A 50,860-nucleotide genomic window follows, 5' to 3' on the forward strand; every position below is an offset into this window, starting at 1 on the left:
TTGCCCGACGGCCTGACGTGGCGCCCGCTCGACGAAGGCAGGCTGCGGTGGTCGAGTTCGGCCGTCTGGGTGCCGACGCGCGCCAACGACGTCATCGCCGGATTCGCCGCGGTGGCCGAGGACGCGCTTCGTGCCGCCGGGCACGGAATCTCCGCTGGGGACTGACCTCGGGTCAAGACGGGATGCGTCGTCCGGCCGGTCTCGGCGTAGATCCGCTCGGACTGCACCGTCTTGGACCGTGTCATCTCGGGGCGGCAGGTGCTAAACAGGACCTCCCTGGTTTCACCGCCGAGAAAGGGTTGCCATGCCGCTGAAGCGCATCGTCACCGCCACGATGGCCACCGGGCTCGCCGCCGTCTGTGTGGTGGCCTCGGCACCCGCGGCCTCGGCGAGGCCGGCGCCGCCGCGGACTCCCGTCGCGGAGGGCTCCGGAGGTGCGGTCGTCTCCGACACCGTCGAGTCCACCCAAGCCGGGATCGATGTACTGCGCCGAGGCGGGACCGCTGCCGACGCCGCGGTCGCGGTCGCCGCGACGCTCGGCGTGACCGACCCGTACGTCGCCGGGCTCGGGGGCGGCGGGTATTTCGTCTACTACGACGCCCGCACCAAGACCGTCTCGACCATCGACGGGCGCGAAACCACCCCGGCCCGCGACTCGTCGACGATGTTCATCGACCCCTCCACCGGCAAGCCGTACGACTTCGAGACCGCCGTCGAGAGCGGGCGTTCCGTCGGCGTGCCGGGGATGCTCGCCACCTGGCAGCGGGCCCTGCAGCGCTGGGGCAAGTTCAGCCTCGCGGACAACCTCAAGCCCGCCGAGAAGGTCGCGCGGCACGGGTTCGTCGTCACGCCCGAGTTCGAGCGGCAGACGCAGTCGGTGGCCGCGAAGCTGGGCCGCTTCTCCCCCAGCGCCGAGCTGTTCCTGCCCGGCGGGGCCGCGCCCAAGGCCGGTTCCGTCCTGCGCAATCCCGATCTCGCGGCGACCTACCGGCAGATCCAACGCGAGGGCGTAGGCGCGTTCTACGGCGGCGCGGTCGGCCGCGACCTCGTCCGGACGGTGCAGAACCCGCCGGTCACGCCCGGTGCGGCGACCCCGCTGACCGGCCCGATGCAGCTGTCCGACCTCCGCGCCTACCGAGCGCTCGACGGCACGCCGACGCACATCAACTACCGCGGCTACGACGTCTACGGCATGGCCCCGTCCTCCAGCGGCGGCATCACCGTGGGCGAAGCGCTGAACATCCTCGGCAATTTCCCGATGTCCACAATGGACCAGACCCAGGCGCTGCACCACTACCTGGAGGCGAGCCGGCTCGCTTTCGCCGACCGCAACCGGTACATCGGCGACGCGCGCTACGTGGACGTGCCGCAGCGGCAGCTGCTCTCCAAGCGCTTCGCGGCGTCCCGGGCGTGCCAGATCGACCCGAACAAGGCCGGAACGAGCCCCGTCGCGCCGGGCGACCCGTACGCGCCCGGCCCGGGCTGCACCACCGCTCCCGCGGCCTCCTCGGACAGCAACGAGCAGCACACGAACCACTTCGTCGTCGCCGACAAGCAGGGCAACATCGTGTCCTACACCAACACGATCGAACAGCTGGCCGGCAGCGGCATCACCGTGCCGGGCCGCGGTTTCCTGCTGAACAACGAGCTGACCGACTTCAACTTCGCCCCGACGCAGGGCTCGGCGCCCGACCCGAACCTGCCCGCCCCCGGCAAGCGCCCGCGTTCGAGCATGTCGCCGACGATCGTCCTGCACGACGGCAAACCGGTCCTCGCGGTCGGTTCGCCGGGCGGCGCGACGATCATCACGACCGTCCTGCAGATCCTGCTCAACCGGTTCGACCTCGGCATGAGCCTGCCGGACGCGATCGCCGCCCCGCGCGCTTCCCAGCGGAACGCGGCGACCACAGACGCCGAAGCGGGCTTCCTCGCGCTGCCGGCGGCGAAGGGCCTGGAGGCGTTGGGACAGAAGTTCAAGAGCGGCGGCGACATCGGCGTGGCAGCGGGGATCGAGATCCTGCCGCACGGACGGCTGCTCGCCGCCGGGGAACCCTCGCGGCGCGGCGGCACTTCCGCGGCGGTGGTGACCGGAAAGAACTGAAGCCGGGGGTGTCCCTAGGTGGTGCTTCTTGCCGCGGACCGGCTGCGCCGGTAACAGCCGCTACGGCCGGTTCGGCTCGTCCTCCGCGCAGCTGATCAGCAGCTGCGCCGTGTGCGCGATGTGGTCCCGAAGCCGTTCGGCCGCCAGGTCCGCGTCGCGGGCCAACGCCGCTTCGAGGATCGCCTTGTGCTCGCCCGCGAGATCCCGGTCGGGTTCCTGTCCGAAAGAGACAGACCACTGCCGGTACAGCTCGGCCTCCTCGCGCAGGCCGCGCGCCGTCGCGACCAGCCTGCGGTTGCCGCAGCCCTCGAACAGGGCCAGGTGGAAGTCCGCGTGCGCGGCGACCCAGGCGTCGGTCGGGCGGTCCGGGTCGGCGGGGCCGGTGAACGGGGTGCGCTCGAGCAGATGGTGCGCGGCCACCGCGCGGGCCTCCCACTGGACGTCTCCTTCGAGGATCGACAGCCGCAGCACCAGCGACTCGATCTCCAGGCGCGCCTTGGTCAAATCCGCGAGATCCTCGTGCGACAACGGCGTGACCGTGTAGCCGAGGTGCGGCCTGGTCTTCACCAGCCCCTCGGCGGTCAACCGCGTGAGCGCCTCGCGGGCCGCGCCGACGCTCGTCGCGTATCGCTCGCACAGTTCGGGGAACTTCAGGCGCTGGCCGGGCACCATCCGGCCGCCCAGGATGTCGGCCCGCAGCTGCTGGTAGACGCCCTCTGCGCGCGTCGCTTCCCCTGCCATGCCGCTCACTCTAGCGGATACGAATATTCGAGCAACTTTCGAAAGTTTATTGCCTCATCGAATCTGTGGGCGTACAACTGGAGGGCACTGAAGCCGGACGCGAAGGAGCCCCGCATGAAAGTCGCCGCTGTGGACGGACGGCTCGCCCTGGTCACCGCACCGGGCAAGGCCGTGGACGTTGCCGAGGCCAGTGGCGGGCGGTTCGGCCCGGACGTCCACCAGGCCTACGAGCGGTGGACGGAGCTGTCCGAGTTCGCCGCGACGATCGGCGAGGGGCACGCGCTCGAGCGGCCGGTGCGCGACGAGCAGCTGGGCAACCCGGTCCCGGCGCCGCGCCAGGTGTTCGCGATCGGCCTGAACTACGCCGACCACGCGGCCGAATCGTCCTTCGCCGTGCCCGAAACCCCGCCGGTGTTCACCAAGTTCCCGACCTGCCTCACCGGTCCTTACGGCGACGTCGCCATCCCGGACGGCGGGAACGTCGACTGGGAGGTCGAACTCGTCGCGGTCGTCGGCAAGCGCGCCGAACGCGTCGGCGAGGACCAGGCGTGGGACTACGTCGCCGGGCTCACCGTCGGGCAGGACATCTCCGAACGGCTGCTGCAGCTGGCCGGTCCCGCCCCGCAGTTCAGCCTCGCCAAGTCCTACCCCGGTTTCGGGCCGCTCGGGCCCGTCGTCGTGTCCCCGGACGAACTGCCCGACCGCGACGACCTCGAACTCGGCGCGCTCGTCAACGGCGAACAAGTCCAGAAGGGCCGCACCTCCTCGATGGTGTTCTCGGTGCCGGCGCTGATCGCCCGGCTGTCCGCGGTGACCCCGCTGCAGCCCGGCGACGTGATCTTCACCGGCACGCCGTCCGGCGTCGGCATGGGCCGCACGCCGCAGCGCTACCTGAAGGCGGGCGACCAGCTCGTCAGCTACGTCCACGGCATCGGCGAACTGCGGCAGCGGATGGTCGCCGCTTAGCGGAAAGGGCTGGGCAATGGCATTGCACCGGTTGAACTCACTCGTCGTCGGCGTGCCCGACGTCGCCACGACCGCCCGGTACTACCGGGATTTCGGCCTCGCCGAGGACGCCGACGGCTGGTTCAGCACCCGCGACGGCGGCCGTCAGCTGAAGATCGTCCACTCGCCGCGACGGCAGCTGATGGAGCTGAGCATCGGCGCGGACGACCCGGACGACCTCACCCGCATCCGCCGCCAGCTGTCCTCTTTGGACATCCCAGCCGAGATCGCGGGCGACACGTTGTTCACCCGCGAACCGGTCACCGGATTCCAGGTGGTCGTCCGGATCGCCGACCGGCTGCACCAGGATCCCGAGCCGCCCACGCCGTACAACGGACCCGGACGGCTGGAGCGCACCAGCACGCGGGCGCCCGGCGTGCTGCGCACCGGCCCGGTGTGCCCGCGCAAGCTCGGCCACGTCGTCGTCGGCTCCCCCGACCACGAGCGCACGATCCAGTTCTTCACCGCCGGGCTGGGGTTCAAGACCAGCGACGCGATCAAGGGGCACGGCGCGTTCCTGCGCTGTTCGACCGACCATCACAACGTGCTCGCGCTCGCCGCGCCGGTCGCCTTCCTGCACCACACGTCGTGGCAGGTCGAGGACGTCGACGAGGTCGGCCGCGGCGCGACCGCGATGCTGGAGGACCATCCGGAACGGCACGTGTGGGGCCTCGGCAGGCACCACGCGGGATCGAATTTCTTCTGGTACCTCAAGGATCCCGCGGGCAACTTCTCCGAGTACTACTCCGACATGGACAGCATCCTCGACGACCAGCTCTGGACGCCGGAGACGCTGGAGGGCGCCAAGGGGCTGTTCAACTGGGGTCCGCCGCCCCCGCCGTCGTTCCTGCGCCCCGACGACCTCGCCGCGCTGATGACCGGCGCGCACCAGGCCGGCTGACCCGGCCGTACCCCTTCGTCCCTGCTGACTGGGCACCGCCCAGGAGGTCGATCCGTCATGTCTGCTTTCGAAACCGATGTCCTGATCGTCGGTGCCGGTCCCGCCGGCCTGACCGCGTCCGCCCTGCTCGCCGCGCAGGGCGTGCGCGCCGTCACGATCACCAAGTACCCGGGCACCGCGCATTCCCCGCGCGCCCACATCACCAACCAGCGCACCATGGAGGTCTTCCGCGACCTCGGCATCGAGGACGCCGTCCGGGAAGTCGCGGTGCCCAACGAACTGATGGGCGACAACGTCTGGGCCACCAGCTTCGCCGGACAGGAACTGGCCCGGCTGAAAACCTGGGGCAGCGGCACCGCGCGGCACGCCGACTACACCGCCGCCAGCCCCAGCGCGATGTGCAACATCCCGCAGCACATCCTCGAACCGGTACTGCGCGCCGGAGCCGAGCGGCACGGCGCCGACCTCCGGTTTTCGACCGAACTCGTGCGCATCTCGCAAACGCCGGACGCAGTCCACGCGGTGGTCGCCGACCGGGAAACCGGAGCCACCGAGGAGATCGTCGCGCGGTACGTGATCGGTGCGGACGGCGGCCGCAGCACGGTGGCCGAACAGCTCGGTTTCGCATTCGACGGCGAATCCGGACTCGGCCGTGCCGCGAACGTGTGGCTGGAGGCTGATCTCACCCGCTACACCGCGCACCGGCCCGGAACCCTGTACTGGATGTGCCAGCCTGGCAACGACTACTGGGTCGGCTCCGGCACGTTCATCTGCGTCAAGCCCTGGACCGAATGGGTCATGCTCTTCATGTACGACCCGGCCGAAGGCGAACCCGACCTCTCCCCCGGCGCCGTCCGCGCGCGAGCGTCGACCATCATCGGCGACCCGGACGTCGAGATCCGGATCAAGGCCGTCAGCGAATGGCAGATCAACCACCTGGTCGCCCGTTCCTACCGGCGCGGCCGGGCATTCCTCGCCGGGGACGCCGCGCACCGGCATCCGCCCGCCAACGGGCTCGGCACCAACACCTCGGTGCAGGACGCGTTCAACCTGGCGTGGAAACTCGCTTCGGTGCTCCGCGGCGAAGCCGGGGAAGCGCTGCTGGACACCTACGACGCGGAACGGCAGCCGGTCGGCAAGCAGGTGGTCGACCGCGCGATGCGCAGCGTCGAGGACATGCGGCCGATTTCGCAAGCGTTCGGCTTCCGGCCCGGCCAAAGCGCCGAGGAAGGCTGGCGCAGCCTCGCCGGCCTCGCCGCGGACACCCCGGAAGGCCGGGCCCGCCGCGCCGAACTGCGAGAAGCCGTCGAACTGCAGAACTACCAGTTCAACGCACACGGCGTCGAACTCGGCCAGCGCTACGCCTCGGCCGCGGTGCTGTCCGACGGCACACCCTGGCCTGCCCCGTCGCGCGACGCGGAGCTGTACTACCAGGCCACCAGCCACCCCGGGGCCCGGTTGCCGCACGCCTGGCTCGAACACGCCGGAACCCCGGTGTCCACTGTGGACATCACCGGCCACGGCCAGTTCACCGTGCTGACCGGAATCGGCGGACAGGACTGGCTCGACGCGGCGGGCAAACTCGCCACCGAGTTCGCCATCGACCTCGCCGCCCGGCAGATCGGCCTCGGCCGCGAGTACACCGACCCGCTCGGCGACTGGGAACGCGTCCGCGAAATCACCGACGGCGGCTGCCTGCTCGTCCGCCCGGACCACCACGTCGCTTGGCGCAGCGCCGACCTGGCCGACGATCCCGCCGGGACGCTGCGCGAGGTCCTCCGGCAGGTGCTGGCTCGATAGTCCCGAAAGGAACGTCATGGTGCACAACGAAGTCACTGTCGACGGCAAGGCGATCGCGGAAACGTATTTCAAGCAGATGGACGCTGGCGAGGACTTCTTCGGCCTCTTCGCGGACAACGCCTACGTCTACTTCCCGAAGCACGAACCCGCGCGCGGCATCGCCGAGATCAAGCAGCTGTTCGCGGATGTGTTCGTGCTGTTCTCCTCGATCGTGCACGAGGTGCCCTACTTCAACTACGTCCAGCAGGGCGATTACGTGGTCGTCGAAGGCATCACCCACGGCGTTCTCGCCGACGGCACTTCTTGGCGGGCAACCGAGGGACTGGGCGGCCGCTTCTGCAACGTCTTCGAAATCCGCGACGGCCGGATCCAGCGCCTGCACATCTATCTCGACCCGGACTACAGCGACGCGGACGCCGGGCGTTACCCCTGGCTGCAGGACGCCAGCACCTGAGCGCACGACGACGCGCCGCGCGCCATTCATCCAGAAAAGGCTCAATTTGTGCGACGTGCCGTGCGCGGAGAAACGGTGGGTGCGCCAGTTCGCGGAGAGTGCGAGCGGGGTTAGGGATTTCCTGGCGGAAGTACCCTGCTGCGACCCGGCCCAAGCTCTGCCGGAAAGCGGGCAGAAGTGGTGGGCTGAGCAGCCCCGCTGACCGGTTTCGGAGATGGGTCGCGCGCCGTGCGGACACCGGTTCCCCGCCCGGCCGCGTTGTGCGAAGGCACCAACGGAACCCGGCGGGATACCGCACGCAGATCACACGATCGGACCAAGGTAAAGGAGGACAACCGGGCTAACCTGATTGTGCGCTGTGCGTGTCCGGAGGGGGAAACGCGATGCCGCTCGCACACAGGTCGACGGTGGACCGGCACTGGACCGCAGCGGTGGACGCGGTGGTGACGGCGGCCGCGGCGAACCTCAGCAGCCCGCCGTCGGTCGACGAGATGGCTCGGATCGCCTGCTTGAGCAAATACCATTTCGTCAGGGTGTTCCACGAGGTGACCGGTCTTACTCCTGCGCGATTCGTCACCGCGTTGCGGCTGCGGGAGGCCAGCCGGCTGTTGCTGCTTTCCGAAATGGCAGTCATGGACGTCGGCACGGCTGTCGGTTACAGCAGCGCGGCGACGTTCACCAACCAGTACCGCAGGTACACCGGCTTTGCTCCACGGGACCTGCGCCGCCTCGCTTCCTCGGCCAGCCAAGACGAATTGCGGGGAATGATTTCCGTCGCGATGCGCGCGATGCCCGGACGGAGCGAGGACCGCGGCACGGTATCGGGTACCGTAACGGTGCCGGCGCGTTTTTCCGGCATAGTCGTGATTGGCCTATTTCCAGCACGGCTCGCGTCGGGGCTGCCGCTGATGTGCACGGCTTGCCGCGGCAGCGGACCGTTCCGGCTGGAGCCGGTTCCGGACGGACACTATTGGCTCATGGCGATCGGCCTGCCGTCGAGCGCCGACGTTTCGAGCTGCCTGACGCCGGTGCCCGAGACTCTCCTCGTCGGTGCCGCGCCAGTCCGTGCCGCGGGAAGCACGTCCGCACCGGCCGACCTGACGCTGCGCTGGGCCAGGCCGAGCGATCCGCCGGTGCTGAGCCCCTTGCCCGCGCTGCTGCTGACCCGGCGCTAGCGGAGCGATCATGGCTTCTCTCCGGCCAGGCCGAGCAGGTACAGTGCGTCCTGGCGGTGGTTGCCGTCCGGCTCGGCGGCAAGATACTCGCGCAGGCTGGCCGCCCCCTCCGGACCTCGCCGGAGCCCGGTGATCAGGATGGCACCGCGGAAGTACTTCGCCTCGGCGTACCCGGGTGCCGACCGCAATGCCTCGTCCACCGCCCACAATCCGTCCTCCGGCCGCCCGGCGAGGTACAGCAGATACCCCATCGACGACAGCGCTTCGGCATTGCCGCTGTCGACCCGCAGCACCGTCACATATTCGTCGATCGCCTTGTCCGCCCGGCCTTCCTGGGCATAGCGGCGGGCACGGTCCAAGCTCGCGCTCACGTCGGCGTGTGGGGCGGCGGGCGACTGCGCCGCCGCGGGCTCGGCAGCGTCCGGCGGGTTCATCGCGGTGACGAACAAGGGAACCGTGCAGAGCACGGCACCAGCCGCGAGGACGAGCCGCCGGCGGCGGGCCGCCCAGAAACCCGGCCGCCGTCCGGCCGGTTTCGCGGCGAGCAGCGGACGGACGACACCGAACAGCACTCCGAAGGCCAGTACCGACACGCCGGCCGCGATCCACCAGTTCACTCCGGCCTTCCTCTCGCGCCGCCTTCGCGTCCGATCCACCGGCGAGCCGCCAGCGCCCACCGGGTCGCTCCCGCGACGAGCGCCGCGGCCGGGATCGCCCACGGCAACAAGCCAAGGCCGCGCGAAGGCGGCTCCAGGAGAACCCAGTCCCCGTACGCGGCGACGAACTCCCGCCGGATGTCGTCCGGCGTGCGGCCCGCCCGCAGCTCCGCCACGATCCGGTCGCGCATGTCCCTGGCCACCGGCGAAGGCGAGTCCGCGACGGAGACGCCCTGGCAGGTAGGACATCTCAACGCCGAGCCGAGTTGCCGCGCAGTCTCGTCGACCGACGGGGAGGGTTCGGTCAGCAGCGCGAGCGCACCCAGTGCGACGATCGCCGCGGTCACAACCAGGAAGCGCCAGCGCCGCGTCATCCGTGCTCCAGCGAGGACAGCCGGGCGGCCAGGGTCGACGGGGTGAGCGGTCCGCGCTCGACGTGGTCGATCCGGCCGTCGCCGTCGAGGAAATAAGTCTGGGGAATACCGCGTACGCCGAAGCTCAGCGCGGCCCGGGACTTCTCATCGACCACTACGGGCCAGTCCGCGCCCGCCGTCCGCAGAAATTCCCCCGCCGCGGCCGTCGTGTCGTCGAATACGATCGCGACAAACACGAAGCCCCGCTGGCGGTAGCGCGGCCACGCGCCGCGCAATACCGCGAATTCGGCCTTGCACGGAGCGCACCAGGACGCCCAGAAGTTGAGTACCGCCGGATGGCCGCGGAGGTCGGCCAGCCGGAGAGGCCCGCTGCCGTCGAGCTTCTGCAGAGCGAAGTCGGGAGCAGGGCGCTTCACTGGCTCCACGTCCTCGGACGGCCGCAGCGCCGCCACCGCCAGCACCGTCAGCACCGCGACCAGGAGGGCGGAGACGGGCACCGCGATCCGCCAGTGCCGCCGGCTCACGGTGCCGCCCCGACCGCGGCGGCGCGCCCGGGCCGAGACGGCGAGCGACGCCGGACCGGCCAGCCGCAGAGGAACCCGCCGATGACGACCAACGCTCCCCCAGCCCAGAACCAGGACACGCCCGGGTTGACGTACAGCCGGACGGTCGCCTGGTTCCCGGGCTGCTGGACCGCGAGCAGAGTCGCGTAAAGGTCGGTCCAGACGCCGCGCCGCAGCGCCGGTTCGCCGATCGGGTCCGTGGTGCCCCGGTAGGAAGCGATCGACGGTGACAACTCCCCCTCCGAGCCGTCTCCGGTGCCGAGCGTGAGCCGGGCGGACAAGGTCGTGCGTTCGGGATCGGCGTGCTGCTCCGCCCCCGCGTAGGACAGTCGGTAACCAGCGAGCACGGCGGACTGTCCGGGCACCAACGTCGCTTCGGCCTCCCGGGACAGCCCCGCGCTCGCCGCGATGCCCGCGGCAGCGAGCGCGAGGCCGAGATGCGCGAGCAGCGCACCGTGCGAGCGCCGCACCGCATGGCCGACGAACGCGGTCCACAGCGACCCGAGAACGGCGTTCCCACGGGAATACCGGGCGCGCGCGGAACGGGCGAGTTCGCTCAGCGCGCCCGCCGCGGCGAACACAGCGAGGCCAAACCCGAGCGGCACGGCGGTGCCTGGCGCTCCGGCGACCCGCATGCCGGCCGCCGCGACGACCGCCGCGGCGGCGGGCAGCGCGAGGCGGCGCAGAAGCCGGCCCGGCTGTCCTTTCCGCCACGGCAGGAGCGGCGCGATCCCGGCCAGCAGCAGAACGAGCAGCAACAACGGTGTGGTCGTCTGCGTGTAGAACGGCTTGCCGACCGTGACTTCCGTGCCCGAACTGGCTTCCACTATCAGCGGGTACAGCATTCCGGCACCGATGGCCGCAGCCAGCACGGATAGCACCAGATTGTTGCCGAGGAAGAACGTCTCCCGGGACAGCGCCGCGTCCAGCTTTCCGCGCGAACGCAACCGGCCTGCTCGGCGCAGCACGAGAACGAAAGCGGCGACTACCACTGTCCCGAGGAAGACCAGGAAGAACGGCCCGATCGCGGAGTCCGCGAAGGCATGCACGGAAACCAGGAGGCTGCCCCTGGTCAGGAAGGTGCCGAGAACGGTGAGCACGAATGTGGCGAGGATCAGTCCGACGTTCCAGATCTTGAGGATCCCGCGCCGTTGCTGAAGTCGCGCGGAGTGCAGGTATGCCGTCGCGGTGAGCCAGGGCAGCAGGGCGGCGTTCTCCACCGGATCCCACGCCCAGAACCCGCCCCAGCCGAGCACGGTGTAAGCCCACAGCGCGCCGAGACACAGACCGGCGGCGAGGAAACACCAGGCGGCCAGTACCCAGCGGCGCGCGGCCTGCACCCACCAGTCGGCGGCGTCGCGTTCGGCCAGCGCGGCGACGGCGAACCCGAGCGGCACCGCGAACCCGATCAGCCCGAGATAGAGCACCGGCGGGTGCACTGCCATGAGCACGTTGCTCCGCAGCAGCGGCTGCAACCCGGCACCGTCGGCGGGGACCGGGGCCGCGAGGGCGAACGGGTCGGTAGCGACGACGACAAGCGACAGGAAGAAGACCTGCACCCCGGCAACCGTGGCGAACACCCACCGCAGCGCCGGATGCGGATGGCGACGGGCCCAGCAGGCGAGCGCCGCGCCGTACCCGGCAAGGACCAGGTTCCACAGCAGGAGCGAACCGCCAGCCCCGCCCCACAACGCCAGCACCTTGTACAGTCCCGGAGCCGCGCGGCTGGAACTCTCGGCGACGTACCGGACCGCGAAGTCGTCGGACAGCAAAGCAGCCAGCATCGCCGCGTTCGCCGCCGCAGTCGCCAGAACGACGGCGAAGCAGCTGGCGCGGGCGCTTTCGGCAAGGGCCGGACGCCGTCCGCCGAAGAGCGCGGCGAACAACCCCCAGGCCGCAGCGGCGAAAGCGAGCAGCAGCGAGGTCCGGCCGAAGACATCCATCGGCTAACTCCGCGTGTCCGGCGGCGGGGTGTAACGGTTGCCGTGCTTGACCAGGAGTGTGTCCGCTCGGACCACTCCGTCGGGACCGTAGCTGCCTTCGACGATCGCGCCTTGCCCGTCTTTGAAGGTCGCCGGCGTCGTGCCCGTGTACACGACCGCGACCTGTGCCCCGGAGTCGCGCAGCAGGAACCGGATCGCCGTACCGTCCTGCACGATCGAACGCGGGACCACCTGCCCGCCGACGCGGACCCGCGCCGTGCTCGGGCCGGCGTGCAACTCGCCCGGCGTCTGGTAGTACACGAGGTTGTCGCCGGCTCCCGCCGCCACCACCCAAACAAGCGCGCCGGCGATCAGCCCCGCCGGCACCAACGCGACGGCCTTTCTCATTTCCTTGGCCCCAGCCGTGAAGCCCGGCGCAGCCGGTGCCGCAGCGACGTCGCGTAGCCGGCCACGACGACGAAGGTGACGAGATACCCGGCCACTGCGTAGCTCAATTCGGCACCTCCTTTCCCACCCGCGCCACCGGCGCGCGCAGCAGGTCCGACCTCGCCCGCTCCTCGACCCGACGCAGGTGCATCCGCGTCACCAGCAGCCAGAGGTAAGCGAGAGTGAACGCGGCGACCGCGAACCCGAGAGCGAACAGCATCGACGGCGCGACGACCGGTCCTTGGACCCGGAGCACCGACGGCGGCTGGTGCAGTCCGCGCCACCACAGCACGGACAGGTGCACGACGGGCACGTCCAGAAAGCCCAGCACCCCGATCACCGCCGCCCACCGGTAGGCACGCATCGGGTTTTCGGGCAGCCGTCGCACCGCGAGGTAGCCGAGGTAGATCAGGAACAGGATCGCGGTGGTGGTCAGCCTCGGATCCCAGGTCCACCACACGCCCCAGGTCGGGCGGCCCCAGATCGCGCCGAGGACGATGGTCAGCGCGGTGAACACGACACCGATCTCAGCCGATGCCTCGGCGAGACGGTCCCAGCGCGTCCGCCTGGTCCGCAGATAAGCCACGCTCGCGGCGAACACGACCGTGAACGCCAGATAGGCGATCCAGGCGGTGGGCACGTGCACGTACATCAGCCGCTGAACCACGCCCTGCTCGGCATCGGCGGGCACGACCACCAGCGAGAGCACGGCACTGAGCGTCAGGAAGACGGCCGTCGTCCAGCCGAGCACCCGCCGCCCGCGTTCGCTGGTGAGCCATCCGACGGCTCGGCGCGACCTCCGCATCTCAGTCCTCCACCATGTAGTCGAACAGCAGGGTGCCGGCCGCCCAGAACACCAAGGCCACGACGAGCAGCAATCCCAGCCAGCGGCCGAGTTCTCCGATGGGGCCGTACAACGCGATCGCAGTCGCCTTCGCGCCCGCGATCAGCATCGGAACCGACAGCGGGAAAACGAGCAGCGGCAGCACGGACTCGCGGGTCCGCGCCGCGCCCGACACCGCTCCGAGCAGCGCGCCCAGTCCGCCCATCCCGAGGGCGCCGAGCAGCAGCGCCGCGGCCAGCCCGCCCGGCGAAGCCGCGGCGGGCAACCCGTACAGCACCGCGACCAGCCCGAAAACTCCTGACTCCAGCACCGCGAGCTGAATCGCGATGGCGATCGCCTTGCCGAGATAGAGCACCGAATTCGGCCTGGGGGAAAGCAACAGCCCCAGCATCGCGTCGTCGTCGAACTCGGCTTCGTACGCGCGGCGGCACAGCAGCACGGCACCGAACAGCGCGGTCAGCCACAGCAAGCCGGGAGCCAGCCGCTCCACGGCCGCGCCGCCGGGCCCGAGCGACAGTCCGAAGGAGACCACCAGCGTCGCCACGAACGGTCCGACCAGCACGGTCGCGTGCCGTGCCCGCAGCTCGACGCGCAGATCCTTGGCGGCGATCACCGCGACGACAGACCGCGCGCCCACCTTCACCGTTCCTCCGTCGACGCGGTGACCGGCATGCGCGCCGCCTCGTTCACGCTGCCCGCCGCCAACCGCAGGACTCGGTCAGGCAGCAACGGACGCTCGCTGTCGTGCGTGGCCAGCACGACGGTCCGCCCGGCGAGCCTCGCCTCGCCCACGATGTCCTCGACCAGCTGCTTCGCTTCCTGGTCGCACGCCGCGAAAGGCTCGTCGAGCAGCAGCAGCTCCGGCGCGCGCACCACCAGCCGGGCCAGCGCGAGCCGCTGCCGCATGCCGGGAGAGAAGCCGTGCACCCGCTCGCTGGCTGTCCTCGCCATCCCTACCTGGTCGAGCGCGGCGGTGACGTTCGCGGCGCTGATGCCATGGAGCCGGCACACGAACCGGAGGTTTTCCTCCGCGGTCAGCTCGTCGTACAGCCGCGCGCGATGCCCGAGCAATTCGGTACGAGCGCGGATCGCGGACCGCTCCCGCACCAGGTCGAAGCCCAGCACGGCACCCGTACCGAAGGTCGGCGAGATCGCCGTGCCGAGCAGCCGCAGCAAGGTGCTCTTCCCTGCCCCGTTCGGGCCGCGCAGCAAGACGAACTCGCCCCGCTCGATGCGCAACCCGACGCGAAGCAGGGCCGGGACCGGCCCGAACAACCGGGTGACCCCGGCCAGCGAAACCGCGGGCGCGCTAGGCACCGGCGGAACCGGAGCGCGCGATACCCCTCTCGACGAACTGGAACGCCTCGGTGCCGGAGACCTGCATGGGCACGTCGATCGGGTGGGACAACGCGATCAGCCGCGCGAACGGCTCGATGGACTCGTGCGCGGTGCGCGGCACGCCCGCCCGGCGGACGTCCTCGACGTTCTCCAGCGGGATGCAGTCCCGGATGCTGACCGGAGTGCCGACCGGCGGGAAGTCGGTGACGCGGCCGTACGCCAGCGTTCCGTGGATGGCCCGGAACGCGCCGAACCGGGTTTCGATGAGCGCGTAGGGGTTGAAGAACAACGAGGCGGGGAACCCGCCGCGCCGGCCGAGCGCCCGCGCGATCCCCAGCGAGGGCTGGAAGACGTCGGGGTACTCGCGTTTGAGCGTCTCCCCGAGAATGATCCGGACCGGTCCCAGCACGTCATGCTCCACCCGTGCGTCCAGGTTCAGGATCTGCATCCAGACGACCTGGTGCCCGGCGTCGAAGTAGCCTTCGGGCCGGGTGAGGAAGTCCTCTTCCCGGATGACCGAAGGCAGGGTGCATCCCTCTGGGAGCGGGATGTCCACCCGGTTTTCCCCGCCGGGCCGGTACACGAACGGCTCGGACCTCGAGACCGTCTGCGTCGCGGGCGGCATCGTGAAGTTGACGGCCTGACCGGCCAGATCGCCCTGCTGGATCTCCAGCGAAATGATGAAATGGCTGAGGAAGCCGTCGATTCCCGCCGCAGGAAAAGGCTTGATCTGGTCCCCCATCTGGCGGACAAGTTCGTCATGTTCCGCGCTCAGCGCGTGGTACCGCGAAACGAGTTCCGCGTACGATCCGCCGCCGGTCTCTTCGGAATCTGCCATGATTCCCCCTTCTCGGTTCGCTTCTGTCGGCGGTTTCTTCCGCGTTTTCCCGGCCGGCGCGTTTCCGCGACGGCTCCGAACTTGCTTCCTTGACCGCTTATTTGGGCAGGGTCTTGCCGAAGATCTCCGCGTCGTGCTGCGACGGTTCGTTGCCGTACACCTGCTTGAAGGCCGCGCGCCAGTCATCGCCGAAACGAATCGGGCCCTGCGGAACGTCATGTGGGACGTAATGCAATCGCTTGACCAGCGACGCGATGGAATAGGCGTCGGAGGCGCTCATCTGAGAGTAGAACTGCCAGAGCATGATGTGCTCGAGCGGGCGCGGCCTGCCGTACTGGTCCGGCTCCACCGCGATCCCGCGACGCATCGCGCGCATCAGTTCGAACACCGAGGTGTCGCGACTCGGGCCGTCCACTCCGAACTTCGTCAGGTTTCCCCCGTACAGCACGGCGTTCCCCGGGTACGGGAAAGCCGCCAGCCCCTTCTCGCCGGTCCGCAGCGGCAGATCTGGCCCGAGCCGGAACACGCCGACGAAGGCGTCCTTGGGGTCGCCGCCCGTGAACTCCCGCAGGACGCCGTTTTCGTGGTGCGAATGGCATTCCTTGCAGCCGACGACCGCGGCGAGCAAGTACTCGGCACGAGCGGGCGACGGTCCGGTCGGCGGGTCCGCCGGATGGGGCACCGGAGCGGCGGGCTGGGGCGGGAACGGCAGCTGCCGGTCCGGGATCCGGTTGCTCACCGGCGGCAGGCTCTTGAGGTAGACGGCCAGCGCCCTGGCATCGGAATCGGCGAGGTGCGCGAAGAACGTGTGCGGAGCGAACAGGAAGAGCACGCGGCCGTCCGGCGTCTCGCCGGTGCGCAGCGCCTTCACGATGTCTTCGACCGACCATCGGCCGATCCCGGTAGCGACATCCGGCGTGATGTTGCGGCTGTACACGACTCCGCTGCTGGTCGGGGAGAACCGGAGGATGAACGGAACCCCGCCCGCGTCGACCCGGGTCTCGTCGAGGTACTGCTTCCAGTCGGGATTCGTCCGGAAGTCGCGCTCCCGGGCGATCTCCTGCTCGTCGCCGGGCGGCGGAGGCTGTGCGGGCACCTTCGGCGGCGTGTGGCAGGCTTCGCACACGCCGATGGTCGCCAGGTAACGGCCGCGGGCAAGCAGGTCCGCGGCCGCGGGGCGCGCACCGGCGGCCGGATCGGAACGCTCGGCCCGCAACGAACCCGCACTGCCGGCCAGCAGCCCGACGCCGAGGGCGGCCAGACCGGTGAGCGCGACCACGAACGCGGCGCGACGAGATGCCATTTCCCCTCCCCTGGCTCTCGGACCTGGTTGCCTGGTTCAGCTCCGCGGCCCGTGCAGGGCGAAGGGAGCGCCGGTGGGATCGGCGAGAACGGCGTACCAGCTGTGATCGGGCAGTTCGGTGGGTTCCTGCAGCACCGCTCCGCCGAGCTTCCGGGCCTGCGCCACGAACGGCTCGACTCCGGCCACCTGGACATAGGGAACCCACATCGGCGGTGCCTGCGGCGCGGACGGCATGATGCCACCGATCGGAGGGCCTTCCCCGCTCTGGATCTCGACGTAGGGGTGGGCGTCGTCGCCGGTCGGCGTGAGCTGCCAGTCGAACAGCTCGCCGTAGAACTGCCGGGACTTCTCGATGTCCGTCGTCGCCAGCTGCATGTACCCGAACGGGTGTGGCATCGCCGCTCAGCCCCTCCTGTGTGGCGCCTTCGACCACGACGAGTGTGACAGTTCGGCCCTCGCGAAACCTGTCAGGGATTGCGGTGTTGCCCGGCGTTCACCCGCCAACGTGTTTCAGGGCCTGCAGTGCCAATTCCGACCATTTTTTCGCGTGCCGCACCGGAATTTGCACCCATTCCTTCATCGGACGCCCCTTTCCTGAAGGATCGAACAGTTCCGCGCCGGTCAGCTTCAACGCGGCCGCGTGCGGCTCCGGCGGAAGCTTGAAGGCGACGCCGTCCCGGAATTGGCACGCGTAGGCCTTGCTGCCGGCCTTGAGGCACGGTTTGCCGAACAGAGTGCCGCGCACGCTCCCGTGCTCCGACATCCGCTCCTCGAGATCGTCGAATTCGGCGCGTGCCGCGGTGATCCGGTCTTCGTCTGTGGCCATGGGGAAACTGTGGCACTTCGCACCGGGGTGTGCCAGCAGCGGCGCCGGCGGTCGTCGGCGCCCTTCAGCCGCGGCTGACCGCGAGGTAGCCGTGATCGACGATGTTCCTCGCCTGATTCGCATACGAGGCCGGATCACTCGGCGCGAATGTCGCAAGGCCGTCGACGTAGCGGTTGAACATGCAGAAGGCCGCGGCGATCAACACCGTGTCGTGGATCTCCAGGTCCGTCGCGCCAGCGGTCTTCGCGGCGAGGACGGCAGCCTCGTCGGCCGCGCGACCGTCCTCCCGCACCAGCGACGCGATCCTGAGCAACGCCTTCAGCTTGTCCGAGATCGGTGCCTGATCGATGTCCTGTGCCGCCGCCTCGACCAGTGCCGCGCCTCCCGCGAGCTGCGCCGAGGCAACCGCACCGTGCGCCGAGGCGCAGAAAGAGCAGTCGTTGCCCCGCGAGACGACGGTCGCGATCAGCTCCCGCTCGCCGCGGCTCAGCGTGCTCGGCCCGCGCAGCAGCACGTCGGCGAGTTCGGCAAGCGGCTTCGCCGTCTCCGGCCGGAAGCGGAACAGCCCCAGTATTCCTGGCTGTCCGGGCTCGAGCTGGATATGTGCCATCCGCCTCTCCCGCCGATCGATTGACACGCATGCGATGGTCACCATCAAGATAGATAGTGACTTCCGCCAGCGGCGGTGTCAAAGCCGAAGGGTTCCCGGCGATGATCGATCAGGACAACCTGCTGTTCTGCGCGTGCTCCCCCGATCGGCGCGCCGACGCGACCCGGCCGGACGAGGCTTCATACCGCGGGGACCCGTTGCCGCACAGCGCAGAACACACGTTCTGGGCTGAGCCGGCCTCGCCGCTCATCCCGCAGCTTCCCCGCTGAGGATTTGCTCCGCAAGCAGATCCGCCCATGAGCCCCGCCGTCCCGCCCGCCTATTTCACTTTCATGACATATAGTGGTTTCATGCTCGACTCCGCCGCCGGGATCGATCCCGCATTCGTCGCGCTCCCCCTCGCCAGGCTTGCCGACGCGGCCCTCGGGCAGGCCCAGCGGCGAGGAATCCGGCATGCGTCCGTGAGCGTCGTCCAGGTCCGCACCGCCGCCTCGGTCACCCAGGACGGCGTCCTCCGCGGCAGCAAGGACACCACCGACACCGGTTTGGCCGTCCGGCTGCGCTCGGCCGGAAATACCGGTTTCGCCGCCACCGCGGCGCTGACCCCCGAGGCGGCGGCATCCACTGTGGACGATGCGATCGCGGTCGCCGAAGCGGGCTCCGTCCTGCTGCCGGGGGCGGAGCCCCCGCCGGCCGCCGAACGAGTCCACCGCGGGCACTGGAGCACCCCGCACCGGATCGACCCGTTCTCGGTGCCGGCCGCCGACCGCGTCGCGAAGCTGACCGAGTGGAGCGCCCGGCTGGCCAAGGCCCCGCAGGTCGGCTTGGTGCTCGCCAAGGTGACCTGCACCCGGGACAGCAGGTTCTACGCGGACCTCGCCGGCACCACTACGCTCCAGCAGCGGCTCCGGATCCATCCGCAAGTGGTCGCCGCATGCGACGGGGCCAGCCTGCGCAGCCAGGGACCGCCGACCGCGCGCGGCTGGGAGTACCTGGAGGGCGAAGGCTGGGACTGGGATGCCGAAATCGAGGCCATGCCGGCCTTGCTCAGCGAGAAACGCGTTGCGACGCCGGTCGAGCCAGGCTGCTACGACCTGGTGATCGACCCTTCCCAGTTGTGGCTGACCATCCACGAGTCGGTCGGCCACGCGACCGAACTGGACCGCGCACTCGGCCACGAGACGGCCTACGCGGGCACGACGTTCGTATCCCCGGACCAGCTCGGGTCGCTGCGCTACGGCTCGGCGCTGATGAACGTCGACGCCGACCGAATCGCGCCGCACAGCCTCGCCACGACCGGATTCGACGACGAGGGCGTCAAGGCCCAGCGCTGGCCGCTGATCGAGAAGGGCGTGCTGACCGGCTTCCAGACCGACCGGACCGGCGCGGCGCTGCTCGGCGCCGACCGGTCGACCGGCTGCTCCCACGCCGAGTCCGCGCTGCACGTACCTATCCAGCGGATGCCCAACGTGTCGCTGCTGCCCGCTCCGGACGGTCCGGACACCGCCCGTCTCATCGACGGCGTGGGCGACGGGATTTACCTGACGGGCTCGGACAGCTTCTCCATCGACGCACGGCGCGAAGACTTCCAGTTCTCGGCGCAGCGCGCCTACCGGATTCGCCGAGGGCGTCTGGCCGGCCAGCTTTCCGGGGTCGCGTACCTGGGCCGGACCCGCGCGTTCTGGGGCGCGCTCGGCGCACTCGGCGGGCAAGACACCTACCGGACGTTCGGTGCCGATCGGTGCGGCAAGGGGCAGCCGGTGCAAGCCGCCGCGGCAAGCCACGGCAGCCCGGCCGCGGCCTTCGCCGGGATCCGGGTGACGAACACGGCAGCGCGATGACCGCCGCGGCGGACGGCGGGCCAGCGTGGGCCGCGGCGCACGCGGTCGAGCTGTGCGCGGCGGAGGGAGGCTGCGTCGCGGTGGCCGACGAATTGTCGGCCGCCCACTTCCGCTGGGCCGCGAACGCCCCGACGACCAGCGGCGCGACCATCGGGCGCAGGCTCACCGTCGCCGCGATCGCCGGTTCGGCGACCGGGGTCGCCGCGCGGCACGGCGACTGGAGCGAGGAATCCGTGGCCGAGCTGGTCGCCGCGGCCACCAGCCTGGCCCGCGAAGCGCCCCCGGCACCGGATGCCCAGCCACTTGTCCTGCCGCGGGGCACCGTGCGCCGCGGCTCGGCCGAGCGATCCGCGGCGCGCGCCTGGGACCGCCTCGGCGCGCTGCTGCCCGGGCTGAACATCGCCTTCGAGCGGGCGCGTCGCCGCGAAAATCTGCTATCCGGTTATGCCGAACACCAGCTGCGCACCAGCTGCGTCGCATCCTCCACGGGGTTGCGGTTGCACCACGTCCAGCCGACGGGCGTTTTCGACCTGACCTCGATGCGTCCCGATCAGCAAGCGTCGGCGTGGGCGGGTTCCGCTTCGCCGGACTTCGCCGGCCCGGCGGCGATGGCCGAAGCGCTCGACGAACGGCTCAGCAGACCGGTGCGCCGCGCGACCCTCCCCCACGGCCCCTACGAAGTGCTCATTCCGCCGTCGGGCGTCGCGGACCTGATGCTGCATCTGTACGAGGCGCTCAGCGCCCAAGACGCCTATTCGGGCCAGTCGGTGTTCAGCGGCCCGGACGGCACCACCCGCCTGGGCGAGCGGCTGACCGACTTCCCGTTGACGTTGTACAGCGACCCGGACGAACCCGGCCTCCAATGCGCCCCCTTCGTCATCGCGCGCGGTTCCACCGCCGCGGCGTCGGTCTTCGACAACGGATTCCCGCTCGCGCGCACAGATTGGATCACCGACGGGGCGCTCACCGCCCTCGCCCACACCCGCGCGTCGGCCGCGGCCAGGGGTCTTCGCTGCACTCCGGAGATCGGCAACCTGGTGCTCCGCGGCCCGGACAGGGGGCGCGGCCTGGACGAGATGATCGCGGACACCGAACGCGGGCTGCTGCTGACCTCGCTCTGGTACCTGCGCGATGTCGACCCCCGGTCCCTGCTGCTCACCGGCGTCACCCGGGACGGTGTCTACCTTGTCGAGCGCGGGAAGGTGACCGCGGCCGTGCCGGACTTCCGGTTCAACGAAAGCCCGGTCGCGCTGCTGGGCCGGGTGGCCGAGGTCGGCCGCACCGAGCCCGCGCTGCCGCGCGAGTGGGGCGACTGCTTCGCCCGGATGTCCATGCCCGCGCTGCGGATCAGAGACTTCGCCGTGGTCTCCGCCGCCTCGTGACCGGGTTCGCACATGGCCCGCGCCCCTGTCCCACCTTAAATAATTATCATATAGTGAAGTGACTTGAGAGGAACTGCCCGCGAGCCCGGGAGCCCGGCTGTCACAGGAGATGCCATGGAAGATGCGGTCGGCGGATACCTGAAGCTCGGGCTGCGGATCGGCAGGCTGGTGCCCGGATTCGTGGACGCGTGGTTCGGCGACTCGCGGCTGGCGGCCGAAGTGGACACAGAACCCTCGCCTGATCCGGCCGACCTGTGCGCCCAGGCCGAAACCCTCCTGGCGGGCGAAAGCCTTGCCCCTGGGCGACAGCGTTTCCTCACCGCACAACTGCGGGCGCTGGCGTGCACCGCGCGTCGACTGATCGGCGAGCCGATCACCTTCGCCGAGGAACTCGAAACCTACTTCGACGTGCGAGTCGAACTCGCGGACCCGGATCGCTACGCCGAAGTGCACGACCGGATCGGGCAGTTGCTGCCTGGCCGCGGCGACCTCAGCCACCGGCTGGCGGCGCACCGCGAGCGGGACGCGTGCCCGGTATCCCGTCTCGAGGAGGCGATCCGCACGCTGTCCGGCGCGCTCCGCGAGCGGGTCCGAGCGGAGTACGGACTGCCGGACGGCGAATCGGTCGAGTACACAGTGGTCACCGACAAACCTTGGAACGCGTTCAACCACTACCTTGGCGACTTCCGCTCGCACGTGGAGATCAACGCGGACTCCGGGCACGGTTTGTCCGCGCTGCCGCTGCTGGTCACGCACGAGGCGTACCCAGGTCACCACACCGACCACTGCGTGAAGGAGGAACTCCTGGTTCGCGGGCAAGCGCAGGCCGAGCACACGATCTCGCTGGTCAACACCCCCCAATGCCTGATCGCCGAGGGCGCCGGCGAGGCGGCCCTCGATGCGGTGCTGGGCGAGGGCTGGGGACGGTGGGCCGAGAACGTGCTCCGCGAAATCCGCCTCGACCTCGACGGCGAGCGCGCGGAACTGCTGCTGGCACAGACGACCCAGCTGCTGAGCGCACGCCAGGACGCAGCCATCCTGCTGCACGAGCGGGGAAGCGATCCCGAGGACGCGGTCGCTTATCTGCGCCGGTGGATGCTCGTCGACGAGGCACGGGCCCGGCACATGGTCCGGTTCCTCACCGATCCGCTCTGGCGGGCCTACACGAGCACCTACATCGAAGGCTCGCGGCTGGTCCGCGACTGGCTCGCCGCCGCACCGGATCGGGCCGCCGCGTTCGGGCGCCTGTTGCGCACGCCTTTGCTGCCCGCGCAATTGCGAGAGGAAACCGCAGAGAGCGCCCCGATCGAGGCTCCCCGGTCCGGACAGGAAAGCAGGTCGGCACTGTGACCCTCGACGATCGCACCAGAGCCCGTCCCGGCGAGTTCGCCCCCGAGATCGCCGCGACGCAGGCGTTCCTGGGACCGCTCCGCGGCCGGACGCTTCTCGACCTCGGCTGCGCGGACCCCGGAATCGCCCGAATCGCCGCCCGTGGCGGGGTTCGCGGCTACCACGGGCTGGCACCCGCCGGACAGCTGCCGGCGGCAAGCGCCGCGGCGGCACCCGGCACGGTCGAACTGTTCGACCCCGACCGCTGGTCCGGACGCGGAAGCGCCCGCTACGAACTCGTCGCGGCGGCCCGCATCCTGCAACACGTGCGCAATCTCGCGCGGCTGCTGGAGACCCTTCATCACCTGGTCTCGCCCGGGGGACGGCTGGTGTTTTCGGTGGACCATCCCTTCGCCCGCGCCGGGAACTACTTCGACGAGGACGAAGACGCCGGGGCTCCGGCATGGTGCGGCCTTCCCCGGCGCCACCGGACTTTCTCCGGCTATGTGCGGGAGCTGAGCTACTGCGGATTCCGGGTGGTCGAGCTGGCCGAGGGCGTCCGCGCCGGCGACGACCCGTCGTCCGGCACTCCGCGGTGGACGGTCTTCCGCTGCGTCCGGACCCCCTGATCCGCGTCTCCGCCGAGCAGGTTCACTACTCTTTCATATAGCGATACTGAGAAGGATCCACTACAGTCAGCGCCAGCGGCACGTACTTCTCTCCGGAAGGGGACGCGAACCCATGCTCGGCACCGAAGACGACCTCGGCACGGACCAGAGCCCCTCCTCGCAGCCGGGTGCCCCGTGCTACGGCGGAACCCTGCGCCTGGTCGGGCCCGGCGGAGTGGACCACATCGACACCGCCAGTGCCTACTACGCGACGTCAGCCCAGATCCTCCGGGCGCTCAGCAGGCAACTGTTCGCCTACCCGGCCACGAACGATCTCTCCGATCCGGAGCGATCGTTCACGCCGGTGCCGGACCTCGCCGCCGAGATCCCCACGGAGGCCAACGGCGGGATCAGCGAGGATCGGCGAACCTACGTGATCCGGCTGCGCGAGGGCGTCCGGTGGAACTCCACCCCGCCGAGGGACGTGACCGCCGCCGACGTCGTGCGCGGGATCAAGCGGCTGCCGAACCCGGTGTCCGGGGCGGGCGCCCTGCACTACTTCACGAGCACCATCGAGGGGATGAAGGAATACTGCGACGCCTACCAGGCAGCCTTCGACGGGATCAGTCCGACGCCCACCGCACTGGCGCGCTTCCAGGACACCCACGAGATCTCCGGCCTGCGGGCCACTGACGACCGAACGCTGACGTTCCGCCTCATCCGGCCCGCCAACGACTTCCTGAACATCCTGGCCACCGGCTTCACCACCCCCGCTCCGGCCGAGTACGACGCCTACTTGCCCGACAGCATGGAATTCCGGCGCAACACGCTCTCCTGCGCGCCCTACCGGCTGACCCGGTACGACGACCACGGCCTGGAGATCCGGCTCGACCGGAACCCGTCGTGGCGCAAGGAAACCGATCCGATCCGCGGCCAGTACGTCGAGCGGATCGAGATCACCGTGGCCAACGAGCCGGTGGCCGAGACGCAGCAGAAGATGGACGCCGGCGAGGTCGACCTGGCGTGGTCCTACACCGCGGTCTCTTGGGCACGCCCCAAAGCGGGCCAGGACGCCGCCCCGCGCAGCTACCCCGGCTTCGCGCTCAACCCGTACGTCGTGTTCAATCTGCGCAGCCCCAACGCAGGGGGCGCCACTTCCAAACTGGGCGTGCGCAAGGCGATCGCTTACGCCATCGACCGGGTCGCCATCGGCGAGATCCTCGACGTCCTCGACGCACCGAACGAACCGCTGCATTCGGTGATCCCGGTCGGCAGCATCGGGCATCGCGAATTCGACCCCTACCCCACGCCAGGCGACCGCGGCGACCCGGACAAGGCGCGCCAGTTGCTCGTGGAGAGCGGATACGGAGAAGGCCTGACGCTGATCGCCGCGGTCCGGAAGGTCGGCATCCATCTCAAGATCATGGACTCGATCGCCGCGGACCTGAAGAAGATCGGCATCACCCTGGAGTACAAGACCTACACTCAGGCCGAGTACTACGGCGGCGCACTCTCCGATCCCGAGGCAGGCCGCGCCGGAGCGTGGGACATCGCAGAGCCCGGTTTCACCCCGGACTGGTTCGGCAACAACGGCCGCGTGATCGTGCAGCCGTTGTTCCAGACGAATGACACCAAGGGCACCACCAACTACGGCGGCTACAGCAGCCCGGTGGTGGACTCGCTGATCGCCCGCGCACTCGAAGAACCGGACAAGGCACGTGCCGAGGAGTTGTGGCACGAGGTGGACGTCGAGGTGATGAAGGATCTGCCGATCGTGCCGATCCTGTCGTTCGCGGCCATGACATCGCGGTACTACGGCAACCGCGTTCGCAACGCGGTGCACGTTCCTCAGATCGAGTTCTTCGACCTGACCAACATCTGGCTCGACCCGGTCGACTGAGCCGGCGACGGCTGATTCCGCGGAATCGCCGGGCAAGGGCATGCGCCCGCCGCCCGGCGATTCTGTTCGTGCCGGGGCCTTCTCCTGAGCCGCGAAGGAATCTCAGCCGCGCTAGCACGGCACCCAGCACCTTGACATCACTACATCTTCTTATACTTTTATCAGATGGATCGTGAAGCGACGAAAGCTGGCCTCACCCGTGTCTTCGATCGGATCGCGGACGATTTCGACCGATCGGGCATCGAATTCCACCGGCCCGCCGGACGCCGCTTGGCCGATTACGCCGAGCTGCGCCGCGGGGAGACTGTCCTTGACGTCGGCTGCGGCCGCGGAGCAGTGACGTTTCCCGCGGCGACGAGCGTCGGCGACGAAGGCCGGGTGGCCGCGATCGACCTGTCGGCCGCCATGGTGGACCACGTCACCGCGGACGGGCGCCGCCTCGGACTGGCCAACATCAGTGCCCAGGTGATGGACGGCGAATCCCCTGATTTCCCTCCCGGCACCTTCGACGTGATCCTCGGCGGCTTCAGCATCGTCATGTTCCTCAACGCGGAAGACGCGTTGCGCCGCTATCCGCCATTGCTGCGGTCGCCAGGCCGGCTCGCGCTGAGCGCGCCCGTGTTCCGCGAAGACGGGATGCCTTCGGCATTCCCGCCACAAGCTGGCGATGCCTTCCGGCGGCTGTTCCGGAAGCTGCTCGAAGCCGGGATGCCCCGTGATTTCGTGGATCCTCAGGCCAGCTGGTTCGGGACGCCGGACGGGCTGGCGTCGACAGTGCGGCGAGCAGGGTTCCGGTCGGTCCGGATGGACGCCGAACCGGTGCGGATCACCATGCGAACGGGCTGGGACTGGGTGCGGTGGACCTTCGCCCAGGGCGCTCGGCTGTTCTGGGAAAGGATATCCGATGCCGAGCGCCTCCAGCTGGGCGACGACGTCGCCGCCGAGCTGGAGACCCTGCGCGGCACAGACGGAAAGATCACTTTCCCGGTGCCAGTCCGTTACGTGTGCGCCACCGTCTGACGGTGCCTCACGCCGCCGCTTCGGGGCGCGCCGGCGGATCTTCCGACCGGACGAGGAAGCCGAGCGGGACGACCAGAAGCACGAGGATGCCAGCAACCAGGAAAGCCAGCCCGAAACCGTCCATGAACGACGTGTGCGCGGCTTGGACAATCGCCGGCGCGAAATGCTGCGGGACGTCCGGAGGCACCGTGATGCTGCCCTGCGCCACCGATGCGGCGCTCCCGCTCAGCTGATCCGCGACCTGGCTCGGCACTCCCGCACCCGCCAGATTCGCGGAAAACGTGCTGCCGGTCCGGAACAAGACCAGTGTGCCCAGTACCGCGATGCTCAGCACGCTGCCGCCGATCAACGCCGTCTGCCCCAACCCGCTGGCCACCCCCGTCAGCTCGGCAGGCGACCGGCCCACGATCACCTGGGACGCGGTGGGCGCGAGGAAGCTGACCCCCATGGACAGCGGCACCAGGAAGGGCCAGATGGCGTTGTAGGAGGAATCCGCCGACAACTGCGACAGCCCGAACAGCGCGACGGCCACCAGCACCAGTCCGGACAGGATTGGCAGCCGCGGGCCGAAGCGCTGGTTCAGCATGCCGCCGACCGGCGACGCGGCCAGGAACACCACGTTGACCGGCAGCAGTTCCAGACCGGCCAGCAACGGGCTGAGTCCGCGCACCTCCTGCAAGTACAGGGCGAGGAAAAACCAGCAGCTGAACATCAGGCCGCCCGCCACCAGCGTCGCCACCGTGCTGGCGGTGATGGCGGCGGACCGGAACAGGCTCAGCGGGAAGAACGGGAGCTTGATCCTGGTCTCGCGCACCACGAACAGGATCGCGCCCGCCACTCCGACCGACAGGCAGGACAACGGATAGGCCCCCGTCCAACCGTGCTCGGGAACCTGGATGACGCCGAGCACGAGCCCGCCCAAGGCGATCGTCAGGAGAAGCACTCCGGGGAGATCGAACGGGCGCGCCGGACCGCTTGGCGCCGTGCCGGGCACCAGTTTCGCGGCCACCGCGAACGCGCAAGCCCCGAGCGCGACGTTCACGAAGAACACCCACCGCCAGTCCAGGTACTGCACCAGCAGGCCGCCGACGAACGGCCCGGAAGCACCGGCCACCGCGAAGGTTCCCATGAAAATGCCGAACGCGGACTTCACCTTGTCCGGAGGGAACGTGGCCGTCAGGATCGCCAGCGAGTTGGGCAGCAGCAACGCGCCGAACAGCCCCTGAAGAACCCGGAACGCAATCAGCAGGCTGATGTGCCCGGCGAACCCGACGAGGACCGAACTCGCCATGAACCCGGCGACGCCGACGAGAAAAACCCGCTTGTGCCCGAACCGGTCGCCGATCTTGCCCGCGGTGATCAGGAAGACCGCGGTGGCCAGCATGTATCCGTTGGTCACCCACTGCAACTCGGTCAGTGTGGTGTTCAGCTCGCCCGCGATCGACGGATTCGCCACCGCGACGGCGGTGCCGTCCCAAGCGTCCATCATCGCGCCGAGAGCGAGCGCGGCCAAGATGATCCACCGGACGCGCGCGCCGGCGGGCGCGCCCACCGCGGACTCGCCGACCGGCGTCTCCGCCGCCGAGGCATCGCTGGATCGCTCTGTCATGAAGACCTCTCCCTGCTGCTCGGGGATCAAACGGAAGTCACGCCGCGAACTCCATGCCGACGGCGTGCGGCCGCCAGTCCGGGCCGAGTTCGTGCATGCGCTTGAGCGTCGCGAGATAGGCGAGCCATCCGGATTCCTGCTGCGCGGCCGCACCGGGGTTTCCGCCGCCGAACCCGCTGTGCACCAGAGTCAGCCGGGTCTGCCCGTCAGTGCCGTCGAGTTCCCACGTCACCACCGTCTGCCGCCCGCCGAAACTCCAGGTGTGCGACAAGGTCTTGGCCGGCTCCAGTGCGAGGATTTCGCATCCCTCGCCCTCTCCGTCGAAGGAAATGCGCCCGCCGACCTTGAGGTCGACCTGCGCGTCGCGCGCCAGCCAGCGATTGAGCTGCTCGGGCTCGGTCAACGACGCGTACACCTCTTCGGGGGGCGCGCCGATGCGCACCTCGGTTTGGGCGGCATCGCGTTCGAGATCGGCGAAATCGCACTTCGGCACCAGCTCGCGACCTTCCACGAAGTTGACGAGGTTGGCCACCGAGGCCGACCAGAAAGTATGGATGAGGTCGCGCTTTCCGGTGCCGGACATCAGCTCCTCCCAGGTCGGCAACCCGGTCTGGGTGAGCGTCAGCAGGGTGCCGGTGCCGTCGTCGGGCTCCAGCCGGACCTCGACGACGGTCTCGTCGCCGGAGAGCAGCCAGGCGAATCGCACCAGCCGCGCGGGCTCCGCCTCGAGCAGCCGCTGCCTGCCCGGTTCGCCTTCCGGGACGTGCTCTCCCCAGAATCCGAACCTGTTGCCGGCCGTGTCGACCTCGGCGTGATCAGCCAGCCAGGTGCTCAGGGCAGCGCCGTCGGTGAAGGCCCGGTAGACCTTCTCCGGCTCGGCTCCGATGCGCGCACGGAGAGCGAAGACGTCAGTCATGAGATGGTCCTTTCGGATAGCACGCGACCGCGACGCGGAAAGCGTCGCCCGCGGTGCCGCCGTAGCGGCTGAACAGTTCTTCCAGCGCGATGCGCAGATCCTCGAGAAAGCGCTCGCCTTGTTCGGCGGGCACCCGGATCTCGCCCGAGATACCGATCGACGGCAGTGCGGCCTCGGCCCGGTCGGCCTCGGCGAGCGCGACCAAATCGACCTGCACCTCTTCGACCAGGTTCAGCAGGTAGCCCAGGCTCAATTCGTCCTGCGCCTGACGGGAACCGAGCGTGCCGACCAGTTCGGGCGACAGCCAGTAGGACCGGGCGGTGGCTTGGTAGATCCCCTCGTGCACCCCGCGGGCCTTTCGCTCGCCCACCCTGGCCAGAACGCCCGCCTCGAGCAGACGCTGGACGTGGTAGTAGACGCGCTGCGGCGTCTGCCCCAGGTGCGCACCCACTTCCGTGCAGGTATGCGGTTCGGCGAATCTTCGCAGAACCTCGACGCGTTGCGGCTTCAAGACTGCCTGGGCCTGCTCGATCCGGTCCAGGTGCTGCACCTCTAGCATAAAGACATCCTAGAACGTAAAAATTTTCCTTGTCAATCGCACTCGCGACCTGCGCTCGACGATGTCACTATCGCTTTTGTTAGTTACTTTCGCTACCATCGGATCGGCTCGCTCACCGAGGAGGGGACTTGATCAGCAACGACGACGTCCGTGCGCAGCAACGCATCGACTTCACGGTCGCGACGCCCGGCTGGCTGCGGCACAAGGCATCGTTCGAACGAGCGAGTTCCGCCACTACCGCGCACATGGTCCGCCTCGCCCGGGTCTCCCCCGGCGATCGCGTGCTCGACTTGGCCTGCGGCAGCGGCAACCCTGCTTTCGCACTCGCCGAAGCGGTCGGGCCGCGGGGCCGGGTTCTCGGGCTGGACCTCGCGGAAACGATGGTCCAGGCCGCCCGGGACGAAGCGGACCGGCGTGGAGCGGGCAATGCCGAGTTCGCGACGATCGAGCGGGAAGACGAACTCGGCGTGGCCGACTCGTCGTTCGACGCGGCGACCTGCCGTGCGGGGCTGCAGTACATGCCGGAGCCCGGCGCGGCCATCCGGGCCATACGTCGCGCGCTGAAGCCCGGGGGCAGGTTCGTCGCGCTGACGATCGGATCGCCCGACCTCTGCATGCCGTACCGGCTGCAGGCGGAACTCATCTCGCGACATGCGGAACTGACCGCACCGGATCCCGCCGCGCCGGGCCCGGTGGGGCTTTCCTCTCCGGAAGCTCTGCGCGAGCGCCTCGGCTCGGCCGGCTTCTCAGACGTGACGGTCGAGGTGCTCGAGTCGGGCCTCGTCGAGTCCGAAAGCCCGTCTGCTTATTGGACTCTCTTCGAGGAAACCGCGGTGCTCCCGTTGCAACGAGTGCTCGGCACGGCAGACGACGGACACAAGCGGCGGCAGGAGATCCGCGAGGACGCCGTCCGGATCCTCGCCGAGCGGTTCGGGGACGGACCGGTCCGGATGACCGGCGAGGTACTGATCGCCGCCGGAGTCAAGGAGGAATGAGCCGACCGGCTTCCGACAGCGAACAGCGCCAGTCCGGATGTCGTGATCGTGGGGAGGAACGCCATGCCGATGCAGCAACCCTATCAGGAGCTCGGGCTGGCCGCCCGGCCGTTCGTCACCTTCACGCTCAAACCGAACTTCAAGTCGGCGACGGTTTCGACCGGCCCGCAAGGATTTCGCGAGCACTACACCGAGGAAGGCACGCCGATAGATCTGCGGATGCTGCGCTCGAGATATGCCGAATGCCGCGTGCTGCTCGGCGGCAGCGTCGCGTTCGGCATCGGGGCCTCTTCCGACCGGACGACGATGGCCGCATTGCTGAGCAGGCCGCAGTTGCCTTTCGTCAACCTGGGCGTGAGCGGTGCCGGCTGCGCGCAGGAACTCGCGTATTACCTCTCGCTGAGGCACCTGCTCCCTGAAGTCCGCGATGTCGTCCTGTTCTCGGGCTTCGCCGAATGCGTGCACGCGGGTCTCAAGGAAGCATCGGTGTTCCACCCGTTCGGCGGCACTGTGCTCGGACCTCAGCGCTGCGACCCGGCCCCTGGCCGGCTGCGCCGCCTTGCCGGCGCGGGGAGAACACGGCAAAAAGCCGCGAGGGAATGGGATCAGGCGCAGGTCGAGGACAATCTGCTGGCGCCGGAACTCCTCGACTCGAGACTCGCCGGCACGCTCGAACGAGCGGTGCGGAACATGGAGATCTGGCGGGCCCTTGCCGACTCCTTGCGTCTGCGAGTCCACTACGTGCTGCAGCCCGCGATCGGGTGGACTCCCAAGAAGCTCACCGGACTCGAACAGGAGAACTGGGAGCACGACCAGGTGCACCTGGGAGCCGCGGTCCGGTGGCTGGCCTCGCAGCCGGTGTACCGACGAGCCAAGGACGAACTCAGCGCGGGCGCGGCGGCCGCCGGACTGGATTTCCACGACGCCAACGACTGGATCGCCGAAGGCTACGACGACACATCGATTTTCATCGACGTCGCCCATTTCTATGACGAGGGCCAGCGCGTCCTGGCGAGCCGGCTCGAGAAACACCTCGATTGGAAGTGATTCCGCGATGCAGACGCTTCTTCGCCTCATCGGCCTGCTCTCCCGAGTCTTGCCGAGCAGGAAAATCCGGGCAACGCGAGCCGCCCCCCGTTCCGGCCACGACGGCACCGTTCCCAGCGACTCCTACCCGCTCGCATGAAACCCGGCTCCGCGGCGCTGATGCTGGGATACCGGTTCCTGGGATTCGCGGCCAGGTTGCTCCGCATCCGCCGGGTGCCCGGCCGATGGCACACGGCCTCGAACAACCACCGCTACCTCGAAAGCGCGTGACACGGCATGCTGATACTGGGTTTCTCCTGCTATTACCACAACTCCGCGGCGGCGATCGTCTCCGACGGCGAAGTCGTGGCCGCGGTCGAAGAGGAACGGCTGACGCGCGTCAAGAACGACTCACGATTCCCGGAAAACGCGATCAGAGCCTGCCTAGACTGGTCCGGAGCCACTCTCGACGACGTCGACCTCGTCGCCTTCTACGAGAAGCCGCAGCGCAAGCTGGCCCGGATCCTCTCGACGGCCGTCCGGAACTACCCGCGCGGATCAGATCACTTCCGCGCGATCTTCGAAAACCGGAACGAGCGCGGACTCTACGGCTCCGCCGGGCTGGTCGGGAAGCTGCTGGCCGCCTCGCCGACCGCCGGAGCGCGCACTGCCTGGGACAAACGTCTGGTGCAGGTTCCGCACCATCTGTCCCATGCCGCTTCCGCCTTCTATCCGTCGCCATTCGAAAGCGCCGCGGTGCTGGTGGCCGACGGCGTCGGGGAATTCGCCACCACGACCATCGGCGCCGGCACGACGACCGCCGGAAACGGCAAGAAGATCCGGCTCCTTCGCGAGCTTCGCTTTCCGCACTCGCTGGGCCTGCTCTATTCGTGCTTCACTCATTTCCTCGGGTTCGAGGTGAACGACGGCGAATACAAAGTGATGGGCTTGGCTCCTTACGGGCGGCCCCGCTTCCGGGAGAGCATCCTGGACAACGTCGTGCACGTCCGCGCGGACGGGTCCTTCACCATCGACGAGTCGCTCCTTACCTACCCGATCGCCCGGCACATGTACGACCGGGCTCGGATGGAGGCTCTGTTCGGGCCGCGGCGGGAGCCGGACGAACCACTCACCCAGGCTCATGCTGATCTGGCGGCGTCGATTCAGCAGGTCGTCGAGGAGATCATGCTCGAGCTCGCGAATCAGGCGCACGCCAGCACCGGCGAACGGAACCTCGTCCTCGCCGGCGGCGTGGCTCTCAACTGCGTCGCCAACGGGCGGATCCAGCGGGAAGGGCCGTTCGACGACGTGTGGGTGCAGCCCGCTCCCGGCGACTCGGGCGGTGCTCTCGGCGCCGCGCTCGAAGCCTGGCACGGGCATGCGGCCCAGCCGTCGCGCACCGCGCGCGGACACCAAGCCGACGGCATGTGCGCGGCACGGCTGGGCCCAGCCTACGGATTGCGTGAGGTGTGCAGCGCATTGCGGGCGCGCGACGTCAGCCACCTCGTCGTTTCCCCGGACGAAGTCGCCCCGACCGCCGCGGCGCTCTTGGCAAGGGGCCGGCTGGTCGGCTGGTTCCAAGGGCGGATGGAATTCGGCCCCCGTGCGCTCGGCAGCCGTTCGATCCTCGCCGATCCAAGGCCGGCCGCGGTCCAGAAGGCGTTGAACCTCAAAGTCAAGCGGCGCGAATCCTTCCGGCCGTTCGCAGCCGCGGTGCTCCGGGACCGCGTGGCCGACTGGTTCGCGCTGGAGGGCCGGGAGACCTCGGTGCTCGGCACGCCGGGCGACGGCTACGAATCGCCGTACATGTCCCTGGTCGCGCGGATTCTTCCGGCCAGGTCGTTCGACACCGAGGACGACGTGCGCCGGTTCGGCGGGCTCGACGTGCAGCGGAACGAGATCTCAGCGTGCACCCACGTCGACGGCACCTCGCGGATCCAGACCGTCCGGCCACAGGACGATGGGCGCTTCCATGCGCTGATCACGGAATTCGACAAACTGACCTCGATCCCGCTGGTGCTGAACACGTCATTCAACCGTCGTGGCGAGCCGATCGTCTGCACGCCGCAGGACGCCGTCGACTGCTTCCTGGACACCGACCTCGACTACCTGTGCATGGAGAACGTCGTTGCCTGGAAGTCGCCGGAAGCCGCGCTGACCGGGCGCCGGCCCGACTGACGAAGGGAGCGGTGTGTCCGCACGAGCCGACGTACTGGCCTTCTACCGGGAACTGCCGTTCAACTACCGCACGAATGCCAAGCAGCACGCGGACGAACTGAGACGGGCGAACCCGCTCCTGGACTACCCCCCTCTCGTCGCCTTGCTGCGCGAGCGGCCGAGCCTGCTCGACGTCGGCTGCGGCGCGGGCTGGCTCGTGAACGCCGCCGCGTGGCACTACGGCTGCGCGGCACGGGGAATCGACTTCAACCCGGTGGTCGTCGAACGGGCTCGCGAGGTGGCTGGAGAACTCGGCACGCAAGGACGGTTCGAGGTCGCCGACTTGTTCGAGCACCGGCCCGCCGAAAAGTTCGACGTGGTGACCTCCATGGGCGTGCTGCACTCGACGAACGACTGCCTCGGCGGCGTCGAGCACATCGGAAGATCGTTCGTGGCTCACGGCGGCCGGATGTTCATCGGCCTCTATCACGAATACGCGCGGCGTCCGTTTCTGGCGCATTTCGAGGCGATGCGGCGGCGCGGTGCCAGCGAGGACGCGATGTACGCGGAATTCCGGCGGCTGCGCGTCGGTTCGGGCGTGCCCGACGACGACGAGGTTTTCGCCCTCTCCTGGTTCCGCGATCAGGTCTTGCACCCGCACGAGACCACGCACACTCTCGCCGAACTCCTGCCGTTGCTCAGCGATCTCGGGTACCGCGTGGAATCCACGTCGATCAACGACTTCGGACCGGTGCCTGCGGACCCCGCGACGCTTCTGTTCGCGGAGAAGAAACTCGCCGAGCACGCCCGCCGGGCACTGCTCGCCGGACGGTTCGTGCCCGGATTCTTCGTCTTCCAGGCGCGGCGCACCGGCTGACTGCCCGAATACCGCCTCACTGTCCGAGCAGGACCGGCAGTTCCACCAGGCCCCGGCCGACGCTTTCGCGCCACCGGAGATCCTCGCGGCGGACCGCGAGCGAGATCCCGGAGAACCGGCCGATGAGCGTGCCGATGCCGATCTCTGCCTCCGCCCGCGCCAGCCGGGCGCCGAAGCAGTAATGCGCTCCGTGCCCGAACGCCAGTTGCGGATTGCGTGTGCGGATGAGGTCCAGCCGATGAGGATCGGGGAAGACGTCCGGATCCCGGTTCGCGGCCGCAATGGCCACGAGCACGCACGCACCACGCGGAATGCGGACGCCGCCGATCTCGGCGTCGGACCGGGCGTAGCGCCATATTCCCGGGTTCACCGGACCGTCGTACCGCAGCAGTTCCTCCACCGTGCGCGGCAGCAACCCGGGATCCGCGCGCAGCGCGGCCAGCTGATCAGGGTGGGCAAGCAAGGCCAGCATGCCGTTGGCGATCAGATCGGCTACCACGTCGAGACCGTTGAAGAACATCAGAAGGCACGTGGAACTGATTTCGTCGTCGGACAGTCTGCGATTGCGGCGTTGAACCGAGAGCAGCGCCGAGATCGCGTCATGGGCCGGGTTCACCCGCTTGGCTGCCACCGCCTCCGCGAAGTATTCGTGCATGGAGCCGATCGCGCTTCGCGTGCGCGCCGCGCCTTCCGGCGTGCCGTCAAGCGAACCGATGGCCTCGGCGGCCGCGAAGAAGCGGTCCGGGCCTACCGCGGGGAGACCGAGCAACTGGCAGATCACGGCAAATGAAAACGGTCGGCAGAACTCGCTGACGAGGTCGCACCGGCCCGTCCGCGAAACGGCGTCGGCGAGTTCCTCCGCGACGCGCCGTGCCGACGGCAGGACGCCGTCGATGAGGCTCGGCACGATCCCCAGCGCTACCTCCCGCCGGAGCCGGGTGTGCTCCGGCGGGTCCTGATTGATCATCGTCGTCCGGACCCGACTGCCCTCTCCCCGAACCTCCGTCACCGCTGATGGGGTTTCGGGCGGTGCCATCGCGCTCAAGTCACTGCTGAAGACGGGATCCGTCAGGACAGCGACGACGTCCTGGTAGCGGCTGACCAGCCAGCGGTCCATCCCGTCCGGACAGCGCACCAGGTGCACCGGAGCTTCGCGCTGGAGGGCCGCCAAGACGGGGAACGGGTCGGCCCGTTCGGCCGGACTGGCACCGAGCGGCACGGGCTCCGGCGCATTCGATTCCGCCCCGTTCACCGCGCGGCCTCCTCGTACCGGTCGCGCCAGCGCGCCCAATCGTCCAGAGGCAGATTCACCAGGTCAGCTCGTCGTCCGTCGAGCAAACCGACGAGAAAGCCCAGATGCATGTGCCAGCCGGCGAGCATGACCGGGTGCGACTCGGCCGGGAGCCGGACAGTGCTGCTGAAGGTCAAGGCGGTGCCGCTGTCCGCGGGCCGCAGCGCGAAGGTCAGCGTCCCGTGCACATCGGTGTCGTATTCCAGCAACCTAGGCGGCTCCAGACGGGTGACCTTTCCATGCAGCACAACCTGATTGCCTTGCTCGTCCGAGTTCAGCCACCGGAGCACGAACTGCCCGCCTTCAACCAGCTCAAGCCGTTCCGCGGCCCCCCACCAGCCCGAGAGCAGGCCGACGTCCGTCAACGCCTGCCACACCCGTTCGACTGGATGGTCCAGCCGCCGCGCGAAGACCAGCGCAGCACTGCCGTCAGGCCGGGCCTCGACCACGCCGTCCTCGATGTCGGATTCTCTCGCAGTCATGAGACTCCGTTCTCTGCGAAATTCACTCCAGCCCAGGTATAGGTAACTTAACATATAGTTACTTGAGAGGGATGTCGACGGACCCGGTCAGGAGGCTGAATGGCGGTGGGAATACCGATCCAGGCGAAGCCGCCTCCGGTAGCAGCGCCATGACTCCGGACGAGTTCCTGACCGCCCTGCCGAAAGTCGAACTGCACGTCCACCTCCTGGGTTCGGCGAGCCCTGCCACCGTCGCGGAACTGGCCCGCCGCCATCCCGGAAGCGGCGTGCCCGCCGAACCCGCTGAGGTCGCGAAGTACTGCGAGTTCACCGATTTTGCTCATTTCCTCGCGGTCTACACCGCCGTCAACCGACTGGTCACCACCGGAGCCGACATCGAAGCGCTGGTCGCCGGGCTCGCCGCCGACCTGGCCCGCGACAACGTGCGCTACGCCGAGGTGACCGTCACCCCGCTCTCCCACCGCAAAACCGGGATCGCGCCGCGCGAACTCGCCGAGGCACTGGACTCCGGCCGCCGGATCGCCGGCGGTCTCGGAGTGGAGCTGAGCTGGGTGTTCGACGTCTCCGGAGACGACGGCCCGCCAGGCGCGGAGGCGACTCTCGACTGGGTGTTGCGCGAACACCCTTCCGGCACCGTGGGATTCGGGCTCGGCGGGCCGGAAGCCGGTGTCCCGCGGCGGCTGTTCCGCGACGTCTTCGCCCGGGCGAAAGCGGCCGGGCTGCACAGCTTGCCGCACGCGGGCGAAACCACCGGACCGGACGAGGTCTGGTCCGCGATCCGGGATCTCGGCGCCGAGCGCGTCGGGCACGGAATCGCGAGCGCGCGAGATCCCCGGTTGCTGCGGCACCTCGTCGAGCACGGAATCCCCCTTGAGATCTGCCCGACCTCCAACCTCCGCACCCGTGCCGTCCGTTCGCTCGCCGAGCACCCGCTGCGGCGGATACTCGCCGCGGGGGTCCCGGTCGCGATCGGCACCGACGATCCGGGGTTGTTCGGCACGTCGCCGACCGCGGAATTCCGGATGTGCCGCGACTGCCTCGGACTTTCCGAGGCCGAACTCGCGACGCTGGTCCGGCACAGCGTGGCCGCCGCGTTCTGCAGCCCGGCGGTCGCGGCCGGGCTGCTCAGCGACTTGGCTCGGCTGAGTCTTGCTCGTTCGATTTAATTTCTTATACACTTTTTTAGTGACCGGACCGATCGCCGAAAGCAGCTGGCAGGCGGTGCGCGATTCGCTCGCCCGAACCGCGGAAAGGTTCGCCCGGCTCGTCGAGGCGGCGGCGGATCCGGCGGCCACGGCGATCGGTCGCTGGACGGTGGCCGAGACAGCCGCGCACGTCGTGACCGTGGCGGAGCTTTACGGCAGCACGGTGCTGCCGGGCGCGTTGCCGCCCCACCCGATCCCCGGGGTCGTGGCGCGAGTCGAAGCTACCGCGCTGGACGAACTCGGCGACCTCAACGCTTTCACCCTCGCGCAGCTGGCTGAACGCGCTCCCGCGGCACTGGCCGAGTGGATCGTCGAGGACGTCGACCGGCTCCTCGACGCGGGCCGGACCGCCGAACCGGACAAGCTGGTGAGCTGGCTGGGCGGCGCTCGCCTGCCGCTGGCTGGCTGCTACGCCCACCTCCTCAACGAACTGCACCTCCATGGCCGCGACATCGCGGCTGCCGTTGGCGCACGATGGCCGATCCCCCAGCACGACGCCGCGATGGCCTTCGAACTCTTCCTCGTCCAGTTGCTGTCCCGTGACACCGGACGGCTGTTGGTCCACGAACCGTTCTCCGACCGCCCGGTCGCGGTGCGGTTTCGCTCCCGATACACCGCGCCGGTGGTGCTCGAGGCGCGGCCGGACCGGATCGCGGTCCTGCCGCGCGACCATCCCGCCGACGCGCAGCTGCATTTCCAGCCCGCCGCGCTGATGCAGGTGCTGTTCGGCCGGCTGAGCGTGGCGCGTGCGGCGTGCGCTGGGAAAACGTTCGTCTGGGGCCGGAAACCTTGGCTGCTGGCCAAATTCCTCGGTGCGGTGAGGTTCCCGTAACCCGGTCAGTCGACCAGTTGCGGCTCGGTCAGCACCTCCCGCGCGGCCGCGATGTGCGCGGGGGTCGTGCCGCAGCACCCGCCTAAGATGTCCAGGCTGTAGTCCGCGCGCCAGCGAGCGAGCAGCTCGGCGAACTGCTCCGGCTCCAGCGTCGAGGGCAGGGCGCGGTCGACATGCTCACCCGCGGCCAGGCCAGTCCGGTCCTCGAGGTTCGGGCAGGCTCCGATCAGCCCGTACCGGCCCCGGCACAGCGCGCGGAGCGCGACCTCGGTCGCCTCCGGGCCGGTGCAATTGACCAGCACCGCCTCCGCGCCGTCCCGCTGCACCGCGTGCACCGCCCCGGTCACCGGCTCCCCCGACAGCAGCGTCCCGTCGTCGTTGCAGGCGAAAGAAACCCACGCCCGCCCGCCGACGGCGAGCACCTCGCGCACGGCGATCCTGGCCTCGCGGATCGTGTTCATGGTCTCGATCAGGAACAGGTCCGCCCCGGCCCGTGACAGCTGGAGCGCGAGCCAGCCGTGCTCGGCGCGCAGTTCGTCGTCCGAAGGCACTAAGTCTGGGCGGTAACAGTCCTCGACTGGGCCGATCGACCCGGCGATGAGAGCGTCCGGCACTCGCGCCGCGTTCCGCGCGGCCGCCGCCACCCCGACCGCCGCGTGCACCATCCACGCCTGACCCGCGCCGTCCAGCGTCGTCTTCCTCAGCGCACGCAGGTTGGCGCGGAAGGTGTTCACCGTGATCACCCGCGCGCCGGCCGCCAGGTACGCCTCGTGCACCGACTGGAGCAGCCGGCGGTTCTGGCCGGTGAGCAGCGCCCGCGTGGTCCACCACGGGTCGCGCACGGACAGGCCTCCGCGCTGGAGTTCGGTCGCGACACCGCCGTCGAGCAGGATGGGATCCGTCATCGTCGTCCTTCCAGCGCGTTGTGCAGGTCCTCGAGAAGATCGGCGGCATCTTCGATCCCCGCCGAAAGCCGGATCAGGTCGTCGGTGATCCCGGCCGCCAGCCGGACCGGGCGGGGCACCGGCCGGTGTGTCATCAGCGCCGGGCATTCGATCAGCGACCGGACGCCGCCGAGGCTCACCGCGCAGGCGAACAGCCGCGTGCTCGCGAGCAGCTTCTCCGGGTCGCCGCGGTACCGGAAACTGATCACCGATCCGGGCCCGGACATCTGGGCGGCGGCGAGCGCGTGCCCCGGATCCGATTCCAGGCCGGGGTACCGCACGTCCGCCGCCATCGGCGAGGCGACGAGCGCTTCGGCCAGCGCCCGTGCGTTCTCGACCTGCCGCGCCACCCGCAGGGACAGCGTCTTGACGCCCCGGTGGACGAGATAGCAGTCCAGGCCGCCGGGTGCCGCGCCGGCCACCGTGCGATGGGCCGCGAATCGGTGGTGCAGCTCCTCTTCACGGCAGATCAGGGCCCCGCCGAGCACGTCGGCGTGGCCCGCGACGAACTTCGTCGTGCTGTGCAGGCTCACGTCGGCACCGAGGTCGAGCGGCTGCTGGAGGGCTGGACCGGCGAAAGTGTTGTCCACGACCACTTTCGCGCCGCAGTCGTGGGCCTGTGCGGCGACGCCGGCCAGATCCGTGATCTTCAGCAGCGGGTTGCTCGGGCTCTCCACCCACACCAGATCCGCGCCCGCCACCGCCCGGCGAACCTCGGCCGGGTCGGCGAGATCCGCGTACTCCACGCGGATCCCGTACCTCTCCGCCTCGGCGAACAACGAGTAGGTGCCGCCGTACACGTCGTCCGAGGACACCAGCCGATCCCCTGGCGACAGCAGCGAAAGCGCCGCGGCGGCCGCCGCCTGCCCGGATGAGAACACGGTGCAAAACGGCGCGTCCTCCAGCGAGGCGAGACATTCCTCCAGCGCTTCCCGCGTCGGATTCTCGCCCCGTCCGTAAAACCATCGCGGCGGATCCTGCGAGAACCGGTCGTAGGTCGTCGCGACGTGGATCGGCGGCACGAGGTCGCCGGTGCCCGGCTCCGGTCGCTGGCCGCTGTGCACCAGCTTGGTGTCGAAGCGCATCAGGCTGCCGGTGAGACGGCTCGCGCCAGCAACGTCTTGCTGGGCAGCGAAACCCGGCCGTCGCCCCGGCGGAACGCAGCCGCGGCGGCCGCGACCTCGGCCCAGGTGTCCGGGTCGTCCTCGCTGCCGAACCGCTCGCGCAGCAGCGCCTTGAGCCCCGGCGGGGTGACCGCTTTGCTGTACTCCGCATAGCGCTCCGGCGAGCTGAGCACGAAAGGCGCCTCGAACGAACTGACCTCGATCTGCCCGAACCCGGCCTCGGCCAGCTCTTCGCCGAGCACATCCGGATCGCCCATGCTGAACGGGCTCGGCGCGCCCGGCTGCGGCGGGGGCAGCTCCAGCCGTGCGGCGAGCACTCCGAAGCCGAGCGAGGTCATCGGAGCCAGCGAGCCCGGCGCCGCCCACGTCGCCGCGGCCAGCACCCCGCCCGGCGCCAGCATCCGCGCGAGCGACCGCAGCGTCGCCACGCGGTCCACCACGAACATCAGTCCCCATCGGCTCAGCACCACGTCGAACGACGCGGCCGGGCGGTCCAGCGATTCCGCGTCGCCGACCTCGAACCCGACGTTGTCGCCCGGCCGCACCCTGGCACGGGCGCGTTCGATCATTTCCGGCGCGAGGTCGATGCCGGTCACCCGGCCCCGCGGCCCCACCGCCGAAGCGGCCGCCAGCGCGGGATCGCCGGTGCCGGTCCCGACGTCGAGCACCCGGTGCCCCGGCCGCACGCCGCCGAGTTCGAGCAGGAGCGCGGAAACCGGGGCACCGCCGGTCTCGAACTCCTCGCGGCAGCCCGCCCAGCCCTCGCTGATCGCGTCCCAGTTCTCCCGCTGGTCCCGCTTGTAGCCGGCGGCATCGAATCCGGTGGTCGTCACTCGCCCGCCTCCAGGAACCGTTCTTCCGGGTGCTCGGTGGTCCAGAACCCGGGTTCGACCGTCGCCACCGCGCGCCGCACGAGGTCGATCTCAGCCTCGGTGTTGTACACCGCGAACGAGAGCCGGACCGTGCCCAAGACGCCGAAGCTGTCGACGAAGACGTTCGCGCAGTGCACCCCGCTGCGCACCGCGACGCCATGCCGGTCGAGATGCCCGCCGACGTCGTACGGATGGATCCCGTCGACCGCGAAGGACACGATCCCGCTCGGCTCCGCCGCCGGGTCTCCGATGATGCGGACCCGGGGCAGACTGCCCAGCATCTCGGCCGCGGTGCGCACCAGCGTCGCGTCGTGCCGCCGGACCTCGTCCCAGCCCAGTCCGTCCACATAGGACAAGGCGGCGGCCAGCCCGACCGCGCCGGCGACGTTCGGCGTTCCCGCCTCGAGCCGCGCGGGGGCGGGCACGTACGCCACCGGTTCCTCGAAGGTCATGCCTTTCACCGTGCCGCCGCCGACCTGGTACGGCTCCAGGCGCGAAAGCAGTTCTCGTTTGCCGTACAGCACCCCGGTGCCCATCGGGCCGTAGACCTTGTGCGCGGAGAAGCAGTAGAAGTCCGCGTCGAGGTCCCGCACGTCGACCCGCCGGTGCGGGACCGCCTGCGCACCGTCCACCAGCACCGGGATTCCCGCGCGATGCGCGTCGGCGATCATCCGCCGGACCGGGTTGACCGTGCCGACCACATTGGACACGTGCGCGACGGCCGCGATCCGCACGCGCGGGCCCAGCGCCTTGGCGAACCGCGCCGGGTTCACTCGTCCGGTGCTCTCCGCGGGCACCACGACCAGGTCCGCGCCCGTCGTCTCGCAGAGCCTGCGCCACGGCAGCAGGTTCGAATTGTGCTCCATGCCGGTGACGACCACCTGATCGCCCTCGTGCACCTTCGCCCGGCCGAACGTGTCGACGACCAGGTTGACCGACGCGGTCGTGCCCGCGGTGAACACGATCTCCTCGGGATGTGCCGCGTTGAGCGCGCGCCGCACGGCCGCGCGCGCCCCTTCGTACACGTCGGTGGCCGCCATGCTCAGCTGGTAGTAGCCGCGCCCCACGTTGCTGTTGGCCTCGGTGTAGTAGCCCAAGATCGCGTCGAGCACCGGCCGCGGCTTCTGCGAGGTCGCCGCGTTGTCGAGGTAAACCAGCGGATCAGGGCCGAATCGCCTGGCCAAAATGGGAAAATCGGCGTGGACGGCCGCCCCGAGCCGCCTGGTGTCCATAAGCTCGGTCACCAGGTCAGCATATCTTATTTAAGTAACTTGTTCCAGGGTGAACAGCGCCCGGAACTCCTCGACGTAGGCTGCCGGGAAGGCGAACACCTTTTGCTCGGGGTACCGCCGCCGCGCCGCGTGCGGCCCGTAGAAATACCAGCAGATCTGCGCGATCTGCTCGGTGAACAAGACCGGATGCACCGGCTCGGAGTACATGCTCAAGTGGCAGAACGACGCCCGGAACTCGCCCCGCGGCGAAAACCCGGAGCCGGACAGCACATGCCCGAACACGTCGTGCACCGCACGGAAAATGTCGTTGTGACACAGCGGTGCCCCGCCAGCGACGACCCCGGACGGCTCCGCCATCGGATGCCCCGTGCGGCCCGTTCCCGGACCATGTGCCGTGCTGGTCAGGTAAACGTGCAGGACGCCGGTTTCGCGGACGGCGGCGCGCAACTCGGCCGAGGTGCGGTACGGCTGCCCCGGGCCTCGCCACGGCCGCACCTCGATGCCCGCTTCGGAGACGAGCCGAAAGTGCTCCAACGTCTCCCGCTGGAACTCGCGATAGCGGTCCGCGAGCGCTGCGTCGAAGTCAGACAGCGGGGCCTGTTCGTAGTACCCGGCCACCCGGCGGCAGTACGCGTCGTCCCAGTTGAGCGCCGCCGCGACCACGTCCACGATTCGCGCGCCCGCGTGCGAGCGTCCGTCCACCTGCGCCTGCGCGAGATCCGCCAGCGCGGAATCCATCGCGGCACCTCCAGATTCGAGATAGTTGCTTCGCCGCGGCAAGGCGGACCGCTCACCGGCCGGTCCCGAACAGGCCGCGCATGAGCTGCGGCTTGGCTGCTTCTTGGAAGTCGAGATCCGGGTCGAGCGCGCGGATCGTGCCCTCGATGACGAGCAGCGACAGCAGCGGGAAGATCAGCTCGGTCGCGGCGTGAACGCCGAAGCGACGCTGCAGGTCGAACATCTCGGCGGCGAACGCGATCAGGCTGAACTCCTTGGCCGGCAGGCCGTGGCTGCGCTCGACGAGGTCAGCCATCCGCTCGGTGAACCCCGGCACATCGGCGTTTTTCTTTATCCCGGCGGCACTTTCGAGCACGATCTTCGCCGCCTGCTCGCCGCGGCCGATTGACATGTTCATGAAGAACTCGGCGAACAACCGCCGCAGCCGATCGCTCAGCTGCACGCTGAACCCGGCGTCGAGCACCACCACCTCGGAGCCTCGGGTGAAGTAGAGATTGCCCGGGTGCATATCGCAGTGCACGAATCCGTCCACGAACAGCATTTGGTACATCGCGGCCATGCCGGAGGCCGCGAACCGCTTGCGTGCGGCGGCGCCGCACCCGTCCGCGCCGTCCAGCACGAGCCCGGGGACGAACTCCATGACGATGCAGCGCGGACGGCACGCCTCCGGGTAAACCTTCGGCACCCACACCCGCGGCACTTCGGACAGGTTCTTGCGCAGCCGCCGCAGGCTGCCGGCCTCCCGCTCGAAATCGAGCTGCCCCAGCACCGCGTCGGCCAGGCTGCCGACCACCTCGCGCACCGGCACATCCCGGAACACCGGGAGCCCTGCCATCATCGCGGCACCCCGCCGGATCAGCCTGAGGTCGTCGGTCATCACGCGCTCGATGCCGGGGCGGCGGAGTTTGACCGCCACGTCCTGCCCGGTCCGCAGCCGCGCCCGGTAGACCGAAGCCACACTGCCGCTCGCGACCGGCCGCGGGTCCAGCTCCGCGAACACCTTGTCCGCGTCCCTTCCGTAAGCCTCCTTCAACGCCAGCACGGTCTCCGCCTCGCACATCGGCGCGACCGAATCCTGCAGGACAGACAGCGCGTCGCACATCGCGGCGGGCAGCACATCCCGGCGCGTGCCGAGCACCTGGCCCGCTTTCACGAACGTGGGGCCGAGCACGGTCAGCAACACCGTCACGCGACCGTAGAAGTACTCTCGGGCCGCCGCTCGCCCGCGCACTGCGGCATGGAACAGCGCGCTGAAGCCGGCTGGGCCGAGTATCACGACTGTCGTCGCCAGCACCCGCACCGCGCGCGCCACGATACCGGCCGGTGCCCGCATTGTTCCCCCTTGCCATCTCAGTATGCAATAAAGGACTTTTCTTGGTTTCGGACGACCCGCAGGCGGCTACCGGGACCGGAAGGCCCCTGAGGTCAGCCGGTCCCCGGTGGCCGCCTGTCTGCCTGGGTTGCCGAATTTCTCGCACTCAGCGGCCGCGATGGGGCAAACACCCGGCCGGGGCGACTTGCGCCGACCGGACAGGAGTGCGGCCAGACACCGCCGCCGCCCCTTCTCGCAGGCCATCCCCCGGACTCCTTTCCATTGCCGCCAACCCTTACATTACCATCGCTTTTTAAAGTATTATTGGCTCCGGTGAAGCTCGTGCCCGACAGAGGGAGTCCCACGTGAGTCAGCTCGTGGAATCCGGCGAAGCGGCGACGGCGGCCCAGCGTCCGCCGCTGCGGACAGCCTCCTGGGAGGAAATCAGGAAGCTCTTCGCGCTCGATCCCGCCGCCATCCACCTCAACACCGGCACCGTGGGGGCCATGCCGTACGAGGTACTCGACACCGTCGACCGGGTCACCAGGGAGTGGACCGGCGGTCTGGCCGACGTCTACAAACCCGCGGACTACCTCGAACACCGCTCCGCCATCGCTCGCTCGTTCGGCGTGGACCTCGACGAAATGGTCATTTGCCACAACGCGACCGAAGGCGTCGCCCGCATCATCCAGGGCCTCGACTTGCACGAGGGCGACGAGGTCGTCACCACCAGCCACGAATGCTATTCGGTGCTGTCCAACTTCAACCTGCTCCGCAACCGGTTCGGCGTCCGGGTGAAGGTGATCACCCCGCCGAGCGGGTACGACGTGCGCGCCGAGGAGATCGTCGAGCTGTTCGAAGCCGCGATCACGCCTAGGACGAAGGTGCTTTCGTTCGCCGCTGTCACGCTGTTCACCGGCACCCGCATGCCGATGCGCGCACTGTGCGAACTCGCTCAGCGACACGGATTGACCACGGTGGTCGACGGCGCGCTGCTGCCGGGCATGCTCGACTGCAACCTGCGCGAACTCGGCGTCGACTTCATGGCGTGCTCCGGCTCGAAGTTTCAGTGCGGCCCGCTCGGCACCGGCCTGTTGTACCTGCGCAACAAGGTTTTCCCGGAGCACAACCCGCTCCCGCTTCCGAAGTTCTGGCCGGTCATTTCGACCTGGTACCCCATACTCGGCAGTCCCCCGCCGCGTACGACCACCTCGGTCGCCAGCGACGACATGGCCCTCTACGTCCAGATGGCGGGCAGCGCGAGCATCGCCAAGGGCGCGGCGCTCGCCAAGGCGTGCGCGCTTTTCGACGAGATCGGCCGGGCCCGGATCGAACACCGGATCATGGATCTCGCGGACTACGCGCGCGACCGTCTCGTCGAGGCGTTCGGCAAGGACGCGCTGTACTCCCCGGGAGCCGACGAGCGTCTCCGGTCCCCGCTGATCGCGTTCCACCCTTTCCGCGATCGCGAATCTGCCTGGAACGTCAAGAAGCTGGGCGCTTTCACCGGACGGCTGGAACAGGAGCACCGGATCTGGACCAGGTGGACCGAGTTCGACGTCCCCGGTTCCCCGCACCAGCACTACGCCGCCCGGATCACGACCCACCTCTTCAACACCCGCGCCGAGATCGACAAGGCGGTCGCCGTGATGGCCCGGCTCGCGGACGAGCTGTCGTGACCGGCCCCGCGGCACTGCGCCTCATCGGACCGTCCGTGCCGGACGATCTGGATCCGGCGACCGCCCATCACGACAGCACCCGCCAGCTCACCCGGCTGTTCGCGCGCTGCCTGTTCGGCTACCGCGCCGAACCGAATCTCCGCGACTGGCAGGCGATCGCGCCCCTGCCCGACCTGGCCGTCGACATCCCGTCCACGTACAACACCGGGATGGGCGCGCGCCACGTCAACAACGTCGTCCATTTGCGTCCCGGGATCGTCTGGGACGCCACGCCGCCCCGCCCGGTCACCGCACACGATGTGGTCCGCGGATTGAAGAGACTCGGCAACCCGGTGCTCCGGCCCGCCGCGCTGCCCTGCTTCACGAGCACGATCCGCGGCATGGCGGAGTTCTGCGAGGGATACCGCGCCGCCCTGGGTTCGGGCGAACCGTCCGCGCGCGATCTCGCCGACTATCAGAACAGCCACGACATCCCGGGCGTGTTCCTCCTCGACGACGAGAGTCTCGTGATCGAGCTGACCAGACCAGCGCTCGACTTCGCGCACCTCATGGCGATGCCGTGCGCCGCGCCGGCTCCGGTGGAGTACGACGCCTATATCCCGGGCAGCCCCGAGATGCAACGCAACCTTCGCTCCAACGGCCCCTACCGGCCTGCCGGATTCCAGCCCGGCGAGCTGCTCCGCTTCTCCCGGAATCCCCGATGGGCCAGGGAAACCGATCCCATCCGCGGACAGGGCGTCGACGCGATCGAGGTGCTCGGCGAGCACGCCGTCCCAGCCGGTATCGAGGCTCGTATCCGGTCTGGGACAGCGGATCTGGCGTGGGACGGCGCGGTAGCCGACCCGTCGCGGACGATCGACGCCGACCCGGGCTACGCGCTGGACCCGTACCTGGTGTTCAACCTGCACAGCCCGAATTCCGGCGGCGCGGTCGGCGAACGGGACGTGCGGTTCGCCATCGCCTGCGCCGTGGACAAGACTGCCCTGCTGGACCTTCACGACGAGCACAGCCCTGGCACCACCGCGCTCATCGCGCGCGGTGTCGTGCCTCCCGGCGACGACGTCCACCAGGAATTGGATCCGCATGGGACGCCAGGGGCTCGCAGCGAAGCCGATCAGGCCCGTGCCGCGCTCGCTGCGGCTTCTCGTGACACTGGCCTGATCCTGCGCGGCGTCCACTCCGACGATCCGCTGACGACCGTGATCGCCCGCTCTTGTGCGCACGACCTCGCCGCCGTGGGCATCGTTGTCGAGTGGACTGCCCTGCCACGCAACGAATGTCACCGTGTGCTCGGCGACCCGGGCCAAGCACACGCCGGTCGCTGGGATCTCGCGCTCGCGGCCCGCGCTCCCGCGTGGCCCGGTGCCGGCGGCCGCGGCTTCTTGCAGACCATGTTCGAGACCAACGATTCGCCCGGCACCGGTAACTGTGGCCGGTACTGCGAACCCGCCTTCGACCGGCTCGTCGACCAAGCACTCGGCGCGGTCGCGGAACCGGCGCGGGCACGGGCGTACTGGCAGGCCGCGGAACGCCAGGTGCTCGCGGATGTCGCAGTCGTCCCGCTGCTGTTCCGGAAACCTCTTTCGCCGCAACTGCACGCGGCCCGGGTGCAGCCGGACGGCATCCTGCCCGCCGCCGGCTACACCCTCGACCTTTCGCTGGTGCGTCTCGTGCCTTCCCCGTGAGGTGCGAAGTCACGACCTCGGGTGGCTTGCCGCGACCGGCATGCCCAGCAGCGTGTCGTGCGCCCTGAGACATCGTCCGTAGCGCGATCCGCCGGACAGGGAGTCAGGGCACGAGCCAACATCAGGCGTCTGCGGGCCTGCCGGTCAAGACTGCCTGCCCGTCAGGCGGGCATGACATCACTCGCCGCGGCCCCGGTTCGCTTTCAGGCTTGCCGCCGCGCGGCTTCACGCGTTGCTGATGCCCGGCAGTTCGATCGCCCGCAGCTGCAGCGTCGTGTGGTCGCAGTACCAGATCCGGCTGCCGTCCCAGGTCAGGCCGGTTGGGTTGCCCGGCGCGTCGTACCGGGCGACCTCGCGGCGGGTGCCGAGATCGACGAGGTTGATGGTGCCCCTGCGGTAGTCGGCGTAGGCGAGGAAGTCGTCCGTCACGGTGACGCCGGCCGGCGGGTGGCTGACCGGGATGGTGTCGATCAGAGACAGGTCGCCAGGGTCGCGCAGATCGACGATCCGGCGGTCTTCGTAGCCGAACCAGACTCCGTGCTGGGTCGCTTCCAGCCCGCACAGCAGACCGCCCGGACGCGGGTTCCGCAGCTCGGTCACCACCGAGCCGTCGGCGGGGTCGAGCACCCGCAATGCCCGCGCTTCTCCGGCTACCTGCACCAGGTGACCGGACATGGTGGTCAGGTCGGTGCGCACGCCAGGACAGGCGAGGTGCTGTCCGACCTCGCCGCTGACCGGTTCCACCGAGGTGATCCGGTTCAGCACGCCTTCGGAGAACCAGAGCACCTCGCCGGACCAGGTAAGCCCGCACAGTTTCAGCGCCCGCACCGGAATGTCGCGGACCGTGCCGACGGCGAACGGCATCACTCCCCCTTTCCGCGGGAAATCGCGCAGTCCAGCCACCATTCCGTGGCCAGCCGGGCGTGCGCCCGCTCCGGGCGGCGCACCCGCACGCGGATCGCATCGCCGGCGGCGACCGGCGAATAGCGCAACGGCCAGATCCAGACCGCCCAGTTGCAGCCCGGGTAGGACGGGAAGTTCGACAGCGAAACGCCTTCGGCGAGGTCCGCGGTGAAACAGCCGAGCACCGCGTGCAGTTCGCCGGGCCGGACGATGTCGAGGCGCAGTTCGTCCGCGATAGGGACGGCTTCGGAAAGCAGCCGCGGTTCCCGCTGGAAGAAATGCAGCTGTGCGCGCTGCTCGGCGAACTCGCGGACGGCGTCGAGGCGGTAGCCGTGGAATCCGGAATTCCAGATCCCCCAGCCCTCGTCGTCGAATTCGAGCGCGGCCAGCGTGGTGGTGAGGCCGCGCGGAACGATCTTCCCGCCGGGGCGCAGGTTCTTTCGCGCGAAGGCCTCGAGCACCCGGCTCATGTCTTCTTCCGGTCCGAGGTTGCCCATCATCTCCGAGACGACGACGTCGGCCTTCCTCGGCAGTTTCGCGAGCCGGGCGTCGCCCTGGAGCAGCGTGACCTTTTCCTTGAGGTCGTTGTCGGCGACGATCCGTTCGGCGAGCGCGGCCGTTTCCGGATCGGCCTCGACGGCGTACACGTGCCCCGCCCCGTGCTCCAAGGCCAGCAGCGTCAGCGCCAGGGTGCCCGCGCCGACGTCGGCTACCACCGCTCCGGGCTCGACGGTCTGTGCCAGCGCCCGGTCGTACGCGCGCATCCGCGGCCGGTCAGCCAGCATCGCCTGGTGCATGAGCAGCAATCGCTGATCCACGGCCGCCTCCCGGCACCGGTGCTCGTCCCTTCCCGCGCGAAAGGGACGAGCACCGATTTCACTATCGATATCACAAGTTACCCCACCCGGGCGGGCGGCGGCGAGCTTCACCCGCCCGGGGAAGCGCGCGCTCAGACGTTGACGGCCGCGTGCTCGCCGACGAACGCGTCCCGCATGACCAGCTTGAGGCCGGTCAGCCTCGCCTTGACCTCGTCGGTCACGGTGACCAGCGCGGCGTCGGCGCCGTTCATCTGCAGTTCGGTGCCGGTCGCCTCCATCGTGGCCATCTTGCCGAACACGTGCACCGGGTTCGACGCGTACAGCGCGCCGTCCGCGGTGACCAGCTCGAACTCGGTGTCGACGTGCAGCTCGCTCGGGTAGCGCACCCGGCTCAGGCTGTCCTCGCTGCCTTCGCCGAGCGTGCCGCCGGACGGCTTCGGCCAGCTCACCCGCAGCATCACGCGGCCGCCGAGTTCGGCGCAGTGGCCGGTCACCGCGATGCGGGAGATCTGCGCCAGCACGCCGGCGCCCTGGTCGTGCTTTTCCGGCCCGAACAACAGGATCTCGCTGCCCGCCGCCTTCTTGTAGTCGCCGGCCAGGTCGATCCTGACCTCCTTGCCGCCGACCTCCAGCGTGACCTGGCCCTCGAGCGAGACCTGCATGATCATCGAGGGGTCGACCAGCATCGACATGCACGGTCCCGCGCTCGGCAGGAAGAACATGCTCGGCGTGTCGCCCACCGGCTCGTTCTCGTCGTTGGCCGGGTACCAGGCCTCGGGCAGCGTAGTGCCGCGCGCGACGTTCGGCGAGGGAACGACGTCGAACGGGCCGTCGCCACGCGGCTTGCCCAGGTACGGGCTCTGCAGCGGCTTGATGAACGGCGGCACGCGGTCCACGACCCCGTGGATGTCGATCACGTCGCGGTGCGCCAGGCGCAGCGTGCTCGACTCCAGGATGCCGAAGCGCCGGATGTAGAACTCCGCGGGGAAGTTCTTGCCCGGAACGATCTGCCGCACGTGCCCGGTGTTGGGCAGGAACGGGTTGGACAGCACCTGGATCCGGTCGTCCAGCTCGTAGCTGAACCCCTTGATGCCGACCTCGGGGGCGGAGATCAGCTCGGTCTCGAACTCGGCGTAGCCCTTCTCGTCCACGCGGTGCTCGAAGCCGGGCATCGGCCACTTGTTCAACTGGACGAAGCCGGAAAGGTTGATCGTTTCCTTGCGCCCGTTGTAGTAGTCGTCCCCGAACGCCACGGTCGCGGCGGCGAGGATGTGCGGGCGGATGGGCTTCGGCTCCAGGTTCAGCGACTCGTAGTTCTCCTTGAGAGCACTCAATCCAGACACCTCCAGCGTCTGTGCGGTAGTTGAGTCGACAATCTCACTATATATTTCTTAAGCATTGAGTCAATGGGTTCGCCGCGGTTTCCACCGGTGCCGGAAGAAGCTTGAATTTCCTCCGGGCACGACGATTCCGCGCGGCCCGGCCAGGCGTCGCGCGGAATGCGTTCTCCGTATTTCAGGTCAGCGAGCCGACCCGGCCGCCCTCCCGGAAGACCAGATTCGCCTCGTCGTCGCGGTCGTCGGTGTTGCCGCTCCAGCCCTCGACGTCGACCACGATGATCTGCCC

At 69.3% G+C, this 50,860-nt stretch carries 51 protein-coding genes (1 of these 51 only partly in view); 23 read left to right on the forward strand and 28 right to left on the reverse strand.

The window, feature by feature from the left end; genetic code table 11:
• On the forward strand, positions 1–165 hold the 3' portion of the coding sequence (locus tag ACFSVL_RS33620; RefSeq protein WP_378310007.1) for a LysR family transcriptional regulator. 855 nt of this gene lie to the left of the window's left edge; 165 of the gene's 1,020 nt are visible here — the last part of the coding sequence; its start codon lies off the left edge, out of view; its stop codon occupies positions 163–165.
• 139 nt (positions 166–304) lie between these two features.
• Positions 305–2,101 (forward strand): gamma-glutamyltransferase, encoded by a 1,797-nt coding sequence (gene ggt, locus ACFSVL_RS33625; protein WP_378310009.1) that lies wholly within the window; start codon positions 305–307, stop codon positions 2,099–2,101.
• Positions 2,102–2,161: 60 nt separating this feature from the next.
• On the opposite strand, the gene ACFSVL_RS33630 is transcribed toward ggt, so the two are convergent.
• Complete coding sequence (locus ACFSVL_RS33630) at positions 2,162–2,842, reverse strand: GntR family transcriptional regulator (RefSeq protein ID WP_378310011.1); 681 nt, start codon at positions 2,840–2,842, stop codon at positions 2,162–2,164.
• Positions 2,843–2,956: 114 nt separating this feature from the next.
• On the opposite strand from ACFSVL_RS33630, the gene ACFSVL_RS33635 reads away from it, so the two are divergent.
• The 5 genes from ACFSVL_RS33635 to ACFSVL_RS33655 all read left to right on the forward strand — a co-directional run bounded on the left by ACFSVL_RS33635 (position 2,957) and on the right by ACFSVL_RS33655 (position 8,177).
• Positions 2,957–3,808 (forward strand): fumarylacetoacetate hydrolase family protein, encoded by an 852-nt coding sequence (locus ACFSVL_RS33635; protein ID WP_378310013.1) that lies wholly within the window; start codon positions 2,957–2,959, stop codon positions 3,806–3,808.
• A 16-nt stretch (positions 3,809–3,824) separates the two neighbouring features.
• A complete protein-coding gene (locus tag ACFSVL_RS33640) occupies positions 3,825–4,748 on the forward strand; it encodes a VOC family protein (protein ID WP_378310015.1) in 924 nt (307 codons plus the stop codon).
• Positions 4,749–4,805: 57 nt separating this feature from the next.
• Positions 4,806–6,548 carry an FAD-dependent monooxygenase gene (locus tag ACFSVL_RS33645; protein WP_378310016.1) on the forward strand — a complete coding sequence of 581 codons (1,743 nt, stop codon included), beginning with the start codon at positions 4,806–4,808 and terminating at the stop codon, positions 6,546–6,548.
• A gap of 16 nt (positions 6,549–6,564) precedes the next feature.
• Complete coding sequence (locus ACFSVL_RS33650) at positions 6,565–7,002, forward strand: nuclear transport factor 2 family protein (protein ID WP_378310018.1); 438 nt, start codon at positions 6,565–6,567, stop codon at positions 7,000–7,002.
• A 431-nt stretch (positions 7,003–7,433) separates the two neighbouring features.
• The gene (locus tag ACFSVL_RS33655; RefSeq protein ID WP_378310020.1) at positions 7,434–8,177 is read left to right on the forward strand and encodes a helix-turn-helix domain-containing protein; all 744 of its coding nucleotides are present in this window, start codon (positions 7,434–7,436) and stop codon (positions 8,175–8,177) included.
• 8 nt (positions 8,178–8,185) lie between these two features.
• On the opposite strand, the gene ACFSVL_RS33660 is transcribed toward ACFSVL_RS33655, so the two are convergent.
• The 13 genes from ACFSVL_RS33660 to ACFSVL_RS33720 all read right to left on the reverse strand — a co-directional run bounded on the left by ACFSVL_RS33660 (position 8,186) and on the right by ACFSVL_RS33720 (position 17,898).
• A complete protein-coding gene (locus ACFSVL_RS33660; protein WP_378310021.1) occupies positions 8,186–8,794 on the reverse strand; it encodes a hypothetical protein in 609 nt (202 codons plus the stop codon).
• The gene (locus ACFSVL_RS33665) at positions 8,791–9,207 is read right to left on the reverse strand and encodes a cytochrome c-type biogenesis protein (RefSeq protein WP_378310022.1); all 417 of its coding nucleotides are present in this window, start codon (positions 9,205–9,207) and stop codon (positions 8,791–8,793) included. The genes ACFSVL_RS33660 and ACFSVL_RS33665 overlap by 4 nt, the downstream gene beginning before the upstream one ends.
• On the reverse strand, positions 9,204–9,731 hold the full coding sequence (locus ACFSVL_RS33670; RefSeq protein WP_378310023.1) for a TlpA family protein disulfide reductase: 528 nt from the start codon (positions 9,729–9,731) through the stop codon (positions 9,204–9,206). Before ACFSVL_RS33670 ends, ACFSVL_RS33665 begins: the two co-directional genes overlap by 4 nt.
• On the reverse strand, positions 9,728–11,713 hold the full coding sequence (locus tag ACFSVL_RS33675) for a heme lyase CcmF/NrfE family subunit (RefSeq protein WP_378310025.1): 1,986 nt from the start codon (positions 11,711–11,713) through the stop codon (positions 9,728–9,730). Before ACFSVL_RS33675 ends, ACFSVL_RS33670 begins: the two co-directional genes overlap by 4 nt.
• 3 nt (positions 11,714–11,716) lie before the next feature.
• Positions 11,717–12,100, reverse strand: a complete 384-nt coding sequence (locus tag ACFSVL_RS33680) for a cytochrome c maturation protein CcmE (RefSeq protein ID WP_378310026.1) — start codon at positions 12,098–12,100, stop codon at positions 11,717–11,719.
• 103 nt (positions 12,101–12,203) lie between these two features.
• Positions 12,204–12,944 carry a cytochrome c biogenesis protein CcsA gene (ccsA, locus tag ACFSVL_RS33685; protein WP_378310028.1) on the reverse strand — a complete coding sequence of 247 codons (741 nt, stop codon included), beginning with the start codon at positions 12,942–12,944 and terminating at the stop codon, positions 12,204–12,206.
• A gap of 1 nt (position 12,945) precedes the next feature.
• Entirely contained in the window at positions 12,946–13,626 is a 681-nt protein-coding gene (locus tag ACFSVL_RS33690; protein ID WP_378310030.1) for a heme exporter protein CcmB, read from the reverse strand.
• Positions 13,623–14,300 carry an ABC transporter ATP-binding protein gene (locus ACFSVL_RS33695; protein ID WP_378310032.1) on the reverse strand — a complete coding sequence of 226 codons (678 nt, stop codon included), beginning with the start codon at positions 14,298–14,300 and terminating at the stop codon, positions 13,623–13,625. The genes ACFSVL_RS33690 and ACFSVL_RS33695 overlap by 4 nt, the downstream gene beginning before the upstream one ends.
• Positions 14,293–15,159, reverse strand: a complete 867-nt coding sequence (locus ACFSVL_RS33700; RefSeq protein ID WP_378310034.1) for a hypothetical protein — start codon at positions 15,157–15,159, stop codon at positions 14,293–14,295. The genes ACFSVL_RS33695 and ACFSVL_RS33700 overlap by 8 nt, the downstream gene beginning before the upstream one ends.
• Before the next feature lie 97 nt (positions 15,160–15,256).
• Positions 15,257–16,462 carry a hypothetical protein gene (locus tag ACFSVL_RS33705; RefSeq protein WP_378310036.1) on the reverse strand — a complete coding sequence of 402 codons (1,206 nt, stop codon included), beginning with the start codon at positions 16,460–16,462 and terminating at the stop codon, positions 15,257–15,259.
• A 36-nt stretch (positions 16,463–16,498) separates the two neighbouring features.
• Positions 16,499–16,858 (reverse strand): VOC family protein, encoded by a 360-nt coding sequence (locus ACFSVL_RS33710; protein WP_378310038.1) that lies wholly within the window; start codon positions 16,856–16,858, stop codon positions 16,499–16,501.
• A 97-nt stretch (positions 16,859–16,955) separates the two neighbouring features.
• On the reverse strand, positions 16,956–17,288 hold the full coding sequence (locus ACFSVL_RS33715) for a hypothetical protein (RefSeq protein ID WP_378310039.1): 333 nt from the start codon (positions 17,286–17,288) through the stop codon (positions 16,956–16,958).
• Between the two features lie 64 nt (positions 17,289–17,352).
• Positions 17,353–17,898 (reverse strand): carboxymuconolactone decarboxylase family protein, encoded by a 546-nt coding sequence (locus ACFSVL_RS33720; protein WP_378310114.1) that lies wholly within the window; start codon positions 17,896–17,898, stop codon positions 17,353–17,355.
• Positions 17,899–17,999: 101 nt separating this feature from the next.
• On the opposite strand from ACFSVL_RS33720, the gene ACFSVL_RS33725 reads away from it, so the two are divergent.
• The 7 genes from ACFSVL_RS33725 to ACFSVL_RS33755 all read left to right on the forward strand — a co-directional run bounded on the left by ACFSVL_RS33725 (position 18,000) and on the right by ACFSVL_RS33755 (position 25,978).
• Complete coding sequence (locus ACFSVL_RS33725) at positions 18,000–18,167, forward strand: hypothetical protein (RefSeq protein ID WP_378310041.1); 168 nt, start codon at positions 18,000–18,002, stop codon at positions 18,165–18,167.
• 81 nt (positions 18,168–18,248) lie between these two features.
• On the forward strand, positions 18,249–19,739 hold the full coding sequence (locus ACFSVL_RS33730; protein ID WP_378310042.1) for a TldD/PmbA family protein: 1,491 nt from the start codon (positions 18,249–18,251) through the stop codon (positions 19,737–19,739).
• On the forward strand, positions 19,736–21,121 hold the full coding sequence (locus ACFSVL_RS33735; RefSeq protein ID WP_378310044.1) for a metallopeptidase TldD-related protein: 1,386 nt from the start codon (positions 19,736–19,738) through the stop codon (positions 21,119–21,121). Before ACFSVL_RS33730 ends, ACFSVL_RS33735 begins: the two co-directional genes overlap by 4 nt.
• Before the next feature lie 114 nt (positions 21,122–21,235).
• Positions 21,236–22,471, forward strand: a complete 1,236-nt coding sequence (locus ACFSVL_RS33740; RefSeq protein WP_378310046.1) for a DUF885 family protein — start codon at positions 21,236–21,238, stop codon at positions 22,469–22,471.
• Entirely contained in the window at positions 22,468–23,079 is a 612-nt protein-coding gene (locus ACFSVL_RS33745; protein WP_378310048.1) for a methyltransferase domain-containing protein, read from the forward strand. Before ACFSVL_RS33740 ends, ACFSVL_RS33745 begins: the two co-directional genes overlap by 4 nt.
• Before the next feature lie 112 nt (positions 23,080–23,191).
• Positions 23,192–24,958, forward strand: a complete 1,767-nt coding sequence (locus tag ACFSVL_RS33750; RefSeq protein ID WP_378310049.1) for an ABC transporter substrate-binding protein — start codon at positions 23,192–23,194, stop codon at positions 24,956–24,958.
• A gap of 165 nt (positions 24,959–25,123) precedes the next feature.
• On the forward strand, positions 25,124–25,978 hold the full coding sequence (locus ACFSVL_RS33755) for a class I SAM-dependent methyltransferase (protein ID WP_378310051.1): 855 nt from the start codon (positions 25,124–25,126) through the stop codon (positions 25,976–25,978).
• A gap of 7 nt (positions 25,979–25,985) precedes the next feature.
• On the opposite strand, the gene ACFSVL_RS33760 is transcribed toward ACFSVL_RS33755, so the two are convergent.
• The 3 genes from ACFSVL_RS33760 to ACFSVL_RS33770 are packed head-to-tail and all read right to left on the reverse strand — an operon-like array spanning position 25,986 to position 29,062.
• Positions 25,986–27,587 (reverse strand): DHA2 family efflux MFS transporter permease subunit, encoded by a 1,602-nt coding sequence (locus tag ACFSVL_RS33760; protein WP_378310053.1) that lies wholly within the window; start codon positions 27,585–27,587, stop codon positions 25,986–25,988.
• Between the two features lie 37 nt (positions 27,588–27,624).
• A complete protein-coding gene (locus ACFSVL_RS33765) occupies positions 27,625–28,503 on the reverse strand; it encodes an SRPBCC family protein (protein WP_378310055.1) in 879 nt (292 codons plus the stop codon).
• Positions 28,496–29,062 (reverse strand): helix-turn-helix domain-containing protein, encoded by a 567-nt coding sequence (locus ACFSVL_RS33770; RefSeq protein ID WP_378310057.1) that lies wholly within the window; start codon positions 29,060–29,062, stop codon positions 28,496–28,498. The genes ACFSVL_RS33765 and ACFSVL_RS33770 overlap by 8 nt, the downstream gene beginning before the upstream one ends.
• A 128-nt stretch (positions 29,063–29,190) precedes the next feature.
• On the opposite strand from ACFSVL_RS33770, the gene ACFSVL_RS33775 reads away from it, so the two are divergent.
• From ACFSVL_RS33775 to ACFSVL_RS33795, 5 genes are all read left to right on the forward strand, one after another.
• Complete coding sequence (locus ACFSVL_RS33775; RefSeq protein WP_378310058.1) at positions 29,191–30,057, forward strand: class I SAM-dependent methyltransferase; 867 nt, start codon at positions 29,191–29,193, stop codon at positions 30,055–30,057.
• A 63-nt stretch (positions 30,058–30,120) separates the two neighbouring features.
• Positions 30,121–31,104, forward strand: a complete 984-nt coding sequence (locus ACFSVL_RS33780) for a hypothetical protein (RefSeq protein ID WP_378310060.1) — start codon at positions 30,121–30,123, stop codon at positions 31,102–31,104.
• A 135-nt stretch (positions 31,105–31,239) separates the two neighbouring features.
• On the forward strand, positions 31,240–31,374 hold the full coding sequence (locus tag ACFSVL_RS33785) for a hypothetical protein (protein ID WP_378310062.1): 135 nt from the start codon (positions 31,240–31,242) through the stop codon (positions 31,372–31,374).
• A gap of 6 nt (positions 31,375–31,380) precedes the next feature.
• Positions 31,381–33,261, forward strand: a complete 1,881-nt coding sequence (locus tag ACFSVL_RS33790; protein ID WP_378310064.1) for a carbamoyltransferase family protein — start codon at positions 31,381–31,383, stop codon at positions 33,259–33,261.
• A 13-nt stretch (positions 33,262–33,274) separates the two neighbouring features.
• Complete coding sequence (locus tag ACFSVL_RS33795) at positions 33,275–34,117, forward strand: class I SAM-dependent methyltransferase (RefSeq protein WP_378310066.1); 843 nt, start codon at positions 33,275–33,277, stop codon at positions 34,115–34,117.
• A gap of 16 nt (positions 34,118–34,133) precedes the next feature.
• Here the strand turns inward: ACFSVL_RS33795 and ACFSVL_RS33800 are convergent, their stop codons facing one another.
• Together ACFSVL_RS33800 and ACFSVL_RS33805 are read right to left on the reverse strand one after the other, a co-directional pair.
• Positions 34,134–35,369 (reverse strand): cytochrome P450 family protein, encoded by a 1,236-nt coding sequence (locus ACFSVL_RS33800; protein WP_378310068.1) that lies wholly within the window; start codon positions 35,367–35,369, stop codon positions 34,134–34,136.
• A complete protein-coding gene (locus tag ACFSVL_RS33805) occupies positions 35,366–35,890 on the reverse strand; it encodes an SRPBCC domain-containing protein (RefSeq protein ID WP_378310070.1) in 525 nt (174 codons plus the stop codon). Before ACFSVL_RS33805 ends, ACFSVL_RS33800 begins: the two co-directional genes overlap by 4 nt.
• A gap of 149 nt (positions 35,891–36,039) precedes the next feature.
• Between ACFSVL_RS33805 and add the strand changes: the two genes are divergently transcribed.
• Both add and ACFSVL_RS33815 read left to right on the forward strand, forming a co-directional pair.
• Entirely contained in the window at positions 36,040–37,056 is a 1,017-nt protein-coding gene (add, locus tag ACFSVL_RS33810; RefSeq protein WP_378310072.1) for an adenosine deaminase, read from the forward strand.
• Positions 37,057–37,075: 19 nt separating this feature from the next.
• Complete coding sequence (locus ACFSVL_RS33815; protein ID WP_378310074.1) at positions 37,076–37,927, forward strand: maleylpyruvate isomerase N-terminal domain-containing protein; 852 nt, start codon at positions 37,076–37,078, stop codon at positions 37,925–37,927.
• Positions 37,928–37,932: 5 nt separating this feature from the next.
• Here ACFSVL_RS33815 and ACFSVL_RS33820 read toward each other — a convergent pair whose 3' ends face one another.
• From ACFSVL_RS33820 to ACFSVL_RS33845, 6 genes are read right to left on the reverse strand one after another with little or no spacing between them, the layout of a single operon-like run.
• The gene (locus ACFSVL_RS33820) at positions 37,933–38,832 is read right to left on the reverse strand and encodes a homocysteine S-methyltransferase family protein (protein ID WP_378310076.1); all 900 of its coding nucleotides are present in this window, start codon (positions 38,830–38,832) and stop codon (positions 37,933–37,935) included.
• A complete protein-coding gene (locus ACFSVL_RS33825; protein ID WP_378310078.1) occupies positions 38,829–39,956 on the reverse strand; it encodes a trans-sulfuration enzyme family protein in 1,128 nt (375 codons plus the stop codon). Before ACFSVL_RS33825 ends, ACFSVL_RS33820 begins: the two co-directional genes overlap by 4 nt.
• Positions 39,956–40,828, reverse strand: a complete 873-nt coding sequence (locus tag ACFSVL_RS33830; protein WP_378310080.1) for a class I SAM-dependent methyltransferase — start codon at positions 40,826–40,828, stop codon at positions 39,956–39,958. The genes ACFSVL_RS33825 and ACFSVL_RS33830 overlap by 1 nt, the downstream gene beginning before the upstream one ends.
• On the reverse strand, positions 40,825–42,111 hold the full coding sequence (locus ACFSVL_RS33835; protein ID WP_378310082.1) for an aminotransferase class V-fold PLP-dependent enzyme: 1,287 nt from the start codon (positions 42,109–42,111) through the stop codon (positions 40,825–40,827). The genes ACFSVL_RS33830 and ACFSVL_RS33835 overlap by 4 nt, the downstream gene beginning before the upstream one ends.
• 18 nt (positions 42,112–42,129) lie before the next feature.
• Positions 42,130–42,837 (reverse strand): crotonobetainyl-CoA--carnitine CoA-transferase, encoded by a 708-nt coding sequence (locus ACFSVL_RS33840; RefSeq protein ID WP_378310084.1) that lies wholly within the window; start codon positions 42,835–42,837, stop codon positions 42,130–42,132.
• A 52-nt stretch (positions 42,838–42,889) separates the two neighbouring features.
• Positions 42,890–44,170: an ABC1 kinase family protein gene (locus ACFSVL_RS33845; RefSeq protein ID WP_378310086.1), complete on the reverse strand. Its 1,281-nt coding sequence runs from the start codon at positions 44,168–44,170 to the stop codon at positions 42,890–42,892.
• Between the two features lie 344 nt (positions 44,171–44,514).
• On the opposite strand from ACFSVL_RS33845, the gene ACFSVL_RS33850 reads away from it, so the two are divergent.
• Positions 44,515–45,828, forward strand: a complete 1,314-nt coding sequence (locus ACFSVL_RS33850) for an aminotransferase class V-fold PLP-dependent enzyme (protein WP_378310088.1) — start codon at positions 44,515–44,517, stop codon at positions 45,826–45,828.
• Positions 45,825–47,513: an ABC transporter substrate-binding protein gene (locus tag ACFSVL_RS33855; protein ID WP_378310090.1), complete on the forward strand. Its 1,689-nt coding sequence runs from the start codon at positions 45,825–45,827 to the stop codon at positions 47,511–47,513. The genes ACFSVL_RS33850 and ACFSVL_RS33855 overlap by 4 nt, the downstream gene beginning before the upstream one ends.
• 225 nt (positions 47,514–47,738) lie before the next feature.
• On the opposite strand, the gene ACFSVL_RS33860 is transcribed toward ACFSVL_RS33855, so the two are convergent.
• The 3 genes from ACFSVL_RS33860 to ACFSVL_RS33870 all read right to left on the reverse strand — a co-directional run bounded on the left by ACFSVL_RS33860 (position 47,739) and on the right by ACFSVL_RS33870 (position 50,568).
• The gene (locus ACFSVL_RS33860; protein ID WP_378310092.1) at positions 47,739–48,377 is read right to left on the reverse strand and encodes a hypothetical protein; all 639 of its coding nucleotides are present in this window, start codon (positions 48,375–48,377) and stop codon (positions 47,739–47,741) included.
• Complete coding sequence (locus ACFSVL_RS33865; RefSeq protein ID WP_378310094.1) at positions 48,377–49,234, reverse strand: methyltransferase domain-containing protein; 858 nt, start codon at positions 49,232–49,234, stop codon at positions 48,377–48,379. The genes ACFSVL_RS33860 and ACFSVL_RS33865 overlap by 1 nt, the downstream gene beginning before the upstream one ends.
• Before the next feature lie 131 nt (positions 49,235–49,365).
• The gene (locus tag ACFSVL_RS33870; RefSeq protein WP_378310096.1) at positions 49,366–50,568 is read right to left on the reverse strand and encodes a DUF6004 family protein; all 1,203 of its coding nucleotides are present in this window, start codon (positions 50,566–50,568) and stop codon (positions 49,366–49,368) included.
• Between the last annotated feature and the right edge of the window lie 292 nt (positions 50,569–50,860).

It is taken from the genome of Amycolatopsis silviterrae (assembly GCF_042684085.1).
Taxonomy (GTDB): domain Bacteria; phylum Actinomycetota; class Actinomycetes; order Mycobacteriales; family Pseudonocardiaceae; genus Amycolatopsis; species Amycolatopsis silviterrae.

What these genes read in the sequence shown, in the direction of transcription:
- ACFSVL_RS33645 (WP_378310016.1), top strand. Translation starts at nt 4,806, where the DNA reads ATGTCTGCTTTCGAAACCGATGTCCTGATCGTCGGTGCCGGTCCCGCC.
- ACFSVL_RS33665 (WP_378310022.1), bottom strand. Translation starts at nt 9,207, where the DNA reads ATGACGCGGCGCTGGCGCTTCCTGGTTGTGACCGCGGCGATCGTCGCA.
- ACFSVL_RS33710 (WP_378310038.1), bottom strand. Translation starts at nt 16,858, where the DNA reads ATGCCACACCCGTTCGGGTACATGCAGCTGGCGACGACGGACATCGAG.
- ACFSVL_RS33780 (WP_378310060.1), top strand. Translation starts at nt 30,121, where the DNA reads ATGCCGATGCAGCAACCCTATCAGGAGCTCGGGCTGGCCGCCCGGCCG.
- ACFSVL_RS33735 (WP_378310044.1), top strand. Translation starts at nt 19,736, where the DNA reads ATGACCGCCGCGGCGGACGGCGGGCCAGCGTGGGCCGCGGCGCACGCG.
- ACFSVL_RS33845 (WP_378310086.1), bottom strand. Translation starts at nt 44,170, where the DNA reads ATGCGGGCACCGGCCGGTATCGTGGCGCGCGCGGTGCGGGTGCTGGCG.
- ACFSVL_RS33705 (WP_378310036.1), bottom strand. Translation starts at nt 16,462, where the DNA reads ATGGCATCTCGTCGCGCCGCGTTCGTGGTCGCGCTCACCGGTCTGGCC.
- ACFSVL_RS33700 (WP_378310034.1), bottom strand. Translation starts at nt 15,159, where the DNA reads ATGGCAGATTCCGAAGAGACCGGCGGCGGATCGTACGCGGAACTCGTT.
- add (WP_378310072.1), top strand. Translation starts at nt 36,040, where the DNA reads ATGACTCCGGACGAGTTCCTGACCGCCCTGCCGAAAGTCGAACTGCAC.
- ACFSVL_RS33680 (WP_378310026.1), bottom strand. Translation starts at nt 12,100, where the DNA reads ATGAGAAAGGCCGTCGCGTTGGTGCCGGCGGGGCTGATCGCCGGCGCG.
- ACFSVL_RS33765 (WP_378310055.1), bottom strand. Translation starts at nt 28,503, where the DNA reads ATGACTGACGTCTTCGCTCTCCGTGCGCGCATCGGAGCCGAGCCGGAG.
- ACFSVL_RS33840 (WP_378310084.1), bottom strand. Translation starts at nt 42,837, where the DNA reads ATGGATTCCGCGCTGGCGGATCTCGCGCAGGCGCAGGTGGACGGACGC.
- ACFSVL_RS33750 (WP_378310049.1), top strand. Translation starts at nt 23,192, where the DNA reads ATGCTCGGCACCGAAGACGACCTCGGCACGGACCAGAGCCCCTCCTCG.
- ACFSVL_RS33785 (WP_378310062.1), top strand. Translation starts at nt 31,240, where the DNA reads ATGAAACCCGGCTCCGCGGCGCTGATGCTGGGATACCGGTTCCTGGGA.
- ggt (WP_378310009.1), top strand. Translation starts at nt 305, where the DNA reads ATGCCGCTGAAGCGCATCGTCACCGCCACGATGGCCACCGGGCTCGCC.
- ACFSVL_RS33630 (WP_378310011.1), bottom strand. Translation starts at nt 2,842, where the DNA reads ATGGCAGGGGAAGCGACGCGCGCAGAGGGCGTCTACCAGCAGCTGCGG.
- ACFSVL_RS33820 (WP_378310076.1), bottom strand. Translation starts at nt 38,832, where the DNA reads ATGACGGATCCCATCCTGCTCGACGGCGGTGTCGCGACCGAACTCCAG.
- ACFSVL_RS33715 (WP_378310039.1), bottom strand. Translation starts at nt 17,288, where the DNA reads ATGGCCACAGACGAAGACCGGATCACCGCGGCACGCGCCGAATTCGAC.
- ACFSVL_RS33675 (WP_378310025.1), bottom strand. Translation starts at nt 11,713, where the DNA reads ATGGATGTCTTCGGCCGGACCTCGCTGCTGCTCGCTTTCGCCGCTGCG.
- ACFSVL_RS33755 (WP_378310051.1), top strand. Translation starts at nt 25,124, where the DNA reads ATGGATCGTGAAGCGACGAAAGCTGGCCTCACCCGTGTCTTCGATCGG.
- ACFSVL_RS33825 (WP_378310078.1), bottom strand. Translation starts at nt 39,956, where the DNA reads ATGCGCTTCGACACCAAGCTGGTGCACAGCGGCCAGCGACCGGAGCCG.
- ACFSVL_RS33730 (WP_378310042.1), top strand. Translation starts at nt 18,249, where the DNA reads ATGCTCGACTCCGCCGCCGGGATCGATCCCGCATTCGTCGCGCTCCCC.
- ACFSVL_RS33805 (WP_378310070.1), bottom strand. Translation starts at nt 35,890, where the DNA reads ATGACTGCGAGAGAATCCGACATCGAGGACGGCGTGGTCGAGGCCCGG.
- ACFSVL_RS33720 (WP_378310114.1), bottom strand. Translation starts at nt 17,898, where the DNA reads ATGGCACATATCCAGCTCGAGCCCGGACAGCCAGGAATACTGGGGCTG.
- ACFSVL_RS33790 (WP_378310064.1), top strand. Translation starts at nt 31,381, where the DNA reads ATGCTGATACTGGGTTTCTCCTGCTATTACCACAACTCCGCGGCGGCG.
- ACFSVL_RS33740 (WP_378310046.1), top strand. Translation starts at nt 21,236, where the DNA reads ATGGAAGATGCGGTCGGCGGATACCTGAAGCTCGGGCTGCGGATCGGC.
- ACFSVL_RS33725 (WP_378310041.1), top strand. Translation starts at nt 18,000, where the DNA reads ATGATCGATCAGGACAACCTGCTGTTCTGCGCGTGCTCCCCCGATCGG.
- ACFSVL_RS33860 (WP_378310092.1), bottom strand. Translation starts at nt 48,377, where the DNA reads ATGCCGTTCGCCGTCGGCACGGTCCGCGACATTCCGGTGCGGGCGCTG.
- ACFSVL_RS33770 (WP_378310057.1), bottom strand. Translation starts at nt 29,062, where the DNA reads ATGCTAGAGGTGCAGCACCTGGACCGGATCGAGCAGGCCCAGGCAGTC.
- ccsA (WP_378310028.1), bottom strand. Translation starts at nt 12,944, where the DNA reads ATGCGGAGGTCGCGCCGAGCCGTCGGATGGCTCACCAGCGAACGCGGG.
- ACFSVL_RS33650 (WP_378310018.1), top strand. Translation starts at nt 6,565, where the DNA reads ATGGTGCACAACGAAGTCACTGTCGACGGCAAGGCGATCGCGGAAACG.
- ACFSVL_RS33635 (WP_378310013.1), top strand. Translation starts at nt 2,957, where the DNA reads ATGAAAGTCGCCGCTGTGGACGGACGGCTCGCCCTGGTCACCGCACCG.
- ACFSVL_RS33760 (WP_378310053.1), bottom strand. Translation starts at nt 27,587, where the DNA reads ATGACAGAGCGATCCAGCGATGCCTCGGCGGCGGAGACGCCGGTCGGC.
- ACFSVL_RS33640 (WP_378310015.1), top strand. Translation starts at nt 3,825, where the DNA reads ATGGCATTGCACCGGTTGAACTCACTCGTCGTCGGCGTGCCCGACGTC.